Genomic DNA, 55,921 nt, shown 5'->3' with positions numbered 1-55,921 from the left:
GCCGGGTCGAGCAACACGCCCAGCAGGTAACGGTGGCGTTCTTCCGGGTGATTGCACAGCGAGTACTGGCGCACCAGGCCATTGGGCAGGTGCACGTCGATATGCGCGCCGGCACTGAACGCAGGCAGCATGGAACCCTCGACCGGGGCCAGTTCAAAGCTGTAGATGCCTTCGGCTTCGCGACGCTTGCGGGTCACAACGACATCGATCATCACCGGGTACCCACTGACTGTTCTGCGGCCACCCGCTCCGACTCGATCAACCGACGCAAGACACGCCGGCAACGCACGGCCCCTGCATCGACTGGCAGCAACACAGGGTTGAGGCCAAACAGTTCAACTTCGCCAATCTGGCGCTGTTGAGCCTCGACCATGGGCTTGTCTTCGCCGGCAAAAATACCGATCAACATCTCCTGGACGAAGGCATTCAACTGCGCATTGTCTTGCTCGAAGCTGCGCGTGTTGGCAAAGAAGTAATGGGTGTTCGTCGCGTCCTGCGGTGTCATCAGGTGCAGGTTCCATGTCACGGGTCCCTCCTCCCTGGGGCGCCCGGGAGGCGTGGCGCCACTGCCCAGTAGCATCAGGCCAGGTGCGTGCCAGATGACTTCGGCCCAGACGTCAGCCCGGGTCGGGTCTTCAAGGTGCGTGCCGAAAGCCGGTGGAGGCACATCATCAGGCGCCCACCAACTGATGCGCACGCGATCGTTGGGCAACTCCTCGATGGTGGCGCGCGTGCGTGACAACGCTCCGCCACCGAGCGTATCGGGGTGCAGGAAATCAACGTGGCTCAAGTCCATGATGTTGTCGGCCAACAGCTCGTAGTGCGCGCGGGTGGGCAAATACCCATGTCCCTTGGCATGGGTTGGGGCCTGTTCGAGGAAGGAAAAATCAGGGATCAGCGCATCGTTGGCCAGGCTCGAATCGCCAGGCCAGACCCAGATCGCCCCATGCCGCTCGACGACCGCGAACGCGCGAACACAGGCGGCCTTGGGAATCGTCCCATCGCCATGGGGATTGTGCGTACATTGACCACTGCCATCGAAATGCAAGCCGTGGTACGGACACTGAACGCTATCGCCGACAATCTTGCCCATGTGCAGAGGGGCAAAACGGTGCGGGCAGCGATCGGCGAGCGCCCGAATCACACCCTGCCTATCGCGAAAGAACACGATGGGGCGCTCGACGATGGTTCTGCCAAGCATCCCACCTTGCGTCAGCTCGTCTGCCCATCCAGCGATGTACCAGGTGTTGAGTAAGTAACTCATGATGTTCTCCTCGTTTTTCTTATTTTGATAACGTCGAATGGGCAGGTCAGCTATCAGGGTCTGCGACAACAGCGGCGGGAAAAGCCGCCCCGCGGCCACGCAACCGAATGCAGGCCAGGGCTACCAATAGTTGAAGGCCGGCGACGATCCCCAGCGCGGCAGGCAAAGCGCTGCTCACCCCACCGGTGATGGCCAGCACCACCAGCGGGCTGGCGAACTCACCGGCAAAGAACATCGCCGTGAAGCCGCCGGCCGCGCGGCCGCGCTGCTGGAAGTCGATCTGGGCCATGATCCAGGTGAGCAAGGTCGGCATCATCAGGCCGATGCCCAAGCCGTTGACCAGTACGGCGATCACCACCAGCCCATGACTGTCGGCCACGGCCAGCAGCCCACCACCGATACCGGCCGCGACGAGGGCCAGGAGCACCTGCCGGTACGCCGGTACACCACTGAACAGGCGGAAACTCAGGGCGCCGACCAGTACGCCGAACTGACTGGCGCCCATGGTCATGCCGATCTGCTGCGCCCCTTCGACATGCAGTAGATTGAGCAGGTAACCGACTTGTACCGGCACGATAAACAGGCTCAAGCCGGCCAGGAATGACAGGGCATACAACGGTGCCAGGGGGCGCCAGGGGAATGCCCTCCTCACCGCCGTTGTCGCCGTGACGACATGTGCGCGTGGCTCCCACAGCAACCAAAGCATCAGCGGCAGGAACACCAGCCCCACCCCATACAGGGCGAACGGGGTGCGCCAGCCGTGCTCGCCGAGCACGCCACCGACGGCAATGAAAATCGTCGCCGACAATGAGGTCGCAACCATTTGCAGGGCGAACATGCGCTCACGTCGCGCGCCGCTGTAGTAGTCGCCCATCATCGTGGTGCAGCAGGTCATGATCGCCGCCTCGGCCACACCGATACCGGCGCGGCTGATCACGATGAGCTGTAGCGACTCCAGCCATAGCGGCAGTACCCCACAGACGGTGTAGAGGAACATCGCACCGATCAGCAATGGCTTGCGCCCGAGCCGGTCGGCGATGATCCCGGCCACGGGTGCCAACAGCGCAATCATCAACGCCGGTAGCGTCAGGGCAATGGGCACCAGCACAGCCACGCCCGATGTGTCGGCGAAGTGTTCCTGCATACGCGGCAGGATGGGGGCCAGCAGCACCGCGCCGAGTACCGGCAGGCAACTGCCGAGCAAGAGCAATAAGGATTGCGGCAACCGCGCCTGGCGTTCAACGCTCATCGTGCACCTCCGCGGGTTGGGTCGCGCAGAACGCCATGCCGAAGGCACTCAGGCCGGCTAGTAGGTCAAGCCATAGAGACTGCTGGAGCGGATACATACGAGGCACGGGAAAGTCCTTTCTTGTTGTTATGACGCGACGGGATTGGAGGCTGTTGTCGTTTGATGGTGTCCCGAAGTCAGGCGCAGCGAGTGCTTCACGCAGGCCCCCTCCTCGGCTACGGCCGGCATCAGCGGCAGGCTCGTCGGGTGGTTGGGTCTGGCCTCAGCCTGCCCCTTGCTGACACGTTTGCTCGGCAAGAGGAAGTGAGCCAGGGCCGGCAACAGCACCAGCGCACCAACCATGTTCCAGACGAACATGAAGGCCAGCAGCACGCCCATGTCCGCCTGAAACTTGATCGGCGAAAACATCCAGGTGGCCACGCCGATCGCCAGGGTCACACCGGTCAGCATCACTACCTTGCCGGTGGACAGCAGTGCCCGGTAATACGCCTGCGACAGGCTGGTGCCCTGGCGCATATGACCGAGCAGGATGCTCATCACATACAGCGCGTAGTCGACGCCGATGCCCACACCGAGGGCGATCACCGGCAAGGTCGCGACCTTGACGCCGATGTTCAACCAGACCATCAGCGCCTCACAGAGGATCGACGTGAGCATCAGTGGAATCACCGCGCAAATCGTGGCGCGCCAGGAGCGGAAGGTGATCAGGCAGAGCAGGATCACGGCACCGTAGACCCAGAACAGCATTTCGCGGTTGGCCTGCTTGACGACGATGTTGGTCGCCGCCTCGATCCCGGCATTGCCAGCGGCCAGGAGGAACTGGACCTCGTCGGTATTGTTCGCCGCGGCGAATTGTTCGACGTGATCCACCAGGCGGCTCAGGGTTTGCGCCTTGTGGTCGGAGAGGTAGACGTAAAGCGTCAGCAGGCTGCAGTCTTCGTTGTACAACCCGCGCGGTGCTCCGGCGGTGACCATGTTGAGCATCGCCTGGTTGTTCTGCAGCTCATACCACTTCGGGCTGCCTTCGCTCAGACCCACCAGCATCCGGCGGTTAAGCAGCGCCAGGGAATTGGTCGAATCAACACCCGGCAAGGTGCGCAATTGCCAGTCGAGGGCATCGACCTTGTTCAGGATGTCATAGCGCGAACAGGCGCTGGCGGGGGTCTTGATCATGACCGCGAACAGATCGCTGCTGGCGCCGTAATGGCGGGTCAGGAACGCGTCATCCTGGTTGTAGCGCGAGTCGGCACGCAGCTCGGGCGCGCCGGCATCCAGATCACCGACTTTCAATTGCAGGCTGACCACGAAGCCCAGCGTCGCCAGCGCCAGGCTCAGGGCGATGCACAACGCCGCCCAGCGGCGCTGGGTGAACAGGTCTAGGAAACGCCAAAACCCGTGGCGATGCTGGCCCGCTTGTTCGGCGTGCTCGCTTTTGAGGCTCAGTCGCGCGGCACGGCGGCTGACGCCCACATAGGAGAGCAGGATCGGCAGCAGGATCAAATTGGTGAAGATCAGCACGGCCACACCGATACTGGCGATCATCGCCAGGTCCTGGATCACCCGGATTTTGATGATCATCAGCACCGCAAAGCCGACCGCATCACACAGCAGCGCGGTGAGACCGGCGAGAAACAGGCGGCGAAAGGTGAAGCGTGCGGCGACCACGCGGTGCATGCCGCGACCGATGTCCTGCATGATGCCGTTCATCTTCTGTGCACCATGGCTCATGCCTATGGCAAACACCAGGAACGGCACCAGCACCGAATAGGGATCCAGTTGATAACCCAGCAGCGGCAGCAGGCCGAGCTGCCAGACCACCGCCACCAGCGAACAGAACACCACCAGCAAGGTGCTGCGGATGCAGCGGGTATACCAGTAGAGCACCACGGCGGTGATCAGAATCGCCACGGCAAAGAACATCAGGATCTGCCGCAGGCCGGCGATCAGGTCACCGACTTTCTTGGCGAAACCGGTGACACGAATGTCGATGCTGTCGCTCTGGTATTGGCTACGCAACGACTCCAGTTGTTGCGACAGCTTGGTGTAGTCCAACGGCTGGCCGTCGGGCGTGCGCTGCAGCAGTGGGACATGGATGATGCTCGATGCTTGGTCAAACGCCACCAACTGGCCGATTTCGTTGGACAGTTGCACATTACGCCGCAATGCCGCCAGGCTCGCGGCGCCGCCATCGTAGTTATCCGGAATGACCGGCCCACCGTCCAGGCCCGCTTCGGTCACCGCCACCCAGCGCGTGGCCGGCGTCCACAGCGACTTCATGTACGCACGGTCGACGCCTGGCAGCAGATAGATCTTGTCGCTCAACGCCTGCAGCGTTTTGAGGTAGGCGCTGTCGTAGATGTCGCCCCGCTTGTTGACCACCGCGATACGCACCGCGTTACCCAGCCCGCTCAGTTCCTTCTGGTGCTCAAGGTAGTTGGCGATATAGGGATGGTGGGTGGGGATCATTTTTTCGAAACTGGCATTGAGCTCGACTCGACTGGACTGCCAACCCAGTACCAGCGTGGTCGCCAGGCACAGCAGCAACACCCACAGGCGATGGTTGAACAGTGCTCGCTCGAGCACCGAGCCGGAACGCGGATCAAACTCATCGAACGCATTCACGGGGGACTGGGGGAAATTACCAGGGGACGTCATAACCTCACTCCGAAGCGGCAGTGGATGGCTGAGCAAGACGCTGCAGCCCGGTGAAACCGGCAACGATCAGGCTGCCATCGGCGGCCTCGATCACACTTGAAACAGGCTTACCCAAGGGCTTGCCCAGTGGCAGCAGCACCGTCCCGGCCTGCTCACCGTTGAGAAACAAACCGCCGCCCTGGTTGACCAGCAGCACTTGGCCGCCGGCCAGGCGAGTGGCGTCGTTGAAAGAAATCGGCATGGGGACTGACAGGTGCTGGAAGCTTGCGCCACCGTCATTGGAGATAAAGGCATTGCCCCTCAGGCCGCCAACCAGCAAGGCGCCATCGGCGCGGCTCTGCAAGGTGAAAAAACTGCCTTCATAGGGGCTTTCCAACTGGCTGAACGAAGCCGCGTCGTCATCCGAGCGCGCCAGGTAACCCTGCTCGCCAGCCAGGAACCAGCGAGCTCCCTGGTGACTGATGGCGTACAAATGCATCCCGTTCGGGTTGGCGATGTGCCCCATCAGCGACTGCCATGTAGCACCGCCATCGGCAGTCCACAGCGCCAGGCCGTAGGCGCCGACGATCAGCCCGCGTTGTGCATCGATGAATTCGAGGGCCAGGAAGGGTTTGTCCGCACCATCGGCCACAAGACGCTCAGCACTTTGTACGCGTGCCAAGGCGTCATCCGGGTTGGCAGCGTTGGGCTGGTCGGCCTTGGCGACGTCCAGTGCGAGCTGTGCCGCACGCACGCCGTCGAGTTGCAGCGTCCAGTGCTCGCCGCCATCACGGGTGGCCAATACCACGCCAGCGTGACCGACCGCCCAACCCTTTTGCGCATCGACGAACTGCACCGCCGTCAGACTGACCGAAACCGGCACCGAAGCCTGACGCCAGCTTTGCCCATTGTCGTCGGAGAGCAGCACCAGGCCGCGCTCGCCCACGGCCACCAGGCGTGTCCCGGCCCGCGCCAGATCGATCAATACGCTCTTCTGCGCAGCCGGTACCGCCATGGCCGGGGTGCTCAACGGCGCGCCCACGATAGTAGGCCCTGCCAGGCACTCGCTGGCGGCGAAGGGCAAACACAGGGCCAAGAACAACGCGCCCGCCTGACTGATTCTGTCCATAACCCACCTCGGAAAAACACTCACATTCCGAGGGCAGACCGACAGGCCTGCCCTTCACGCTCAGCTCAGGTTTAACGCACGCCGCGTCCAGCCATCGCCGCTGGCGAGAACTCCGAGGCCTTGTAGCGATCAACCGCGTGATACTGTTCCGGCAATCCGGCGTAGAGGTTCTGGATAAACCACGCGCCGGAAGTCAGGTCATAAAAACCGGCGGACAGCTGCACCAGGCCTGGCAGGTCAGGCAATACGGAAGGCAGCGACCAAAGGGTCTTGGCCAGTTGGCCGCTGGCATCCCAACGGTCGCCGAGCAGGGCTTGCCAGGTGTCCTCGTCGAGGTAGTAACGGCCCTTGGGCAACTGGTGGCGCTTGCCAGCGGCCAACGTCGACTCGACCACCCAGACGCGGTGCAACTCCCAGCGCACGTAATCCGGGTTCAGATGGTGCTTGCCTAACAGGTCCTGCGGCTGGGCCGCGTTCTGCGCCTTGTTGGTGTTGTAGGGGACGTACATTTCCTGCTTGCCCACCAGTTTCCAGTCGAACCGGTCCGTGCGACCTCCCCACACGCTCAGCTCGTCGAAGGACATGACCCCGGCGGTGGACGGCGTCGGTGTATCGCAGCAGGCGTTGGGCAGCGTACGCACCCGGCGCTGGCCACTCAGATAGACATGGGCCTGGGATTTGTCGCCGTTGATGTTCTCACGCCCCAGGATCTGCTCGCCGGCACGAATCGCCGGGCCGAGATTGACAAAGTGCACCTGCCAGTAGTCGCCCGAGTAGTTTTCAGGGCCGCCCTCTTCGAAGTAATAGGGCATTTCCTGGGTCAACAGACCGTCGCTCGTCATCACCTGGTTGCCGTCGGCAGTCATCAGATAGTGGCGAAAATGCCCCGCCACCGAGGTGCCGCGCCAGTTCAGCAGGTGGTTCCAGATGGCTTCGGTACCGTTCTGTGGAATCGGAAACGGGATCCCGCCAAAGGCACCGTCGGGGATCAGCCCGGCGCTGCTGTTGATCAGTTTGGCGCGGGTCGCATTCTTGAGCGTGTTGTCATAGACCCACTGCGGCGCGGCCGCCGTGCGCCGGGTCGGGTAGACATCGATGCGATAGGTGTCCGGGAAGCGCTTGAACAGCTCCTTGGTGCCGTCGCTGAGCTTGTCGGCGTACTTGGCCAGGTTCTGCGCGGTGATGCTGAACAAGGGTTTGTCCGCGGCAAACGGATCGCTGCGTTTGCCGCCCGGCGTGTAGGCCGGATCGACCTTGGTGTAGCCGCCATCCCAGGCCGGAATGCTGCCATCGGCATTGCCGGCTTTCTCGGCACCGAAGGGCGTCAGGGTCTTGCCCAGCACGGCCGCTTGTTCGGCGCTGGCGGCCAAGGCCATCGGCGCGGCAGCGGCCAGCAGGGTTAAGCACAAGGCCTTTAGAGTGAACTGAATGGTCATGCGCAAATCCTCTTAGAACGTGGTCTTGACGGAGAAAGCCAGGTAGTCCCGGTCCTTCAACGACTGCTTGTAATTGAAGTGGTTGGCGGCATCGAGCGTGGTGTCCTCGGGACCGTAGAAGTGGGTGTAGGTCAGCCCCACGGTCACTTGGTCCAGGTAGGTGGCGGAGACGCCGATGTTCATGTCCCCTCCTCTGTCGGGGCCGAACCCGCTGATCACCGCCGACTTGCCCATGGGGAAATAGCTGATGCCCAGCGGCACGCTAATGTCGACGCCTGGGAAGAACTGGCGATAGGTGGGCGTGTACACCAGTTTCAGGCCCAGGCCGTCATCGGTGGCGTTAGGGTCCAGGGCTGCACGGTTCTTGGTCACGGCCAGCAGGCGGTTCCAGGCGATCTCCCCTACCAGGCTGGCTTCATTGGCGACGAAGGAAGGGCCCAGCGATGCCAGGACGTTGAGGTTGACGTGAGCCGTACGGCCGACCGCATACAGGGCGTCATCGTTGTTGTCCGCGTCGACGCCCGGCAGGACGGTCTGGGCGTTGGACACCAGCGGCATGTTCCAGCGCATCGAGGCCTCGCCGGCAAAGCTGTACTCGTCCACGGATGTCGCGAAACTGGCACCCAGGACACGGATGTCTTCCGGGTAGACCCAGGAATATTCGCCGACTTGCCCGGTACCGAAGTTCGGCCCGGTGGCACTCGGTTTCAAATACAACGTGGGCGTTTTCTCGTGATACTGCAGCGCGTACAGACCGTAATCCGTCGTCCCGGTGTTGTACTTGAGCTGCAGGCCGCCTTGGCCGGAGTTCCTGGCTTTCTTGTCCTTGCCATGGAAAAACGCGGCCGGGCTATTGGCATTACCGCCCAGGAAATCCGGGAACGGCCCACCTGTGATCAACCTTTCATTACCGTCGCCGATGGTATCGCTGGTGGAGAAATAGCTTCCGGCGCCAGGCAAGCGGGTGGCTTCCCACTCCAACTGGTAGAAGGCGCCCAATGACACACTGTCGGTCAGTTGGTAGGCGGTCGAGAGCTGGTTGACCGGCCGGGTGATTTCCTTGAACTGGGTATTGGGCACCGATTGCGCCTTGACCACGTCCACCGGCGCCATGGCACCGGCAATGCCGTTGCCGCCGAAGAACAGGCTCTCGCCCCAGATCAGACCGTGGCGTCCCGCGCGAACCGACAAGGCACGGTCGGCCAGCTCACCGTTCCAGTAGACAAAGGCATCCAACAGTTCGCCATCGCCGCCATGCAACTGACGGGTGTCACTGGTGAACTCGTCGAAGCCCACCGAACGTTGGTTGGCACTGGCCGCGTCGTTATTGTCGTTGCGGTCCTGGTAAACGGTGTCGTACCAGGCGGCACCGCTCAGGCGGGCGCCGAAGTTGTGATAGCCGATGTCCAGTTCCGAAAGAATATCCAGGCGATTGGAGATCAGCCCCTTCCCAAAGTTGTGATCGCCGTCATTCTGGTTCAGCGCCGTCTGGCCCTCGCTGAGTTTGCTGCTGGGATCCTTAAGGCGCCAGGCCGCGCTGTACTTGAGCGTGTTGTCCCAGCGCAAGCTGAGATCGGGATTGCCGGTATCGATCTGAAAGGCCTGGGCAGCCGAAGCGCCAAGCCCCAGGCTGGCCGCAAGGGTCAGGGTGAAGGGGACGCGCCGCGACGCAGCGATCTTGCGAGTAGCCATCGAAGTAACCCTCTTTATTGTTGTTGTATGTCAGCTCTTCTGGTGAAACGGCGCCCGCAGTCCAACCGGGCCAAGCCTGCACAGGCATGAAACATCCATGGGTGAGCGAATTCAGTCTTGCCGGCGCCTCAGATGGGCTCTGCCGTGACCTCGAGCATCCGCCTGACCAGGCCGATCCGGTCGAAACTGCTGTCGTGGGCCATTTCCTTGTCACCGGCCAGCACCGAGCTTTCGCTGATGAATTTGCAGCGCTCGTATCGGCGCGCCATGAAGCGTTCGAGCTGCTGTTCGACGCTGCCACCGGCGACCAGCTCTTCGCCGAGCACGACAGCATCTTCAATGGCCATGCCGGCGCCCTGGCCCAGGTGCGGCGTCGTGGCATGCACCGCGTCGCCAATCAGCACGACACGGCCGCGGTACCAAGGCTCACTGACGAACACCACCTCCAGCGGCTTGTAGACCACCCGTTCGCTGTCGCGAATCTGCTCGCGCAGTTCACCGATCAGCCCGGTGAAACCGCTCAGGCGCTGACGCATCTGGGTCGCCAGCGTGGCGGCCTCCATCCTCGGGTTGCCGGGCTCGTGGGAGGTCATGAACAGGTACATCTGGTCGTGACCCAGCGGCACCAGCCCGGCATTGCCGGCGGGTCCCTGGAAGGTGGCCAGATGATCGATCCCGGCGGCGCGCGGGAAGTTGTAGCGCCACACCGCTTGGCCGGTGAAGCGCGGCGGGTACTGCTCGCCGAACAGCAAGCCGCGCATTTTTGAGTACAGGCCATCGGCGCCCACGACCAGATCGTAACGACCGCGCCTGCCATCGCTGAACAGCACATCAACGCCCTCGCCCGCCTGCTCCAGCGTCTCGACGCTCAGGCCCAGGCGAATCGAGGCCCCCAGGGCAATGGTGGTTTCGCTGAGGACTTGATGCAGGGCCAGGCGCGAGATGCCGGCGTTGGCCGGATACTCGGGGCCGGCCAGGCGCTGACCAGGGATTCGCGCCAGCTGTTCACCAGCGGTGGTATTGATGGTCACATCCTCGAACGCGTAGCCGGCGTCGAGGTAGCCGTCCAACACACCCAACTTGGCCATCTCGCGCACGACGTTACTCTGCTGGATGATGCCAACGCCGTAGACTGTCCACTGCGTCTTGAGCTCGACAAGATCGACTTCGATGTCCTGGCGACGCAAAGCGATTGCGGCACATAGACCACCGATACCACCACCGACGATAAGCACCTTTTTCACTGCGTTCATGCTCGTCTCACTCTTATTCTTGTTATTCACGCTAGCGTTCTGCCGGAGCGATCCCAGGCTTCACTACCGGCTGTTTCTGCACGCATTCGCTAGCGCGTTGTGTTCACTTTCTCGGCAAAGCAGGCGTTTGACTAATCGCATGTAGGGATACGATGTATCAGCAACCGCGATACGTTGACTAAGGTGCAAACGCCTCCAACTGACCCGCTTCAAGCACCAGCCAATCGGCCTGCGCCTGCCATTTCAAAGCCGTCAGGCGCTCGCCCAGACACGGCCCGTAGACACACAGGCCACTGTCCGGAAGGAAGCGGGCACCATGGGCGTAACAGACGATCTGGCTGCCATCGACGCTGAGAAAACGGTCCTTGCGATACTCCAGGCGAACCTCCAGGTGCGGGCAACTGTTGCGATAGACCCGCACCTCGCCGCTGTGGCGCAGGGCAAACACGCTGTCCTTCCCCGAGCCCAGGGGATCGAACCCACGGGCCTGCCCTTCGACCAGTTCATCCAGGCGACATAGCGCAAAGGCGTCGTGACTCATCGACGAAATCCGCACTCAGGCCTGCTTGGGCGGCGGGCCGCTGGGGAACCATTTTTCCCGGGAGGTGAACAGGAACAATTGCGAGTTATCCGCCGACAACGGCGCCTGGCGCGCTTGCCAGGCGTCATCGTGCTTGTCCATGTCGGCGTCGTATTCGATGTGGCAGCCCAGAGGACTGTTGAAGTACCAGAACCAGTTGGAACCAAAGAGGTGACGGCCCGGCCCCCAGAAGCTGGTCCAGCCTTGCTGTTCGAAGCGGCGCCCGGCCAGCAGCACTTCCGTGCCGCTGCCCATGTGAAAGGTGAAGTGCTCGCAACCCTTCATGTGCGGTGGCGTCTGGATCATGAACAGGCAATGGTGGTCATCGGAACCGGCTGGACGCATGAACGGGCCGGCGCCAACGAAGGTGTCGGTGGTCATGAATCCCAGGCGCTTGTAAAAAGCCTCGGCCTTGGCCGCATCCGGCACGAAATACACCACATGGGAAAGGGTGCGCGGCAGGGCCTGCATGTCGGGGTTGATGCCCGGTTGGTTGACCGGACGCTGGGGGGCATGACCCGGTGCATTGGTCAGGTCGGCCGGCGCGCTATACGGGCGCCGCACACTGACCTGAAAACCAATGGCAAACCCCATATCGTCCACACTGTGCACCGAACCATTGGCGCCACGGGTCACCAGGCGATCGCGCCCCAACTCATCGGCGATGGCCTCAAGATCAGCCACGCCGGCCACGCCATAAATGGTTTCACGAATCGAGGGGGCTGGCCCAATGGCCGCCGGCAGACGGGCATCGTCAGCACGACGGATAATCACGGCAGTACCGTCGAGGGCTTCAAAACGACCGCCCTCGCTGTCGACATCGACAGGTTGCAGGCCGTAGTCACGCAGGCAATGAGTACAGGCTTGAATGTCGTCGACACCAAAAATCAAGGCATCAAGGCCAATGATGTTCATTGTTACCACTCCATTTAAATTATTCAGCACAAGGGCCGGACACTCCACTTAGGGGAGCAGTGCCAGGCAGTGAGCTGCTGATGCTGGTTGTGGAGTCGATAGAGCGTCACGGCCAACCGACTGTGGGCCGATACTGAAGTGGCAAAAACGTACTGACTAATCGCTTGTCGGGATGCGACCTATCGGCAAACGCGATACCTGGCTGCGCAGCGCCAAACGACGTGAAAAAACGCAAAAACGTCGGTCGACGCACCTCGTCATGGGGCTTGACGCCGCGATAGGAAGGTCGGAAGGTATTTACAAAATAAATACAAGAATCGAGACCGCCATGCGTTTTAACCACTTGGATCTCAACCTCCTGGTGGCGCTTGATGTGTTGCTGGAAGAGCAGAACATCACCCGCGCCGCCGAACGCCTGCACATGACCCAATCCGCCACCAGCGGTGTACTGGGCAGGCTGCGGGTCTACTTCGAAGATGAACTGCTGGCGCAGGTCGGGCGCAAGATGCAGCCCACGCCCTATGCCCGTGAATTGGCGGCGCCAGTGCGCCAGATATTGCTGACGATCCAGTCCTCGATCACCGCCAAGCCGGTGTTCGACCCAGCCACCAGCAAGCGCCATTTTCGCCTGATTACCTCGGACTATCTGATCAGCGTTCTGTTTGCCCGGGTTATCCAGAAGATCTACCTGGAAGCCCCGCACATTACCTTCGAACTGCTTGGCCCCGGCGACACCTCCACCGAGCTGCTGATGCGCGGCGAGGCCGACATGATGATCGTGCCCGAGCGCTACCTGATCGAAGGCCACCCATCGCAACTGCTGTTCGAAGAAGAGCACGTGTGCGTCGTGTGGGACGGCAACACCCAAGTGGGCGACAGCATCAGCCTCGATCAGTACATCGAGATGGGCCATGTCTCCGTGATTTTTGGCCGCAACCGGCAACTGAGCGTCGAAGAATGGCTGATGAGCCAGTACGGTTTCACGCGGCGCATGGAGGTGGTGACCCACGACTTCAACACCTTGCCGCAGTTGATCGTCGGCACCCAACGCGTCGCCACCATGCTCCAGCGCATGGCCAGGCTCTACGCCAACTACCTGCCGCTGCGCATCTTGCAACCACCGGTGAAAATCCCGGTGATGCGTGAGTTCATGCTCTGGCACCGCACCATGGATGGAGATCCGATGCACCGTTGGCTGCGCGCGAAGATCAGTCAGATCATCAACGAACTGGAGCAATAGTGGCCGCCGCTGCCCGAAAGCGGTCAGGTGCGGAAGTGCCCGACGGCCGCTTTGAGCTCACCGCTAACCTGCTGCAAGTCGGCCGTTGAGGCTTGCAGTTGCAGGCTTTCCCTGGCACTGCCCTCGGCCACTTCACGCACCCGCGTCATACCCTGACTGACTTGCTCGGCCACCACACTCTGCTGCTCGGCCGCCGCGGCAATCTGCTGGTTCATCTGCTCGATGCTGGACACCGCCCGGGTAATCCGCGCCAGCGCCTGGGAGGCTTGCGCGGCAAGCACCACCGTTTCATCGCTCAGCACATGGCTGCCTTGCAAGCGCTCGGCGGCCTGTTGAGCGACATTGCTCAGGCGCACGATCAGCCCTTCGATTTCCGTGGTCGAACGCTGTGTGCGCCGTGCCAGGCCGCGCACCTCATCGGCGACCACGGCGAATCCACGACCATGCTCGCCAGCACGCGCGGCCTCGATGGCGGCGTTGAGCGCCAGCAGGTTGGTCTGCTCGGCCACCGCCTTGATGACATCGAGCACGCCACCAATCGCCGCGCTTTCCACCAGCAGGGAGCGCATGGCTTGCGCGCAACCACTCATTTCCACAGCCAGGTGGTCGATCTTGCCACCCGCCTGGCGCACCAGTTCATCGCCCTCACGCGCTTGTTGGTCGGCATGCGCCACCGCTTCGCTGGCCTCACCCGCGTTGCGGGCGACCTCCTGCGCCGTGGCGGCCATCTGTTGCATGGCGGTGGCGGCCCGTTCGGTTTCCTGGCGTTGGTGCTCGACACCCCGGCTGTTGCTCTGGGTCACTTCGGCCAGGCTGCCGGCCATGCCGTTGAGTGAGCCAATACCACGGTCGATGCGTCCGACCAAGCCGCGCAGGCTGCCCAGCATGCTGCCCACTGTGCCCAACAACTGGCCCAGCTCATCACGACGACCACTGTCTGACGGCGGATCACTCAGATCCCCCGCCGCCACACGCTGGACCAACTGCACAGCCTGGCGCAGCGGCTGCACAATCAAGTGGCGGATCAGCAAGCTGGCGCCAATGCTCAAGACGAGGGCCAGACAAGTGATCAAGCCCAACTGACGATCAGCATTGCGATTATCGTCCAGCACCGCCTGCCTTTGCTGTTCATCAGCCTCGGCCAGCAGCTTGCTCACCTGCTCGGTTTGCGCGTTCATCGCCGCACTGCTTTGCGCGCTTTGCCGACGGCTGTCGACGAACTCGCGGAAGGCCTTGCGGTAGTCGCCCAGGGCAGTGCTCGCCTCCTGCAGCGACTCGCCTTGCTGCTCGCCAAGATCGAGCGCCTGCATGGCAGCCAGTAGGTCACTCATGCTCATTTCCCAGTCGCTGCGGTAACGCTCCTCGCCATCGAGCGAATAGTACAGCTCGCTGTCACGCAGCTTGGCGAGCTTGTCCCGCAATGCGGCGGTCTGCTCAAGCCGCACCATCTGATCGCTGTTCGGCGGTGTACCCTGCCCCAACCGGGTGTTGAGCCCATCCAGTTGATCGAGAAACAGCAGGGTAAAACTGTCGCCTGCCGTCTGCGCCAGCGTCTGCATGCGCAGGCGGGCTTCGCGACCCCGACGCAACGAATCGGCATAGCCGAGAAACTGCTCCAGATAAGCGCTGACCGCCGTGCGTACGGTGGCGCGCGATGCGCTATTGGCCGGGTCATCATCGAGTTGCTGATTCAGTTTCCCGATCGTCTCGCGTACCAGCTCCAGGCGTTGCGGAGCAAGGTCCAGGGCGAACGCCTTCTCGTCGATACGGGCACGCAGGATCAATGCCTGGGTCGATGACTCCTGACGCGATTGCTCACCGCGTAGTTGCAACACACCCAGGGAACGAAAAGCAGTCGCCGCCACCCCCATGGTGACCAGCAGCACCAGGCCAAAACCCAGCGACAGCTTGGCGCCCACCGACAGATTGCCAAGCACGCGGCTCAATACAAGCATGTCCAATTCCTCCCACGGTAGTGGAAAAACATCCTGCCCTTGGCGCCCAGGCTGATCGCTGTGCCGGAATTGGACTCACTCATTTGCCGATACCCTGTTCTTGTTGTAGTGCCCGCCCGGGACTTCAGCCAACGGCGGTGTGGCGCCAACTCTAGTGAGTCGTACCTCAACAACACCAATCGCATCCCGCGTTATGAGCAATCGCAAAGTACGATGATAGGTATCTGGATTTGCTGCTTGATCTGTGAGTAGAAAACCCTTAAGCCAATGACACACATACGCTCTATCACCATTCGCAATACCTCCCATCCCGACTTGCGATTGGCCAAACAATTGCCCTCCCCTTAGCCTGCTTCGAACCGCCAGATCTGGCTATCACCCACGCCGGACCTGGTTGCCTGCCTTTGCTTGCACAAGGACAATAACAATCATGTTCCGCTACTTCCCGACCAACTACGTGTGGAATCTTTCCGTCGACCTGGCCATTGAGATGGGCGCCCGCATCGGCGAAATCGAAGAAATGTGCGCGCCGCTGCAGGAGGCCGCCAAGCAGCCGGATACCGCTGGCAGCAAGGCCTTCCGTGAGACCTGGGCGAACATGGCCGACAAGCTTTGCGGCCTGGCTGAAGAAGACGAAGGCAAGGGTCGAATGTTGTCTGCCGGTGAAAAATACAACCGCGCCGCCACCTATTACCTGAGCTGCGAACGCTTGCAAGCCCATGGAGCCCCTGGCCGCACGGAGCTGTACCAGCGCTTTTTACACACCTTCCAACGTGGTATCGAACTGGCGCGAGAAAACTGCGAGCGCGTTGAAATCCCCTACGAAGGCAAACACATTTCCGGTCTGCTGGTCCGTGCCGAAGGCGTGAGCGGCCCAGCGCCGATTCTGGTGCAGGTCAATGGACTGGACTCCACCAAAGAAATGAAATACCGCGTCGGCCTGCCCGCCTGGCTGGCAAAACGTGGCGTTTCTTCTTTGATCATCGACCAACCTGGCACGGGCGAAGCACTGCGCCTGCATAATCTGACGGCGCGTTTCGACAGCGAGCATTGGGCCAGCCGCGTGGTGGACTGGCTGGAAACCCGCGACGATGTCGACGCCAAACGCATTGGCCTGGAAGGTGTGTCGCTCGGCGGCTACTACTGCCCGCGCGCGGTAGCCTTCGAGCCGCGCTTCGCTTGCGGTGTCGTGTGGGGTGCCAATCATGACTGGCGTGATGTGCAGAAGCGTCGCATGGAAAAGGAGGGCAGCTTCCCGGTTCCGCATTACTGGTCGCATGTGTCTTGGGTATGGGGTGCCAAAGACACCGATGAGTTCATGAGCATCGCCGAGAATGTCCATCTGGACGGCATACTGGATCGCATCAAGGTACCCTTCCTCGTCACCCACGGTGAAAAGGATTCGCAGATTCCGCTGAAGTGGGCACACCGCACCTACGAGCAGTTGGTCAATAGCCCTAAACGCGAGCTGAAAATATTCACTGAACGTGAAGGCGGCGTCCAGCATTCGAGCTTCGATAACAGTATCAATGCCGGTCAGTACATTGCCGACTGGGTCGCTGAAGTTCTCGGCGGTCGTACTGCATGATGGATGTGAAACCGCACTAGACTCGCGGCTGGTCTTGGCTTGACCTTATGGTGCAACTGCGCGACTCGGCGATCTTTTAGCCCCTACCGGCCTGAGTCCTGTAACCAACGTCCGCGTGCACTGCAGGACAACTGATCAACAATCGACATCAGCCCGCGTGAATAAAGCGGGCTTATGCAATCCCCTCCCCCGCGAGTTGCCATGTCGCAGTGAAGGAGGAGTAATGATAATACGATCGCCACATTACCCGGTGCGCGTTCTTAGTTAGCGTTAGATTGCCCTCGCTATCCGCAGTTGTTGAAGCAGATCCGGGCTGATTGTCAGCACTGTCATTTCAGGATTTATTTCCACCAATACTCGATCTGAACCCCTACGTTGGAGCCGTGCAGGTCTGTACCAAACGAACCAGTATCAGACAATGCCGATCCCGGAGATTGCAAGCTGGCGGCGCGTTGCGCAGCCTTGTTCCAGGTAGCGTAGGTGTAATACAGACGAAATTCCGGCCTGTCCCAGAATCCCGGGCCCTTTGGAGACCAGGTCGGCGCGATGGTGTACTTAGTGAGTTTTCGGGTACCGTCTGCGGCTTCAACCTGGTCGCGCCCAACTTCTGTGATCAACTTGAACTGATCCGTGAACGCATAAATTGGCCGAACACCAATGGATAACCAGTTCTGATCATCACCATCAGGGCGCGTGTCTTTTTGATAGACCAATTCAACCTGACCACTGAAAGCATGAGTCATTTGCCAGTCGAAAAACTCCACGAGCCGCCAGCTCTTGTTGCTCTCATCCAACGTGGTATCACCAGTGTAGCCCAATGCGGTGCCCGGCCCTCGGCCGTATTGAACAGCGAACTTGTTGACTCCGCCAAGAAACGCGACCTGCTTGTGCTGGGCAACCACCGACCAGCCCTGATGAGCATTCTCGCGGCTCGGCTTGTCCAGATAACTGACGCCCAGTTGAACCTCGCCACCGGGATTTGTGTTGAATCCGCTGACGGTCACATCATGACGGGTGACAAAATCCTTTTGGAAGACGTTGTCCTTGCGTGAGAGCACATAGCTGTATTTCAGATCTCCCAACGCGACCTGGTCGAACCCAAAGCCTGTTGAGCTTTGGTTCCAGTAGAAGTAGTCGGAAATATTGATGTCGTTTCGGTTGTAGTAACGACGGCCCGCCCAGAACGAACCGCCATTCAATGCCGGCATCTTGCTCCACTCTGCATAGAGCTGACTCATCCGCGTATAGCCGTGCTCCCCGTCAAATTTTGGTTCATGGCCATACTCGTTATAAAACTGTGCCATGCCTTCCACGCTGACCACCGAGCCGTCGTCCAGTGAAAGCAGATCCTGGCGCAAATCCAGCTCCAGATATTGCTCACATTCGTTACCAAGACGGTATTTGGATTGCGCGCCCGGTAGCTGAAAACACGACTGTTTCCCTCCTTGAGTCGAATCCCCTACTCCGGTTCTGAAATAACCACTGAAGTCTGTTGAATATGCGTTAACGGGCAAAAAGCCGACAGCAAAGGACGCACCCAGAACTGCGCTGAGAGTTTTAACGTTCATTCATAACACCTTTTGTTTGTTATATTTATTGGATAAGGCCGACGCGAACAGCTCGCTTTTAATCAAAGTACGCGGTTCACTCCCACGTACCGGTTTTCGAAAGGGAAATACCAAGTTAAATCGAATAAAAAGGCACCGCTGAACCCAAAAGCATGAGAAAAATCCAGGCGTTGCCAGTGCGAAGTGACCAGACGAGCTAACGATAAGACATTAGTCCCGTCCAATCTTATGAGGCTCTACCCCCGATGACGCCCTCGGAAGAAATCTATAAGACCCTGCGTCGAGGAATCATCAGCCGGTTGCGCGTCATAGCGAGTCAGGAGGCTATGGACGCTGTTACTTAGCTCCTTGCCCAGTTCCACGCCCCATTGATCAAACGAATTGACTCCCCAAATTACGCCCTGGACAAAGACCTTGTGCTCATAAAGGGCGATCAGCGCACCAAGGCTATGTGGATTGATAATCTCAAGTGCAACTGTATTGCTTGGCCGGTTACCGGGGATCACTTTATGCGGTGCCAGTCGTTCAATCTCACTGGATGAAAGGCCTTTGGCTTTTAGCTCTGCCTCAGCTTCACTGCGGGTTTTGCCCCACATCAGCGCTTGGCTTTGAGACAAGCAATTGGCGTACAGCCATTCCTGATGGTCAGCCACTGGATTGTGGCTGACCACAGGCACAATGAAGTCAGCTGGAATCAGAGGCGTTCCCTGATGCAGCAACTGGTGGTAAGCGTGCTGTCCGTTACACCCCACGCCGCCCCAGATTACGGGGCCCGTGGTGCAGGACACTGGCGTGCCGTCATGACGAACACTTTTGCCATTTGACTCCATGTCCATCTGCTGCAGATGCTTCACGAAGTTGCGCAGGTAATGGTCATAGGGCAAGAAAGCATAACTTTGCGCACCCCAAAAGTTGTGATACCAAACGCCGAGTACCGCTAAAAGAACAGGAAGGTTCTGTTCCAATGGTTCGTTGAGGAAATGCTGATCCATAGCGTACGCGCCGGATAGCAGTTCCTTGAAGTTAGCGATGCCAATGGCCAGAGCAATCGGCAGGCCAATTGCAGACCATAGTGAGTAACGGCCACCGACCCAGTCCCACATAGGAAAAATGTTTGCTTCACGGATGCCGAAATCCAGCGCTGCCTGGCGATTACTTGTCACAGCAATGAAATGGCGATATAGCTTCTCTTCCGTCCCGCCCTTAGCCAAGTACCAGCTACGAGAAGCTTGTGCATTCTTCAAGGTTTCAAGCGTGCCAAAGGTTTTGCTGGAGATGATAAACAGCGTTGTTTCTACGTTCAGTCCGGCTGTAACCTCTCGGAATTCACTGCCGTCGATGTTAGCTAGATAATGGCACCGCACCCCATGCCGAGCAAAAGGCGCCAGCGCCTCAGAGACAAGCTCCGGGCCCAGAAATGAGCCACCAATACCAATGTTTACGACATCGGTGATGACCTTGTCGCTATAACCACGCCACAGATGGTTATGGATACGACTCACAACGTCAGTCATCTGCGCCAGGGCTCCATGCACATCGCGCATCAAGTTGCGACCATCGACCATCAAAGCGTCCCCCACTGGTCGCCGCAGCGCGGTATGCAGCACTGGACGTCCCTCGGAGCCGTTGATTTTCTCTCCACTGAACATGGCATGTGCTGCCTGTTCCACGCCTGCCTCACGAGCAAGGTTTACAAGCAATGAACGCGTTTCGTGAGTGATCAGGTTTTTGGAGTAATCCAAAAAAAGCCCGCAGCCCGCCAAGGAAAAGTCTTGAAAGCGTTTACTGTCATCTCGAAAGGCATCGCGCATACTAAAATTTTTCATGCTCTCGCGATGGTCGAGCAGATTGCGCCATGCCGGCAGTGCAGTCACATCATTCGTTTTGTTGTAGTTATTCATGCTCAGCCCTTCTTCGCCAATACGGCTTGTGCCGTCTCAATCGACTCTTGTCTTGCCATTCAAATGTGGGCGTTTCGTAATTCTGCAAACACAGAAGCGCCATCACAGGAATAAACCCTGCATTGTGTAGTTACAACCCATTATCGGATTTAGTCCCGCGAGGGCCAGCGCCCTCCATCGCGACTCAAATAAATGTCTATCTCTATAACGAAATCATTGAAACCTGAAGAAAAAAAACAGAACACGGGGCACTCAAGCAGAAAACACTGCAAACATACATATCCGTGCACGACAAATGAAAACCAGGCGCCAGTCATTTAGTTTCAAAGTTATCCAGACGGCGAGACGTGAACCATCATCAAATGACTCACGTCTGCACCGCTAAATCCTCAGGACGAAACCCTGAGTACAGTCATTTGGGAGCGCCGCAAGAATCTCGCTGGATTAAAGAGGGTTTCAATCTAATAGTCTGACGTCTACCCTCAGGTTGCTTGATACGCTTCAATAAAAGCTTCACAGCCTGGGCTCCGAGTTCTTCGAGAGGTTGCGCTACAACTGTCAGCCTTGGGCTAAAAGCATCCGCCCAGTCGAAATCGTCAAAGCCAACCAGCGCGATATCCTTTGGCACCTCAAGCCCCGTTTCACGAAGAGCCTGCATTGCACCAATGGTCATCAAGTTGTTTGCAGTCATTATTGCGGTGGGCGGGTGCTCTAGCGATAGCAAACGGCGAGTGGCTGCCATTGCCGGCGCAATCGCCGATTCACCGCAGCAAACCAATTGGTCTTCGTACTCAATTCCAGCGTCAGCTAAAGCTGCACGGTAGCCGTCAATTCGCTCATGAGAAGAAGACTGCGTCAATCGTCCGGATACCATCCCGATACGCCGATGACCAAGCTTAATCAAATGTGCAATCAACTCTTGAGATGAGTGCTTATTCTCTACTCCCACCTGATCGAAAGATGTCGAGAGAAGTCGATCGATGAGAACCGTGGGTATCTTGTTGGCTTTTAAGTAATTAAAAACTCGATTTTCTGGATCATATTCCGAGGCGAGTACAATCCCGTCAACGCGTCGCTCATGAAGTGCCTTGACCGCTTTGAGTTCCTGTTCCGGATCTCTTTGCGTATTGACCAGTATCATCATCAAACCGCTTTTCGCGCATGCCGCTTCGATGGCACGTACTGTTTCACTGAAGTAATAGTTTGAAAGCGTAGCAATCGCCACACCGATGGCACCCGACCCCGAAGAGGAACGAGCCAGAGACCGCGCGAGTGAGTTTCGAATATAGCCTACGGACTCTACAGCCTGATTCACGCTACGAACGGTGTCCGGATGTACTTTACGAGTACCGTTGAGTACATGAGATACCGTAGACATTGATACGTTCGCGGCTCTCGCGACATCGCTCATCTTTGCGCCCACTGTGCATCACTCCTTTCTCACGTGATTTGATGGATAGCGCTGAACTCATGTCCAGTTGCTACCTATTGTAAAGCTCACGGCGAGAAAATGCGTCGATGGCTCTCGGAATTGATACCGGAGCGAGCCCGCAATTTCGTGAAAGACCCAGCGAGATGCGCAGCGCATCTGAAGTCTGTGAATCGAGATGGTGGAATCCGCTATGCAGCATAGCCGGGCACTCCTTTTTATTATCGTAGCGATCATCCTGCGAACCAATTGATGGACGCAGCAGCGCTTGTTGAAAAAAGCATAGCCGAGACGAAAGCGCTTGCGCAAGCGCTTTTCTAACATCCTTTTCATGTGCTCTTTGATCGGGACTCCCCTAGGGGATGGACGTGGAAGTGCTTTTTTGAGAATTCCTCGAACGAAAAGGAAAGCGCTTGCGCAAGCGCTTTCCTTTCGACTATGTTGCTCAAACAAGAACACCGATGAGAGGTTTCAACTGCCTCTCAAATCGGTAGATAAGGAGTTAACAGCTATGCTGAGCACTGGATCTGAAAGCCTCCCTCCTGCCCTATTGGAAATGCATTCCATCTCGAAGTCATTCAATGGGGTGCGCGTCCTGCATGATATTGAACTCAGTATTTACCCTGGACAAATCCACGCGCTAATGGGCGAAAACGGCGCCGGAAAATCCACTCTGATGAAAATACTATCGGGGGCCTATGTCGCCGACAGTGGCACTATACGAATCGACGGGTGTGATATTCGAAACTATGGCGTGAATGATGCGAAGCGCCATGGCATATCCGTCATCTATCAAGAGCTCAGCTTGTGCGCAAATATGAGCGTGGTGGAGAACATCTACCTGGGTAGAGAGATTCGTCGATGCGGAGTTATAAACCGCAAGGCAATGACCGAAGGCGCGCTCGTAGTACTAAAGCGACTTGGCGTCACATTTGATCCGCACGCACTGGTCGGCACCTTGTCGATTGCGGACCAACAACTTGTTGAAATCGCGCGTGCAATTCATGCCGATACGCGAATCCTGGTGATGGACGAGCCTACAACGCCGCTATCCACAAAAGAGACCGAAAGTCTTTTTACATTGATTCGCCAGCTACGTGATGATGGCGTCGCGATCATCTACATCAGCCATCGAATGGCCGAGATATACGCATTGTCCGATTTTGTTTCGGTGCTGCGGGACGGTCATTACGTTGGTTCGCTGGATCGCGTCACGCTGTCAGCTGAAACCCTGGTCCGGATGATGGTTGGCCGCGATGTTTCCGGCTTCTACGCCCATGAGCGTTCTTTGTGCTCTTACGAGCAACCGATACTACGTGTTCGTAATCTTACAGATGACTTCAATATTCAAGATTGCAGTTTCGATCTGTATGCCGGCGAAATTCTCGGGATTGCAGGACTGGTGGGCTCAGGGAGAACCGAACTTGCCCGATTAATCGCAGGTATCGATGCACACTCAGGCGGAACGATTGAAATGGATGGCGAAATTCTAGTCATACGCTCTCCTCGCGATGCAGGTAATGCAGGCATCGCCTATCTGACAGAAGACCGCAAAGCACTGGGTCTTTTTCTCGACATGAGTGTCCACGACAATATCAATGTATGTGTTGTGGGAAGTGATGCTCGCTTTGCGGGTTTTGTGGACCGAACGGCCGGAACTGGACGTACCGAACAAGCAATCCAGGCACTCAATATCAAAGCGTCCTCAGGTATCAATGTTGGAGCGTTGTCCGGAGGCAATCAGCAAAAAGTCTTGCTGGCTCGTCTGCTGGAGATGAAGCCCAGAGTATTGTTCCTCGACGAACCTACATCGGGTGTCGACATTGGGGCTAAATCAGAAATATATAAAATCATCAATGCATTAGCAGCATCCGGTGTTTGCGTAGTGATAATTTCAAGTGAACTACCAGAGATCGTTGGAATTGCCGACCGTGTATTGGTTATGTGTGAAGGTAAACTTGTCACCGAACTCGGTGGCCATAGCGGTCTTGATATCACACCTGAAGCCGTTATCGCGTTTGCCACAGGCAGCGACAGGTTGACTCTAGCCAACGGAGACTTAGTCCAATGACTTCCCCACTGCAAAGCAAAGTAGCAAGTGACTTCACCACGCCTGGTGTACGAAGCATCGCCGGAGCTTCCACGCAGGATAAAATGCGCCAACTTATGAGAGTGGCGGGCATGCTGCCCGTATTGTTACTCCTTTGTGTAGGCTTTGGCCTGATGAGCGAGAGCTTTTTCTCGGTTCAGAATTTCTCAATCATCAGTCAGCAAGCCTCTATCAATGTGGTATTGGCGTCAGGTCTGACTTTCGTGATTTTGACAGGTGGAATCGACCTTTCGGTTGGTTCGATTCTGGCTGTTTCCGCAGTAGTGGCGCTATTGGTATCGCAAGTTCCAGGTTTTGCTCCCTTGGCCATCGCTGCGGGGCTTGGAGTCGGACTGCTGCTAGGGCTCGTCAATGGTGTATTGGTCGCTTTTGGAAAGCTACCGGCATTTATCGTCACATTAGGCGGTTTGACTGCGATGCGTGGAATCGCACGCCTCATCGGCGAAGACAAAACGGTTTTCAATCCCGACCTGTCCTTTGCTTACATTGGAAACGATACGTTGTTCGGGGTGCCATGGCTGGTTGTAATCGCGGTAGTCGTGGTTACTCTTTCGTGGGTTATTCTTAGACGTACGGTGTTAGGCGTACAGATTTACGCAGTGGGCGGCAATCCTGAGGCCGCACGGTTGTCGGGGATCAAAGTCTGGAAAGTCCTGTTATTTACTTATGCCCTGTCCGGTTTGTTGGCGGGCGTGGGGGCCATCATGACTTCCGCTCGACTGATGGCTGCTAACGGACTGCAAATGGGACAGTCTTATGAACTCGACGCTATCGCCGCCGTTATTCTGGGAGGCACGCGCTTTACAGGAGGCGTCGGCACTATCGTCGGCACGCTAATTGGCGCCCTGATTATCGCTACACTTTCCAACGGCCTGATATTGCTGGGAGTTTCGGATATCTGGCAATACATTATCAAAGGTGTTGTCATTATCGGAGCGGTAGCCCTCGATCGCTTTCGGCAGTCAGGTGCACGAACCTGAATCATATATAACCCCCACACTCCAATAACAAGAGACAGTTCTCATGAAAAAATTAATATTTACCGCCGTTTGTACACTACTGGCATTCAGCACCGCGCAAGCGCGAGAGTTGAAATCCGTCGGCATAACTGTTGGCTCGCTGGGTAATCCTTATTTTGTAGCGATGGTAGATGGCGCCAAAGCCGAGGCACTGCATATCAATCCAGCAGCAAAATTTATCTCAGTGTCGGCAGATTACGATTTGAATAAGCAGTTCACTCAAATCGACAACTTCATTTCTTCGGGCGTGGACTTGATTCTTGTCAACGCCGTCGACCCTGTAGCAATCGCGCCTGCGATTGCGAAAGCAAGGAAGGCAGGCATAGTGGTTGTGGGCGTAGATGTCATGGTGCAAGGTGCCAACGCCACGGTACAAACCGATAACGTCGAAGCCGGCAGGATTGTATGTCAGTACATCTCTGAGAAGCTGGGTGGCAAGGGTAACGTTATTATCCAGAATGGGACGCAGACTTCAGCAGTCCTGGACCGAGTCAATGGCTGTAAGAGTGTTTTCGCGCAGACACCCGATATCAAGATACTGTCTGATAATCAGGATGCCAAAGGCTCGCGCGAAGGTGGCTACAGCGTGATGCAAGGCGACTTGACTCGCTTTGCAAAAGTCGACGCGGTGTTCGCGATCAATGATCCCCAAGCCATAGGTGCAGACCTGGCAGCAAAACAACTCAAGCGCAAAGGCATCATTATCGCATCGGTGGATGGGGCTCCCGATATAGAGACTGCGCTCAAAAGCGATACACAGATTCAGGCATCCGCCTCTCAATCCCCTTGGGGCCAGGCACAACAAGCCGTAACGATGGGTAACGACCTGCTGAATGGCAAATCGCTGGAACGCACAACGGTGCTGCTTCAACCCTCATTGGTAACACGAGCCAATGTCATGGAGTACAAAGGCTGGCAAGCTGACCATTGACCAACTGACCACTGAGGGGTTGAGTCAAATGACATAGGGGTTTCTAGCCACCTCTGTATGCGGAGAATGGCTGCTGCGAGATGCTCGCAGCGGCCGAACGGCATGAAAAACCCTAGAGGGGCGAACCTACGGGAAACCTGAGCGACGGCGGCTGACGAGAGATTTGGCATGTTTACCAAAACAAACACAATAGTAAGTACAGAACTACTCAACTACGTTAAGGCTCTGTCTGGTAATCGAATTGTCGTTGCGCTAGCGGGGCCGCCTGGTGCCGGTAAGTCCACCGTCTCTCAGGCTTTGGTAGAGGCTCTTAATAGTGTTATGCCGGGGAGCGCAGCTGTCGTTCCCGGGGATGGCTTTCATTACGATGACGCGGTTCTTGGATCCTTGAACCTTTTAGATCGTAAGGGCTCACCTGATACATTCGATGTGGGTGGTTTCAGGAGTCTGCTGCTACGGCTTCGTGCGAACAACGAACCCGCTGTTGCCGTTCCGGTATTCGATCGAATCCTGGAGATCTCCCGTGCTGCAGGACAATTGATTTCCTCTGACGTGAAATATCTCGTCGTGGAAGGAAACTACCTTCTATTAGACCTCGCCCCATGGTCGTCCTTAAGAGACTGTTTTGACGCCACCATAATGCTGCAGGTTGACCGCAAAACCCTGGAAGCGCGCCTACTTGATCGATGGCGATCATTGGGTTTCGATGAGTCTACTTCCTATGAAAAAGTTCATCGCAACGATCTTCCGAATGCCGACATTGTGATGTCGGCCAGCAATATCGCTGACTTCACGATCACAAATTAAGATCCCACTTCCTCTCTTTTGAGAAAGAATCACGCGTTAACCAAGCGCTTTGCTTGGCTAGCTTTTTAACGCTAACAGGCCTACGAACGCTATCAACAACTTGTAGCGAACCTTCAAAGAGCGAATGACTATGTATCTGGTATGTGGTGAAGCGCTGTTCGATTTCTTCAGTGAAAACGACGTCAACGCTCAAGCTTCAAAAGTGAACTACAAAGCGATTGCCGGTGGTTCGCCATTCAACGTCGCCGTCGGCTTGCGCCGCCTGGGCATCGACGTGGCGCTGTTCGCCGGGCTGTCCAGCGACTACCTCGGCCGGCGTTTACAGCAAGTGCTGCAGGAGGAAGGCGTGCGCCCGGACTACCTGCAGGACTTCGACGCACCGACCACCCTGGCGATGGTCGCCGTCGGTGCCGACGGCTCGCCGCATTACAGCTTCCGAGGCGAAGGCTGTGCCGATCGCCAGCTGTTGCCCGGGCATTTACCTGAATTAGGCGCTGAGGTGCGTGGGTTGCATATCGGCTCGTTCTCGCTGGTGGTGCAGCCGATTGCCGACACACTGCTGGCCCTGGTCCGCCGGGAAAGCGGCAATCGCCTGATCAGCCTCGACCCCAACGTGCGACTCAACCCAGAACCGAATATCGAACTGTGGCGCGAACGCATCAACACTCTGGTCGAGCATGCCGACCTGATCAAGGTCAGCGACGAGGACCTGAACCTGCTCTACCCCGAGCGTGACCCGCAGAGCGTGATCCATGGCTGGCTGGAACACCGCTGCCAGCTGGTATTCCTCACTCGTGGCGGCCAGGGAGCAACGGTATTCAGCCGCCGCCATGGCAGTTGGTCGGCGCCGGCCTGCATGGTGGTGATGGCTGATACCGTGGGCGCCGGCGACACCTTCCAAGCGGCATTGATCGCCTGGCTGACCGAACAGCAGCTAGATTCGGTGGAGGGTTTGCAGCGCTTGAGTCGCGAACAGATCGACGCGATGCTCACCTTCGCCGTCAGCGCCGCCGCCCTGACCTGCGGCAAGACCGGGCCGGACTTGCCTTATCGGCATCAGTTGGATTGATATCTGGTCAGGATCTGTATCGCGGGCATTGCAGTTTTCGCGAGCAAGTCGGGTCCCCCACCGCCGCTTGACTTGGGCTGTGGCGAAGGCTGCTGTTGCGGGCGCTGGCTGTGATCGGCGTAGATGGCGACGCGACCTGGTCGAGACAGCGCGAGGACCACCGCACAATCTCCGTCTCGTATGGATGAAGGTGATTTGTCGAATGTAAGGTCCGGTAGGCGGTGGGCGATACCTCTTTGAGGTTGCGCAATGTTTCGGGAAAACCCCGGGCGCAGGCAACTCGTTCATACGGAGAAAGAGATTGTGTGTGACAGGGGGGCTGAGCCCCGAGCCCACCCGATCACCTATCCCACTGAAGTCACCCTCGCCGCTTGCGCAGGCTCACGCGACGTCACAAGGCCGATAAAGGAAATCGCCAACGCCAGACCGATGGTCGTGCTCACTTCGGTGCGGTGCTCGGGAGTGATCATCATCACCACCAGCGCCGCACAGATGAACAGGATGACCAACCAGGTGAGCCACGGAAATAGCCACATCTGAAATGTCAGTTCGATCTTCTGCCGGCGCAGCATGCGGCGCATGCGCAACTGAGATACCGCAATGGCCAGATACACCAGCAAGGCAATCGCGCCTGAACTGGCCAGCAGGAACTCAAACAGGCCGGCGGGCATGAAGTAACTGAATACGGTGATTCCCGCGCCCAATACAGTACTGGCGATGACCGCCGCCCTGGGCACACCCGCCTGGGAGGTCGCCTTCAGCGACGTGGGCGCATCGCCGCGACGTCCCAGCGAGTAGAGCATGCGCGAAGAAATGTAGATGGAGGAGTTCATGCAACTGGCCACGGCGATGAGCACTACCACATCCACCAGAAACTTGGCATGGGGAATGTTCATGAGCTCCAGTGCTCGCTGGTAGGAACCCACCGAAGCCAGCAGCGGGTCGTTCCAGGGAACGACGGAAATCACCACAAAATGGACAGCAGGTAAAACACCCCGATGCGCCAGATCACTGAACGCGTGGCCTTGGCAATGTTTTGTGCGGGGTTGCTGGATTCGGCGGCGGCTGGATTCCTGATCACTTCGACCGCCAGTCGTTCGAAGCCAATCCATTCGACATTTACCTGTGCGGCCCCCGCCGATGGTCGAAGCGGTTAAAACCTGGTTCAGCGATCAGAAGATCGAGCGGTTCCAGATCTATTACGAAAAATTCATCGAGAGCAATTCCAAGCATTGAGATTGCACGAGGAATATCTGGTGCAGACCAGATATTCCTGTGCTTTTTTACAGGCTTCACTTGTTGCCCGTGCGCGACCACTCATCATCCATGGCGCCGGCTGTGCTGGCGACTATCCATGCCACTGCACAAGCCACTAACGAGAACACGGCAAAAGCACCCATCACATGCACGTAAGGCAGTATGTGATTCCACGCTCGAGCCACCCCCAGGAATGCCGCAAATAGCCATGCGCTCATAGAGAGCGCGCCCAAGAGAGCAAGGCGAGTACGAGCGCCGCTGTGTAGTAAGACAAAGGGAGCCTTCTGCAGCAGCGGGAAACCGATCCGGTGCAACAAAACGCCGTTGAGGCTAAGCAGCGCGACAACACTCACCTTGGCCCAGAGCTTTTGATTGAGCAGATACGCGCTCCCCTCATAGAGGTAACCCTGGAGCACCAGCAGCAAGCCACTTGCCCAAAGAGCCAATAGCGCGAGCGTGACGATTTTTTGAGTCTCGTCGAGATACTCACGTTGCATCTGGCTTAACACATCCTTGCGCCAGCTCCATAGCTTTTGATCTGCCTGCAGCACCCTCCCCAGAGCAATACAGGTGGCAATCAGATGACCGTACACGAGTAGCATTTTGAGCATTACCTGGACCTTATTTTTATGTGGGCAATGCACTCCCTCGCATCCTGGATTTGAAACTAAATGATACATATTCATATTTGTATCAAGCAAGTAACAAGCTCAACCATTCATCCGGAACCGCCAGGCTCTCGCAGGGCTGTCTGAACCATGCACTTTTCCTCCAAGTCGAAAAATGGGTAGCGATTAATCACCCAGCATCACTGTAAAAGGAGTCTTTTTCATGAAGATTTCAGAGGTTATGACGAAAGATGTTTTAACAGCCAAACCCAACCAGACGATCCAGGAGGCTGCAAACATGATGGCCAGGATCGATAGCGGCGCCATTATGGTCGAGGAGCAAGAACGCTTGGTGGGGATGATCACGGACCGGGATATAGCCATCAGGGCCGTAGCCGAAGGGCTCACCGGCAAAACCCCTATCAGTAAAATAATGAGCGGCGGCATCCGCTATTGCTTTGAGGATGAAGACATAGAACAGGTGGCTAAAAACATGGCGGACGTTCAACTCCGTCGCCTCCCCGTGCTTAACCGGGACAAGCGCCTTGTCGGCGTCGTGTCGCTGGGGAACATTGCCAGTACTCGATCTCAATCCGCCGCGGCGACTGTTTTGCGTGGCGTGGCACAGGCTCATCATTGACTGGTTGGATAATGGGCAGTTCAAGCGGCCATCAGGATTAAGCTTCCAAGGATCCGGCACACTCGCCTGACCTGGAATCTCGTTCGAAACGTGGGTTCAGGGTCAGGCGAGTCCTTCTCTAAAACAGCCGCTGCCAATCGTCTCGCCAAAAGAGCGCCCCCTATCAGTTCGGCTCGATGAGCAGGTCTTTGTCCTCCAGGCCAAGCGCCGGCTCTTGATCCTCCAAACTGCCGGTTTCACGCTTCTTTTTCAGTCGGCTTCGAGCGCGTTCGGTGTCATAGGTCTTTCCTTCAGCCAAGGCATTCAGAGTCGTTGACATCCGGTAGAAACCACCACACGGCTCACAATAAATGCGCGAGCCACCCCCGAATGAAAGATCTTCCAGCGCATTGGTATTTCCACACAGCGGACAGTTCATAGCCACCTCCTGAGCATTCAGCCACAGCCGCTTCAGCCCGCCATAAACGCTGACAACCTGGACAGGTGAGAGGACGAACAACGCGGGCATGTTGATATCGACAGGGGCTATCCATGGAGGTTGCCTGTTTTTACATGTACCGGGTCGGATGGGGTTACGGCTGGCCGGAATCTATTCTGAAGTCAGCGGCTGCCTGGAGCGACTCGGCGCGATAACCGGCCTCTGCTCCGTGTCTCGATGCAACAAGGCAACGTTGTAGTCATAGGTGGATATCAGGGGCACCGGCTCATCATTGCGGGACATCTTGAGCCATTGTCTTGTGCGCTCGATGTCAAAGAACTCGTTCCTGCTCTTCATTTTCTTAATAAGGTTTGCCGAGACCCTGAAGCGTCCACACCCGGCCGAGCAGGTGACCTCTGACCAGTCTTCAGTCGCGTGAACAGTATTAGAGGCAGCGTGACAAATTAAGCACTTCATGTTCGATCTCCTTATCCACGAATTACCAACTGTAGACGATCCACGGCCAGGGGGGTTCAGTCCTCGCGCAGAAAACCAAATTGGCCAGTCGTCGCCAGTCTGGCCAGATGAACTGTCAAAGAGGCGATAAATGACGCGCATGAATGAAGAGCCCAGCGCAACGGCTGGGCTCCGGTTATCTTCTGTTTTCCAGCATTTTGTCGGCGAGCACTTTGGCCCTTTGGATTAACAGGTTCTGCCTGTCTTCGTGGGTGGCTTCTCCTACCACCGGTGCCGTCAGATGGCTTTCGGCAATCAACGCAGCACAGAAGTATTGATCCCAAACGGCGCTTTGCTCCGACACCTGTCTGTTCATTTGGTCGGCGATCATATGCGGCTCCTTTTGATGAGGTAGCCTTTTTAGTTTACGCCCGAATCGCGGACAACCCGCGTCGAGGAGGACAATCGGCAGCTCATTTTGCAATGCCGATCGCTGGCGACAAATCGTTTCCTCAACTAGGATTTTTATCGTCCAGGACTTCGCCCACTGTGTGGTCGGGCGACTCATCAAAGGAGAGATAGATGACATCCACTCGTGCTTGCGAGCAAACCTATCGCGGTTGGTCCAATCCTATCTTGCTTGAACTCAAGGAGAGAGAACATCAGCTTGACCCTTCGGCACGCCAGGCCTTGCAGAATGTCCTGGTCGAGAGAAGGCTTCTAAACACCGGAAACCCTTCTGGCAGTGATCGGCGCAAGGCTGATCTGGCCAAATAGTTTTCACCGACGCTGCTGGCGCTCTACCGGCAGCGTATTCATCGGCGATCAACAAATTCCAGACAAAAAAAAGCCCAGGCAGCTGATGGACGCCTGGGCTTTAAAAATGCATAAACCGTGGTGGTGAACGCGGGGCAATATTACCCAATCAATTGATCTGTAACAATATATTTTGACTCACTGTCCAGTTACAAAGTCTCGTAACCCATTAAATATCCACACTTTTTTTGAGTCATCTACTGAAGAAACCGTTACAAACAATCCCGAACAGCCTGACGCAGCGCCCCTGACTTGGCCCATGGTGGTCCCTGATAAAGCGACACCTGGCTGCCATCCTTCGATTTCACGATATCCAGAATTTCATCAGCCGTGATGACACTGGGTGCGGTGATCCGGTAGCCGTTGGAAATCGCGGTTTGCGTTGATCCAGGAATCTCCTGGCGCCACAACGGCAGTACACACCCGGCATATTCCCTGGGCGCCTTATCGCTGTATTTGCTGACATTGGGTTCGCCGGGCACCACCGATGCGGGTAACGAACAGCCCGCCAATACAGCCACCGCTACTCCCGCCATCAACATCCGCATGATTTTTCCTATCCTGAAAAACGGGAAATTTAGCCTGTACCTGCGCAGACTTCCAGATGCCTATAAGCTGCCTATAAAGAAGCCTCGCCCTGCCCCGGATCGGCCCCTGAGCCGGAATCGGGATATGAATTTGCATTCAGATACTTCATCCATCGCTCGTACGCGTCATGCTGCCATTTCGTGACCCGCTCCCATTCCGGGCCACCGAGCTGATGGGCCGAGATCAGCTTCATCATTTCCGTGGTGGCTGCATCCAGATCAACGATCAGTTCATGTGCATGGTGTCTGAAATCATCGGTAACCGTCATTTGGGAAACCTCGCCCCAGGGAATAAATCACTACCTCCAATACGACAGCAGAGCTGGTCACTCGCGTTGATTTTCCCGACCAGTGGAAGCACCTTCCATCCCTATCCCTTCACGCATACCACCTGTCGCAAGGTGTGCAGCACTTCCACCAGATCACGCTGGGCGTACATGACTTTGTCGATGTCCTTGTAGGCCATCGGGATCTCATCGATGACCGCAGCGTCCTTGCGGCACTCCACATGAGCGGTCGCGCGGATCTGGTCTGCGACGGTGAAGGTGTTTTGGGCCTTGGTGCGGCTCATGGTACGACCGGCGCCATGGCTGCAGGAGCAGAACGATTGCTCGTTGCCGAGGCCACGAACGATGAAACTTTTGGCCCCCATGGAGCCGGGAATGATCCCCAACTCGCCCTTCTTCGCCGACACCGCGCCCTTGCGGGTGACCAGGATGTCCTCACCGAAGTGCCGCTCTTTCTGCACGTAATTGTGGTGGCAGTTCACAGCCTCCAGCGCGACTTCGAAGGGTTTGCGGATCACTTGCCGCGCCGCGTGAATCACCGCTTGCATCATCAATGCCCGGTTCTGCCGGGCAAAGTCCTGTGCCCAGCCCACCGCTTCGACATAATCATCGAAGTGCCGGCTGCCCTCTTTAAAGTAGGCAAGGTCACGGTCCGGCAAATTGGCGATGTGCTGGCGCATGTCCGCCTGGGCCAATTGGATGAACAGGGTGCCGATGGCATTGCCCACGCCACGAGAACCGCTGTGCAGCATGAACCAGACGCGGTTGGCCTCGTCCAGGCAGACCTCGATGAAGTGGTTACCGGTACCGAGAGTGCCCAGATGATGGCGGTTGTTGGTGCTGGCCAGTTTCGGATACTTCTCGGTAATCGCCCTGAACCGTGGGTTCAGGGCCGCCCAGGCCTGATCGGCCTGCTGTGGAACGCGCTCCCAGGCGCCTTCGTCGCGGCGGCCACGGCCCAACGTGCGGCCATGGGGTACCGCCTTTTCGATTGCAGTGCGCAGACCGTGCAGGTTGTCCGGCAAATCGGCGGCGGTCAGCGAGGTGCGCGCGGCGATCATGCCGCAGCCGATGTCCACCCCCACGGCCGCCGGAATGATCGCGCCCACAGTGGGGATCACGCTGCCGATGGTGGACCCTTTGCCCAGGTGCACGTCCGGCATTACCGCCAGGTGCTTGAAGATGAACGGCATCTTCGCGGTATTGATCAGTTGCTGCCGGGCTTCGCTTTCAACCGGCACACCCTCGGTCCAGAGTTTGATCGGCTTGCCGTTGGCGACTTCCAGCAGTTGGTAGGCAGGTTGTTGCATGATTTTGACTCTCTTCGGATCAGACGAACATAACGCTCCATCGAGGTAAATGGGATTACTATTTCGTAGCGGGGAATTGCAGGAGGTCATCATGTGGCTTAACGAATATGAACAGCAACTTCGGCGCGACCTGCAAGGTGTGGCGTCGGACCTGAGGTGGTCGGCGGTGGAGCTTTTGCGCATCGCAGAGCAGTTGCGCCAGGCCGGTAATGATGTGGACGCAGAGGCGACGCTCAGGCTGTGCTCCTTGTTCCAGGGCGATGAAGAGCGTCTGGCGGGCTATGCTGAAGAGGTGAAAGCAAAAACCATCACTCGAACGAAAGCTCACTAGAGAGCGCTGCCATGAACAAGCCTCTATGCGCGCTGATCGCCGTGCTGGCGGCGACAGGTGGCTGCAACACCGAATCACAAATTTACCGGGACCAGCCGCTGGTCGCCAAGGTCGAAGCCGGTATGTCCAAGGATCAAGTCCAGCAGATTGGTGGTAAACCGCTCTCGATAACCAATCGCACGGTGGAGCCAGGTACCTGCTTTGATTACAAGCTGATCCAGGCCGGCCATCAGCAGCCGTACAACATCAGCTTCGACGGCAGGGGTCAGGTCGACCATAAAAGCTTCATGACATGCGCGGAATGGAGTCGTGCCCAACAAAAAGCCAGAGAGTACTCCCCCTCCACGGGCGGGATGGGTGGCAGCGGTTACTGACCTGTAGCAGCTGCCGAGCCTGCGAGGCTGCGTTCGGCGGCGAAGCCGTCGCAAATCCTGCAAATGAGGTGTACCTGATACACCGCGCCGTATGATNAAGCTGATCCAGGCCGGCCATCAGCAGCCGTACAACATCAGCTTCGACGGCAGGGGTCAGGTCGACCATAAAAGCTTCATGACATGCGCGGAATGGAGTCGTGCCCAACAAAAAGCCAGAGAGTACTCCCCCTCCACGGGCGGGATGGGTGGCAGCTGCTACAAGCTACAAATAGCACAAAGCCCCGGCGTACCGGGGCTTGAGGCGCTCTATTTGTCTGATTTGTGGCTACGCGACGATCTGCCCGACCGGGCCCTGTAGGCGGGAAGCGCAGCCGCATAGGCCAGTGCTTCCTCCCGGCTGCCAAAGGATCCTAGCCGGTCACCTTTGGTGCACACTCGCCAGGGACCGCTGTTCACGCTGAGTACGTCATAGCCGTTCATGTGCATTTTGGTCAGCATCGGAACGCTCATAGTCACCTCCATTTCGGCAGTGATTGTTCAGGGTTGACTCAACTACCTTACACCCGACCTTCGTTGAAGTGCCGACCAGACGTCGCGCCGGGATTCCGGCATTCCTTTGCACTTTCAGCCGCCCTGTCGACTCTAACCCTTAAAATAGACACTTCAGCGGACTTCGGTCTGAATATTGCATTTTTATGTCTGTTTTATGACAAACGGCAGTCAGGTCATCCATGAAAGTACGCGCAACCGTTATTTGCGAGCAGGACCGGCATATTCTCCTGGTGCGCAAGCCCAGAGGGCGCTGGACCTTGCCGGGCGGAAAAGTCGAGCCAGGCGAAACCGCTGCGGGCGCGGCCGCGCGAGAGCTTTATGAAGAAACAGGGCTTGGGGTCGACGGCCTGCTGTACCTGATGGAACTGGACACGATCAGCACCCGGCACCATGTCTATGAGGCGTCGGTGGTAAACCTTGCCGTGGCTCGGCCACAGAATGAAATCTTCGACTGCATCTGGTATCCGCTGGACGCCGTCCAGAACCTGAACACAAGCGACACCACGCTCAGGATCGTCAGAGCGTTTCAGCGACGCTTGTAAGCCATTGCAGCCGACGCCACTCCTGAATTGTCAGCCCAAATCGCCGCCACCGACCGGCATGACCATGCCGGTGATATAGGAGGCTTCGTCGCTGGCCAGAAACAGAATAGCGCTTGCCTGCTCATCCAGCGTGCCGTAGCGCTTCATCAAACTGCTGTCGAGGGTCTGATCGACGATCTGCTGATACCACACCTTTTCCTGAGCGCTTTGTTCCGCGGTGTTGCGCGGGATCAGCCGCGGCGGCGCTTCGGTGCCACCGGGAGCGGTCGCGTTGACCCGCACCCCACGACCGGCCGTTTCGAACGCCAGGCAAGCGGTCAGCGCATTGACCCCACCCTTCGCTGCGCCGTAAGGCACGCGATTGACACTCCGGGTGGCGATCGATGAAACGTTGACGATGGCGCCGTTGCCTTGCTCAAGCATGAACGGCAGCGCAGCATGGCAGCACCACAACGTCGGGAACAACGAACGGCGCACTTCGGCTTCGATCTGCTGCTCTTCATAGTGCTCGAAAGGCTTGGCCCAGATCGTGCCGCCGACGTTGTTAACCAACACATCAAGGCGATCAAAACGCTCGACAGCCGTGCGCATCACGCGGCTGCATTCGCTGTATTGCTCAAGGTCGGCGGTCAGGGCGAGCACTTGGCTGTCCCGCCCCAGTTCTTTCTGGAGCTCGAACACCAGATCGGAGCGGTCGACCAGAATCAACCGCGCACCTTCGGCGGCCATGCGCTGCGCCACGCGCCGGCCGATGCCTTGGGCGGCGCCGGTAATCAGCGCGACTTTTTTGTGGAATCTGTTCATGTCTCTCTCCCACAACAGCGCGGCTCAGGCCGCGCTGGCGGCAAATTTCTCGTAGTAGAAGTTCACTGGCGCAATGCCTTGTTCGCGGATGAACTGGCTGACCGCCTCGACCATCGGCGGCGGGCCGCACAGGTAGACATCCACATCGCCATCGTTCAAATGCCGTGGCTCGATGTGTTGGGTCACGTAGCCCTTGAGCGGGTGCCGACTGTCGGGATTGGCCACGCAGGCGCTGAAGCTGAAATTCGGAATGCGCGCGGCGAAGGCTTCCAGTCGATCGAGTTCCACCAGGTCGAAATCGTTGGTCACGCCGTAGATCAAATGCAGCGGATGCTCGCTGCCCTGCTCGGCGATTTTTTCCAGCATCGCCGTGAACGGCGCCAGACCGGTGCCGCCGGCCAGCAGCAACAACGGACGGCGGATGTCGCGCAGATAGAAGCTGCCCAGCGGGCCGGCCAGGCTCATGCTGTCGCCAGCCTTGGCCATGCCGGTGAGGAAACTGCTCATCAGGCCACCGGGCACGTTGCGGATCAGAAAGCTGACTTCGCCGTCACGCTGCAACGAGCTGAACGAGTACGCGCGGGTCTGCTCGCTGCCGGGCACCCCGAGGTTCACATATTGTCCCGGCAGAAACGCCAGTTTGCTCAGGGCCTCGCCCTTGATCGACAGCGCGATGGTGCTGTCGGACAGCTGACGCACGGCGCTGATGGTCGCGTCGTAGCTGGCCTGCCGGGTGCGGCAGACATCCGATGAAACCGGCACCCGCACCACGCAATCGCTCTGCGCGCGCATCTGGCAGGTCAGGACAAACCCCTGCTGCGCTTCCTCGGCGCTGAGGGCGTCTTCGATGTAGTCCTCGCCCAGGTCGTAGCGCCCGGCTTCGGCGAAACACTTGCAGGTGCCGCAAGCGCCGTCGCGGCAGTCCAGGGGAATATTGATGCCCTGGCGATACGCAGCATCGGCCACGGTTTCCCCAGCATTGGCGTCGATGAATCGGGTGACGCCGTCTTCGAAATTGAACGCAATGGAATGAGTCATGACGGCCGCCTCAGAGGTGGTAAACATCGATCACCTGGCGAACGTAATCGTTCTTCAGGATCACTTTCTTGGCCTTGATCAGCGGATTTTCACCGCGCACATCAAGGGTGTAGAAACTGCTGCCGAAATAGCTGTCGACGGTCTTGTAGCGAAAGCTCAGGGTGTGCCAGTTGAAGCGCACCTTGCACAGCCCGTCGGCCTGTTCGAGCAGCTCGATGTTGCTGAGGTTGTGCGAGGTGCGGGTGTCCGGCACGCTGGCGCTGGAGCGTTCGGTCTTGATGCGGAAGACGCGGTCTTCCAGGCCGGTGCGGTTGCCGTACCAGATCAACGAGATTTCCCGCTGCGGGTCTTCGGTCAGTTCGTCGTTGTCATCCCAGGACGGCATCCAGAAGGTGGCGTCGGGCGCGTACAACTCCAGCCAGTCGTCCCATTGCTTATCGTCGAGGTAGCGCGCTTCGCGGTAGAGGAAATCGCGTACCGCGTCATAGGTGATAGTCATTGCACGGCCTCCACTGCAATCAGTTCGGACTGTTCGGCGGCCAGGGCCTTGAGCATGGTTTGCTGCCAATACTTGTGTTGCAGCACGAACAGGCCTTCGTCTTCGGTGCGCACGCCGCTGAGCAGCGGATGCAGGTCAATTTCCTTGGCCACATCATCGGCGCCTTCAATCCAGTGTTCGGCACCACGGGACATGTCGTTCCAAGTGGTGACGCTGCCCTGGTAGCCGGTCTGGCAGGAACGGAACTCTTCCAGATCGTCTGGCGTGGCCATGCCGCTGACGTTGAAAAAGTCCTCGTACTGCCGAATGCGGCTCGAACGGGCGTGGTCGCTTTCACCTTTGGGGGCGATGCAGTAAATGGTGATTTCGGTGCGGTTGACCGAGATCGGCCGGGCGATGCGAATCTGCGAGCTGAACTGGTCCATCAGGTACACGTTCGGATACAGGCACAGGTTGCGCGAGTTCTCGATCATCCAGTCGGCGCGGGCCTGGCCGAAGTCCCGGGCCAACTCGTCGCGACGCTCGTACAGCGGACGGTCTTCAGGGTTGGACCAACGGGTCCAGAGCAGCATGTGGCCCTTGTCGAAGGAATAGAAACCACCGCCTTGTTTGGCCCAGGAGCCGGCGCTCATGGTGCGGATGTCTTCGCCGGCTTCGCGCTGCTTGCGCTGGTTCTGGGTGGCGGCGTAGTTCCAGTGCACGGAGCTGACGTGATAGCCGTCGGCACCGTTTTCGGCGGTGAGTTTCCAGTTGCCTTCGTAGATATAGCTGGAGGAACCGCGCAGCACTTCCAGGCCATCGGCGGACTGGTCGACGATCATGTCGATGATCTTCGCCGACTCGCCCAGGTGCTCCACCAACGGCACCACGTCGGCCTTGAGGCTGCCGAACAGGAAACCGCGATAGGACTCGAAACGCGCGACGCGGGTCAGGTCGTGGGAGCCTTCGCAATTGAAGCTCGCCGGGTAGCCGGCCGCCGCCGGATCCTTGACCTTGAGTAGCTTGCCGGAGTTGTTGAAGGTCCAGCCATGGAAGGGGCAGGTGTACGAACTCTTGTTGCCGGTCTTGTGCCGGCAAAGCATCGCGCCACGGTGACTGCACGCATTGATGAAGGCGTTCAATTCACCGTCCTTGTTGCGCGCGATGAAGATCGACTGGCGCCCCATGGTGGTGGTGTAGAAGTCGTTGTTGTTGGGGATCTGGCTTTCGTGCGCCAGGTACAGCCAGTTGCCTTCGAAGATGTGTTCCATCTCGAGGTCGAACAGCCGCGGGTCGGTGAACATCTCGCGCTTGCAGCGATAGATGCCCTGCTCAGGGTCTTCTTCAAGCAGGGAGTGAAGGTATTCGGGTCGCAGGGACATGGCCGCCGCCTCCATTGTTTTTATTCAGGCAGGGCCATGCTAGGACGTGGGGATGGGGCGGACTATCCGCAGGGTGCAGACCTGTATCCGTTTTGTGCAGCAGGTGATGCGATGGCGTACCTGTGCCTGATCGTTGCCTGATCATTCCCACGCTCTGCGTGGGAATGCAGCCCGGGATGCTCTGCGTCCCAAAAGCGGACGCGGAGCGTCCGTTGAGGCGTTCCCACGCGGGAGCGTGGGAACGATCAAAGACTGTGCTTCAGTGCCGGCGTTTGAGGGTATCCGATGGCAATTCGCCGAACTGTTTGCGGTAGCTGTCGGAGAACCGGCCCAGGTGCAGGAAGCCGTAATCCATGGCCACCTCCGTGACGTTGCGCACGTTGCAGGTCGGGTCGCTCAGGTTGGCGTGAATGCGCTCGAGCTTCTTCTGCCGGATGTAGTTTTTCGGCGTGTCCCCCGCATTGCGTTCGAACAGCCCATACAGCGAACGCAGGCTCATCCGCGCCTGGCGCGCCAGCTCTTCGCTGTCGATGTCTTGCTTGAGGTTGCAGGCGATGTAATCGACCAGCGCCTCGAACGTGGCCGAGGCTGAGCCGGGGTCGGTGCGCATGACGTTGGTCTTCATCAGGCCGAGCATCTTGCTGACGACGATTTGCGCATAGTGCTCCTGCACCCGGGGAATCGGCTCGGCGGCTTCCGCCTCCTGGCAAATCATCGCCAGCAGACCGACGAAACCTTCCAGCTCATTGAGCTGATAACGGTTCTCCAGAAACCGCACGCCCTGCCCCGGATACCGCCAGCGCTGCTCTTCGCACACCGACTCCAACAACCGCGTGGGGACTTTCAGGATGAATTTTTCGCAATCGCTGGAATAGGTCAGATCCACCGGATCGTCCGGGTTGATCAGCAGCAACTCGCCAGGCGCGAAGTAATGTTCCTGACCGTGGCCACGCCACAGGCAATTGCCGCGCAGCAGCACTTGCAAGTGATAGATGCTGTCCAGCGCGCCTGAGGTGACCCGCACGCTGGCGCCGTAACTGATGCGGCACAGATCGAGGCTGGCAAACTTGCGATGATCGAGGCTGGCCAGCGGTCGACCGACCCTGGGCATCTGCAGGCAATGGTTGCCGACGTGCTGATTGACGTAGCCAGATACCTCGTACGGGTCGGCATGGTCGAAGACTCTGCTGCGATGACTCAACAATTGCGCTTGCATCATCGGTTCACTCTCATTGTTGTTATCAGTGGCGCCGCCATTGTAGTGCTCTGGCCGAAACACAGAAGGCCACGAGATAAACGGTCGGTTATCTCGCGGCCCGGTTAGGCGGGTCGAGGGTATCAGTCCTCGAGTGCACGCACCCGCTCGTGGCGTTGCTGCTCCTCAGGCTGGGCGGACGACTGCAAGGTGAAATCGAAGTCGATTTCAGCAAAGCGACCGCTGACGCCATGGGCCGCCGCACGCTGCGGATCGTCGCTGAAGGTGATCTTGGCGATCAGTTCGTCACGGGTGGCGTAGGCGAAATCGTCATGCAGGTACTGATCGCCGTCGAGGTTGATCTGGGTGGTCAGGTGACGATGATCCGGCGCCGAAATGAAGAAGTGAATGTGCGCCGGCCGCTGGCCATGACGGCCCAGTTGATCGAGCAATTGCTGGGTCGGACCGTCCGGCGGGCAACCGTAGCCCGACGGCACGATGCTACGGAAGCGGTAGCGACCCTCGGCATCGGTGACGATGCGGCGACGCAGGTTGAACTCGGACTGGGCGGTATCGAAGTAGGAATAGGTGCCACCGGTGTTGGCGTGCCAGACATCCACCACCGCCCCGGCCAGCGGTTCGCCGGCGGTGTTGCGCACCTGGCCTTGCATGAACAGCACCACGCCCGGATCGACGCCATCGTCCAGCCGCGCTTCGAAGTTCGACAGCGGCGCACCGGCCACGTACAGCGGCCCTTCGATGGTCCGCGGGGTGCCGCCGGATTTGCCGGCCTGCTCGTCTTCGGCGTCCATCAGCAGGTCGAGGTAATGCTCAAGACCAAGCCCGGCCACCAACAGACCGGCCTCCTGACGCGCACCCAGCACGTTGAGGTAGTTGACGGCTTTCCAGAATTCTTCCGGGGTTACGGACAGGTCTTCGATGATGTTCACCGAATCGCGCAGGATGCGGTAAACCAGCGCTTTGACCCGTGGATCGCCAGCGTCGTTGAGCAGGCCGCTGGCCTCTTCGAGAAACTTCTGGACACTGGCGGTGTGGGAAATCTTGACGTTCATGGTGGATCCTCATCTTGTAATTATTAGCGTAGCGAACTGAACAGGCTGGGGTTCAGCGGTCATCCTCGCGAATGGAAGAAGGATGCCGGCACAGCGCGTTGACCTCGATGGCCATGTACGGGTACAGCGGCAGTTGCATCAGCAGGTCGTGCAGTTCCTGGACGCTGTCGACATCGAACACGCTGTAATTGGCATAGAGCCCGGCGATGCGCCACAGATGACGCCACTTGCCTTGCTCTTGCAGGCGCTGGGCCAGGGCTTTCTCGTCGGCCTTGAGCTGAGCGGCGCGCTCCGGGTTCATGTCGACCGGTAAATTCACGGTCATTTTTACGTGAAACAGCATGATGCCTCCTCAGGCTTGATGAACGGCAGTGGATGTCTTATCCCGGCGGAAAAACGCCAGGCGCTCTTCGTCCAGGCTCAGGCCCAGTCCCGGTGTTGACGGGACGTGCAGTTGGAAATCGCGGTAGACCAAGGGCTCGCTGAGAATGTCTTCGGTCAGCAGCAGCGGGCCGAACAACTCGGTATCCCAGCTCAGTGTGTTCAGCGTGACAAAGGCATGGGCCGAGGCCAGCGTGCCGATCCCGCCCTCAAGCATGGTGCCACCGTACAGGCCGATACCGGCCGCCTCGGCAATCGCGGCGGTTCGCAGCACGGCGCGTGGGCCGCCGTTCTTGGCGATTTTCAGGGCGAATACCGAAGCCGCGCCCTCCCGTGCCAGGTTGAAGGCATCTTCCACGCATTCGATGGATTCATCGGCCATGATCGGCGCCGGGCTCATGGCATTCAGACGCACCATGCCGGCACGGTTGTTGCGCGAGATCGGTTGTTCGATCAGGTCGATACCGTTGGTGCCGAGGATCCGGCAGGCCCGTAGAGCCACCGCTTCATCCCAGGCCTGATTGACATCGACCCGCACGCTGGCGCGATCGCCCAAGGCCTTTTTGATCGCAATGACGTGGGCCAGGTCGCGGTTGACCTCGCCGGCGCCGATTTTCAGTTTGAAGATCCGATGGCGGCGCAGGTCGAGCATTTTTTCCGCTTCGGCGATGTCCTTGGCGGTGTCGCCGCTGGCCAGGGTCCAGGCCACCGGCAACGCGTCGCGAACCCGGCCGCCCAGCAGTTCGCTGACAGGCAAGCCAAGGCGCTTGCCCTGGGCGTCGAGCAAGGCGCTTTCGATACCCGATTTGGCGAACGTATTGCCACGAATGCTGCGCTCCAGGCGCAACATCGCGGCATTCACATTGCCGCTGTCCTGGCCGATCAGCAGTGGCGCGAAGTGTTTATCGATGTTGGTCTTGATGCTGTCCGGGCTTTCGTCGCCGTAAGCCAGGCCGCCAATGGTGGTCGATTCACCGACACCTTCAATGCCATCGGCGCAGCGCACCCGAATGATCACCAGGGTCTGGTTCTGCATCGTGTGCATCGCCAGCTTGTGGGGGCGAATGGTCGGCAAATCGACGATGATCGTCTCGATCGATTCAATGGCAGTTGCACGCATGTCGATACCCGTCAGGTTCTTGAAGTTCTGAAACGGATTCTCGTACGGCTTTTTCCGGGCGGCCAATATAGAATTGGTCTAGCTCGATACCTTAAAGGTATTTTATAGATCGACGTCCGGAGGCCCCATGGAACTGCGTCACCTGCGGTATTTTCAGGTGTTGGCTCAAACCCTCAATTTCACCCGCGCCGCCGAACGGCTGCACATCGCCCAACCGCCGCTGAGCCGGCAGATCCAGCAGCTGGAAGACGAACTCGGGGTGCTGCTGCTGGAACGCGGGCGACCGCTGAAACTGACCGACGCCGGGCGTTTTTTCCATGAACACTCCACCGCCCTGCTCGAACAGCTGAGCAAGGTTTGCGACAACACGCGGCGGATCGGCCTGGGCGAAAAGACCTGGCTGGGCATCGGCTTTGCGCCCTCGACACTCTATGGCGTGCTGCCGGAGCTGATTCGCCGGTTGCGCAGCGACGAGCCTCTGGCCCTGGAGTTGGGGCTCTCGGAAATGACCACGTTGCAACAGGTGCAGGCACTCAAGGCCGGACGCATCGATATCGGCTTCGGGCGCATTCGCATCGATGACCCGGCCATCCTCCAGACCGTACTCACCGAAGACCGACTGGTCGCCGCCCTGCCCGCCGGCCATCCGCTCCTCGCCAGACCCATCAGCCTTCGCGAGCTGGCCAAAGAACCCTTTGTGCTCTACCCCGGCAACCCGCGCCCCAGTTACGCCGACCACGTGATCGCGTTGTTCGAAGCCAGTGGCGTGCACATCAAGGTGGCGCAATGGACCAACGAGCTGCAAACGGCGATCGGTCTGGTGGGGGCGGGAATCGGGGTGACGCTGGTACCGGCCTCGGTGCAGTTGTTGCACCGCGACGACATTGGCTTTACCCCGGTGCTGGAAGACAACGCGACCTCGCCGATCATTCTCAGCAGGCGCGTGGGCGATGTGTCGCCGGGGTTGAATCATTGCTTGCGGATGATCGATGAACTGCTGCCGCCCGGCCAATCACCCGACATCGTTCAGTGAGCATCCCCATCCCACAACCAATTCCAGATCCCCGGCAAACGAACAGGCTCGGAACTCTGCTTGACGGTACGCGCCATGGCCGCCCGCTGTAGCGCTGCCGTGTCGTCGTAAAATGGTTTCTGTGCCGTGGCCAGACCTGTGGCGCTGGCACTGTCGAGAAGGATTTGCAGGTATTCGCGGGTATGCCGGGCGGTGTAGCGGTTGAGGTCGTGAAAGGTCACCACCACCGGAATCACCCCGTCCACCGTCGGCAACTCGCCCAGAGCAATGCGCTCGCGGACTTCGGACATTTGCCGCAGCAGATTGGCCCGCCGACGGGGGCTGGCGTTGAAGCCCCAGATCTTGCCGTCGTTGGCGCTCAGGTCGGTCAGTAGTATGTGCATGCCATGCTGCTGATAGGCCGCGAAGGTGCGCTTGTCATAGTTCCAGAATGGCGGACGCACCAGGGTCGGCGAAGCGCCAGTGATCGCAGCGATGTCTGCGCTGCCGTTGCTCAGCGAATGCTCCAGTTGTTCCGGGTCCAGGGAACGATGGTTGGTGTGGTGGGGAGTGGCCGTGTGGAAGCCCAACAGGTGACCTTCGGCCTGTTCGCGCCGCATGATCTGGCGCCCCACGTCACTGCCGCCGGCGCCCGAGGCGCGGGTCTGCACAAAGAACACGGCGTTAATGCCTGGTTGCAGCGGATTACGTGCCAGGCTGTCGAGCACGGTGACGGTGGGGTTGTAAAAACCGGACGCGCTGGGCCCGTCATCGAAGGTCAGCAGAAAGCGGATCGGCGGTTGCGCGCGCAGGCGCTGTTGCGTCTGCGGCGTCATTTCGATGGGCGCGGCGATGCAGCCAAACAGACCGACTGCGATGGCGAGCGCGGATAGAACCTTGATCAATTGCTTCATGTTTTGCCTTGGGCCAGACCTTACTGCCGTCACGTTTAATGGCAAAAACCCCTCGCCCATTCATCCTTCGATCGGCCCGCCAATCGCTGCGAGCCGAGGTTGGATAAGGGTACACAGTGTTTGGTTCCGGCGCCCGCTCCTGCAGGTGATTGCATGACAAACTACAGAAACTGAAAAGCCCCGCTATCCATGGCGGGGCTTTGGGTATATGCAAACCGATCAGGGCTTTATCGGGCGCTCCTGGTCGCGGTCCGACAACTCTTTACCGTCGTCGGGGTGCTTCCAGTCCGGCGTCGAACGTTTCTGCCGCTCGATCTCTTCCTCCGTCGGCTCGTCGGTGTCTTCATCCAGGTCCGGACGCTTTGGTTCAGTGGCCATATCCACCTCCCGTCCTCAAGGGATCATCCGTTAAGCGTAGATCAGTTTCGCGCCGGACGATTCAAAGCCACCACCGCAGCAAAAAGAAAAACCCCATGCTCAACAACATGCTGAGCAAGGTATTGCGGGTGTAAAGCACCAGGCCCACGGCCACCAGCGAACTGATCAGGTACGGGTTGTCCCACTGCAGGTTCAACTGCTGGTCGGGCATGAACACGATTGGCCCGCAGATCGCGGTGAGCATGCCCGGCACCGCGAAACCGAGGAATTGCCGGGCATTGCTGCTCAAGCGTACCGGCAGTCGAGGTTCGAGAAATACGTAGCGGTTGAGGAACACCAGCAGGCCCATCCCGATAATCACAGCCCAGACCATCATGTGCGCCCCACGTAGAGTTTGTTGCAGATAAAGCCTGCGGTCATGCCCGCCAGCCCCGACAGCACCAGCGCCGAGCCCCATTGCCAATAGCTGAACAGCACCGAACAGAACAGCGAGACCGCCACGCAGACCACCGTTGGCACGTTGCGCACCACTGGCGTGATCAAAGCGATAAACGTCGCCGCGATGGAGAAATCCAGCCCCAAGTGTTCAAGGCCCGGAATGCTGCTGCCCAGCACAATGCCCGCCAGGGTGAAGAGGTTCCACGCGATGTAAAACGTCAGGCCCACGCCCAGGGCGTACCAGCGGTTGAACTGCTGTTTGTCGTGCTGGCTGGTCAGGGCGAACAGTTCATCGGTGAGCAAAAAGCCCAGTCCGATACGCCAGCGGCCCGGCAACGGGGAAATCACCGAACGCAGGCTCATCCCGTACAGCAAATGCTGGGAAGTCAGCAGCAACGTGGTCAACAGAATCGAAAAAACCCCGGCGCCGCCCTTGAGCATGCCGATGGCGACCAATTGCGCCGCGCCGGCAAACACGATGCTCGACAGCCCTTGGCCTTGCAGCGGCGTGAGGTTGGCCTCGATGGCCATGGAACCGGCCAGCAATCCCCAGGGCGCGGTCGCCAGGGACAACGGCATGATGGCCGCGGCGCCACGAAGGAATGCAGTGCGCGGCATGAGTGAGTTGGACATATCGCTCTACAACCTGGGGAAGACACCAGACTGTGCCAGCCGTCGTGACTGAAGGCTTGAACAATCTTGCGCACTTGCGACGAACGCAGGTTTCGCCGATTCCACGATTGACAAATACCCCGCCGGCTTTTAAAACTGGGCGCCTCATTCAGGGTGTAAGCAAGCATGTCCGCAACTTTCAATCTCAACACTGTCGTCATTGGCTTGAATGCCAAGGCGCAAGGTTGCGTTGCGCACGCCCCTAAATCGAAGAAACAGTCGCTCATGTGACCGGGGCGCGCTGTCCCGTCAGATGAGCTGACAGGACATTGAGCGCGGCGGACACCCCTCCTCTTGCTAACTTCCTTCTACGCTTCTGACGGTGACGAAATCGGTCAACCTTCAGGAGAAAGTGCATGTCATCGTTTCAAGGTATCTGGGTTCCCATCGTTACTCCGTTTCACAATAACGCGATCGACTTCATCGGGCTGCGGCGGCTGGTCAGTCATCTGCTGGAAAAAGGCGTCGATGGCATCGTAGTCTGCGGCACCACCGGGGAAGCCGCGGCACTGAGCAAACATGAGCAACTGGCGGTGCTCGATGCGGTGCTGGAACAGGTTCCGCCAGAACGCGTGGTCATGGGTCTGGCCGGCAACAACCTCACCGAGTTGCTGCAATTTCAAAGCGAAATCCTGAAACGTCCCCTGGCGGGCCTGCTGGTTCCGCCGCCGTACTACATCCGCCCTTCCCAGGCCGGCCTTGAAGCCTTTTTCAAGACCGTCGCCGATGCCTCCAGCGTCCCGATTATTCTCTACGACATCCCCTATCGCACCGGCATCGCCTTCGAGCAAGCGACCCTGCTCCGAATCGTCGCCCATGAGCGGATCGTCGCGATCAAGGACTGCGGCGGCAATCCAGCCAACACCTTCGCGCTACTTTCCAGCGGCAACGTCGACGTGCTGTGCGGTGAAGACAACCAGATCTTCGGCGCGCTATGCCTGGGTGCCAAAGGCGCGATTGCCGCATCGGCCCATGTTCATCCCGAGCTGTTCGTGGCGCTGTATCAACAGATACGCGACAACCGGCTGGCGGCCGGCCGAACGACTTTCTTCCAGTTGCTGCCGCTGATTCACAGCCTGTTCATCGAGCCCAATCCCGCCCCGGTGAAAACCGCCCTGGCCCTTGAAGGATTGATCCGCGACGAGCTGCGGGCGCCGATGCAACGCAGCAGTGAAGCCACGGCAGTGCGATTGAAAGAAGTGCTGACAGTGCTTGAAAACAGCATTCGATAGAGCAGAAGCGCCCAGCCCGAGTACCATGGAGCGATTCACCTAACGCGTCAGGGAATCGACATGCTTTACCGAATCGCCGCCGACGGGCTGGTGCTGTCTCACTTGTTGTTCATTGTGTTCGTGCTGTTCGGCGGGCTGCTGGTGCTTAAATGGCACCGTCTGATCTGGTGGCACCTGCCCGCCGCCGCATGGGGCGTGATCGTGGAAGTTTTCCACCTGACATGCCCACTGACCGACTGGGAAAACCTCATGCGCCACGCGGCCGGACAAACCGGTTACGGTGGCGGTTTTATCGAGCATTACGTGTGGCCGATTATTTATCCGGCCGGGCTGACACCCACGATTCAATTGGGGTTGGGCAGCGTGGTGCTGGCGCTCAACGTGCTGATCTACCTGCGGTTGTTCCGGCAATGGAGGTTGCACCACCCGACTCGTTCAGGGCAGTGACCGGTCCGGTTGAATTCAGTTGGCGATGACGCTCATGTTCCGGCCGCTGGCCTTGGCCACATACAGCGCCTTGTCCGCGGCGCCAACCACATCGTCGGGCTGGGCCTGCGAGGCCGGGTCGTAGGCGCAGACACCCAGGCTGACCGTGACCGTGCCGTCCACCCCCCCAACGTGCTTGATGTCAGCCTGCTGAACCGCGCGGCGGATTTTTTCCGCCACCAGAAACGCCCCCACGTAATCGGTGGCGGGCAGCACCACCGTGAACTCCTCACCGCCGAAGCGGGCCGCGAGATCGCCGGGGCGCTTGATGTTGTCGGTGATGATGGCGCTGATTTTGCGCAAACACTCATCGCCCGCCAAATGACCGTAGTGATCATTGAAGCTCTTGAAGTGATCGACATCGATCATCAGCAGCGCCAAACCGGTTTGGCTACGCCTGGCGCGGCCCATTTCCGCGAGGATGAACAGGTCGAATTGACGCCGGTTGGAAAGCCCGGTCAGTGCATCCTCCAGCGCCAGCAACTCAAGGCTGCGGTTGACCTCGATGAGTTTGTCCTGAGCGTCCAGCAATTCGTTCTGTATGTGATTCTGCTGCTTCATGAGGCGGATCAGGCGATAACCGAGCGCACACAGAAACCCCAGCAGCAGCAGGACAATGCCCGCGCTGAATATTGACTCCTGCCGCCAGCTGGCGAGGACCTCATCCTTGTCGAGCGCGGTAAAGACGACCAGCGGATAACCCTCGACCCGTCGAAAACCCACGACCCGCACCACCCCGTCCACGTAGGACCTGACCGTTGCCGTACCGGAATCGCCCTTGGGCAACAGTTGGGTGAACAGCGGCCCCTTGGCGACGCTGGTGCCGATATCGGCTTCGTTGAACGGACGACGAACGACGACGCTGGCATCATCGGCGATCAGGTTGATCACCCCGTCATTGCCCATGTCGATGCTGTTGTACAGGTCCAGGAAATGCTTGAGATAGATCGAAGCCACCACCACCCCGGCAAACCGGCCATCGGGGTGATTGAGCCGGCGTGACACGGTCATGATCCACTCACCGGTCGAGCGACTTTTTATCGACGGACCGATATGAGGACCACGATCGGGATGATCACGGTGGTAGATGAAATATTCACGGTCGGAATTATTGGCATTGGGCGGTATGACGTTAATGGCGTTGGCGAGCCAGCGTCCTTCTTCGTCGAACACGAATAGCCCATGGATCTGCGCCAGTTCACTGCGCTGGGCGTAGAGCAAACGTTGCAGCCGGGGAAATTTTTCCGGTTGCATGCCGTCGTTCTCCAGACGATCCACCAGGGCAAACAGCAGCGTGTCGGCCTGCTTGATCGATGCCTGCGCCTGCGAGGCCAGGGTTTGCGCCAGGTTGGACATCGCCACTTCGCTGTCACGCAAATGATACTGACGCGAGTTCCAGCTTTCGCCGATCACAATGGCCATCATGGACAGGCACACCGCAACGAGCAGAGAAACCGCATATCGAACCTTGAGCTTCGATTCAACCTGCTCAGGCACCCAAGGCGTGGTGAGCCAAGTGTGTTCAATACGATCTTTGACGGACGGATGCCCCATGACGCTCCCTGAATCCCTTATGACATGGCGAATGTCCCGTTCGCCCTTTTAGCGCCAGCCAGCCGTGACTGGCGCTCAAACCTTTACAACCCGATACGATAGGTGATTTGCACGAAAAGGCTCATCGAAATCATCCGCCGGATCAGCGAGGATGATAGCACCCGTTACTTAAGGCTTCCCGCCAGAAACTGCTTCAACCGCTCGCTCCGAGGCTGCTCCAGCACACGGCTCGGTGCTCCCTGTTCCTCCACCCGGCCCTTGGCGGCCAGGGTGCCCAGCAGGATTTTCGGGCCAAAGCCTTCCAGAAGCATTTCGCTCTCCGTGTTTTTATTAATGAAGAGGATGGTCAAACTGAGCGGCCCGGACGGCCGCCCTGTTTCAGGTATCGAGAGGCGTCATTTCGCGCCGTAGACGTCGAAATCGAAGTACTTTTTGTTGATCCGTTCGTAAGTGCCGTTGGCCAGAATCGTCGCCAGCGCTTTGTTCAAGTCTTCGCGCAGCTCGACATCACTCTTGCGCAAGCCGATGCCATCACCGACGCCGAAAAAACCGGGGTCATCCAGGGTGGCACCCGCAAATTCATAGTCCTTGCCCCGCGCAGTGTTCAGAAACCCGTAACTGGCCTGGATCGCGCCCTGCAGCGAGGCATCGAGTCGCCCCACTACCAGGTCGGCGTACACCTGGTCCTGATTCTGATAGGAGAGAATGTCCACGCCCTTCGAACCCCAGACAGCTTTGGCATACGCCTCCTGGGTCGACCCCTGCTCCACGCCAATACGCTTGCCCTTGAGCGACTCCAGGGAGGGCAGCAAGCCCGATCCACGCCTCACCACCAAACGCGCCGGCGCATTGGACACCTTGTCGGTAAACGCAATCTGCTCCAGGCGCTTGGGCGTAATGGTCATCGACGAAGCCACCGCGTCGAACTTGCGCGCCAGCAGGGCCGGGATCATGCCGTCCCAGCTGCTTTCAACCCAGACGCAGCGAGCATGCAACTCGGCGCAAAGCGCCTCGGCGATGTCGACCCCGAAGCCGGTCAGCGTGCCATCCTGGTTCTTGTATTCCAGCGGTGGGTAGGTCGGGTCGACGCCCAGCCTCAACACTTTGCCGGACCAGTCGGCCGCTCCGGCCAGGCCGGATGCCGTGAACAACACCAGTGATACAGCCGCGATCATTTTATTCATTGTTATTTTTCCTCTAGGGGCTCGCCGAGCCAGGTTACCGACAGCTTTTTGTACAGCCGCAGCGCTTGAAAACTCCGCCGCTCAACGCAGAAAACCCTCGACCAGCTTCACCCAATAACTCGCCCCGATCGGCAGACAGGCATCATTGAAGTCATAGCCGGGGTTGTGCAGCAGACAGCCGTTGTCGCCCTGGCCATTGCCGATCACCAGATAGCTGCCCGGGCACTTTTCCAGGATGAAAGCGAAGTCCTCACTGGCTGTGAAGGGGCGCAGATCGTCAATCATTTGTCCTTCGCCCAGCCAGTCCTGCGCGACCTGACGGGCGAACGCTGTCTGCTCGGGATCATTGATCAACACCGGATGACAATGCTGATAGTCGATATGGGCCTGTGCGCCGAAACTGGCGGCCTGGCCCTCGACCAGCTCGGTAATTCTGAGTTCGAGCAGCCGGCGAACCTCAGGGGTCAACGCTCGCACGCTCAGACTCATTTCGGCGAACACGGGAATGACATTCGAAGCGCTTCCGGCATGTATGGAACCCACCGTGATAATTGCCATGTCCTGCGGATTGACGTTGCGCGACACGATGCTTTGCAAGGCAATCACGATCGAGGCGCACACCACCACCGGGTCGATGGCCTTGTGCGGCACAGCGCCGTGGCCGCCGTGACCGATGATTTTGATCGTCACCGTATCGGCAGACGCCATGAACGGGCCGCTGTAAAACCCCAGATGCCCGACGGGATAACCCGGTACGTTGTGCATGGCAAACACCGCATCACACGGGAACCGTTCGAGCAGGCCGTCTTCAAGCATTTTCCTGGCACCGCCCAGCCCTTCTTCGGCCGGCTGGAAAATCAGATGCAATGTGCCGTTGAACGCCCGGGTTTGTGCCAGGTATCGAGCGGCCGCCAACAGGGTTGCGGTATGCCCATCGTGGCCGCAGGCATGCATCACACCGTCAATCCGGCTGGCATACGGCAGGCCGGTGGTTTCCTGAATCGGCAGTGCATCCATGTCGGCGCGCAAGCCAACGGAGCGCCCCTCACCATTTTTCAGGGTGGCGACAACTCCGGTCCGGCCCACACCGGTGCTGACCTCAAACCCCCACTGCGTCAAACACTGAGCAACCCGCTCACTGGTGGCGAATTCCTCGAAGCCCAACTCGGGGTGCGCGTGAATGCTGTGCCGCAAAGCGATCATTTCATCCTGGATCGCTGCAATACCAGGCAAGACAGGGCCGGCGTTCATTGTTGTATTCCCTCGATAGGTCTGGGCGGCTGTTGGGGTCGATCTTAGGGAACGGAATCCGGGCTGGGGAGACGCAGTTTGGTTATGATGACAACCATTGGTTGTCGTCATGGTGAGCATATGAAACTGCATCAACTACAAGCACTGATCGCCAGCGCCGAAACCGGCAGCATCCGCGCAGCCGCGCGTTCGCTGGATATGTCCCAGGCCGCCGTGACCAAAGCACTTCGCGAGCTGGAAACCAGCCAGCAGTTGTCGCTATTCACCCGAACGCCCAACGGCCTGAACTTCACGGAGTACGGCAAAGTGCTGCTGACTCACGCCCGGCTCGTGATCAAGCAACTCGAACATGCGCAGACAGAGCTCGATCACCTGCGAGGCAAGGCTCGGGGGCGGCTCTGTGTCGGGATCACGCCATGGATTGCCTTGACCTTCTTGCCCGAAGTGGTACTGGCCTTTCGGGAGCGAATGCCGGAAATCCGGCTGGAGTTGTTCGAAAGCCTGATGGCCGTGGCCCAACCGCTGCTGCGCGATGGCAGCATGGATTTTGCGATCGGCCAGCTTCACCCGGCGCAATCAACCCAGGAATTTGCCTGCGAAACCCTGCTCGATTACCAAACGTCGGTGTTGGTCCGCCAGGGCCATGCACAACAGAATGCTCGATCGATCCATGAGCTGCTGGAGCAGAACTGGACCTTGAACTACGCACCGGACGGTCACGATGGGCTGATGCAGGAGTTGTTCTGGAAACACGGTGCACAAATTGATGAGAGCCGAATCGTCCGCGCCCATTCACTGGCGATCCTGCAGATGATGGTCGAGCGGGCCGACATGTGCACCTGGGGCCCCTCCATTGTGAGTATCGCCCCGCCCTTTCTCGGCCGAGTGGTTTCCCTGGGGCTGACCGAACAATTCGAACCCAGGCAGTTGGGCATCGTGACACGCCGCAATGGTGCGCTGAGCAATCCGGCACTGTGCTTTACCGATTGCCTGTTGCAGGTCATTCGGCGTCATGCCCGCTCGGCCAAAAAGGAAGACCGACAACTCTTTGAAACGCTGCACCTGCGGGTTTGAGAGGGATCAGGCGCGCGTCTGTTTCAATGCCTCAAGCCAGGCCGGATTCAATTGCGTCTGCTCAGTATCGATGCCCAGTGCTTGCATCCGCGCCGCGTGTTGATCCATCTCTCGGGTCAGCTGACTTTGGTCGCTGGAGTTGCCGTCCAACTGGTGCATCTGGCTCAGCCCCAAGTGATAAAAGCGCAGCAGCTTCATGGCGGCAGGGTCGCCCTGCTCCACTGCCGCCGTCACCTGGTGCATGACGTTGGTGACGCTCATCAGGCTGCGCTTGAGCTGCCAACCATAGACCGCTGGCGCCATCCACTCCTGGCTCCAGAACTTGCCGCGCATCAACGCCGCGGTCAGCAACAACGCGGCAAACACGCCGCCCACGTTGAAACGCAGATTGTCGCCGCCAGGCTCACCGAACAGCGCCACCGCCGCCGTCGACAGCACCATCGCCAGCACCAGGAACATCAGGGCGATGATCACCGTGCTGCGTCGCGTCTGGCGTCGATAGGTTTCGGCATTCATTGGCTGGATTTCGAACATCGCGGCAGGGTTCCTTGGGTGTGAGTGCAAAAAGACTGCGGGGCATTATCGCCTTCTCGAAGGATTTAGCTATGCTGGGGCTCCTTTTCAGCTTTTCATCGTCAAACGGGAGCATGGCGATACAACTTGGTTCGTGCCATCTTCATCATGGATACACACTATTCGGATGCCATGCGCCGTTGCTGGCGGGTGACATCGTTTTAAGGATCATTGAATGACCCAACGACATGTAATCAACGCCTCGGTCAGCCCTAAAGGCAGCCTGGAAACACTGTCCCAACGTGAAGTACAGCAACTGAGCGAAGCCTCATCCGGCATCACCTACACCCTCTTCCGCCAATGCGCCCTGGCCATCCTCAATACCGGCGCCCATGTCGATAACGCCAAGACCATTCTGGAAGCCTACAAAGACTTCGAAATCCGCATTCACCAGCAAGACCGTGGCGTACGCCTGGAACTGCTGAACGCCCCAGCCGACGCGTTCGTCGATGGCGAAATGATCGCCAGCACCCGCGAAATGCTCTTCAGCGCCCTGCGCGACATCGTCTACACCGAAAACGAACTCGACGCTTTGAGCATCGACCTGAGCACCTCGCAAGGCATCAGCGACTACGTCTTCCATCTACTGCGCAATGCCCGCACCCTGCGCCCCGGCGTCGAGCCGAAAATCGTGGTGTGCTGGGGCGGCCACTCGATCAATACCGAAGAATACAAATACACCAAGAAAGTCGGCCACGAACTCGGCCTGCGCAGCCTGGACATCTGCACCGGTTGCGGTCCGGGCGTGATGAAAGGCCCGATGAAAGGCGCGACCATCGCCCACGCCAAGCAACGCATCCACGGCGGTCGCTACCTCGGTTTGACTGAACCTGGGATCATCGCCGCCGAGGCGCCGAACCCGATCGTCAACGAACTGGTGATCCTGCCGGACATCGAGAAACGCCTGGAAGCGTTCGTGCGGGTCGGCCACGGCATCATCATTTTCCCCGGCGGTGCGGGCACGGCCGAGGAATTCCTGTACCTGCTCGGCATCCTGATGCACCCGGACAACCAGGACCTGCCGTTCCCGGTGGTCCTTACCGGGCCGAAAAGCGCCGCGCCGTATCTGGAGCAACTGCACGCCTTCGTCGGCGCAACCCTCGGTGAAGAAGCGCAGCGGCACTACGAGATCATCATCGACGACCCGGCTGAAGTGGCGCGGCAGATGACTCAAGGCCTCAAAGCGGTCAAACAGTTCCGCCGCGAGCGCAACGACGCGTTCCATTTCAACTGGCTGCTGAAGATCGACGAAGGCTTCCAGCGCCCCTTCGACCCGACCCACGCCAACATGGCCAACCTGCAACTGAGCCGCAACCTGCCATCCCACGAACTGGCCGCCAACCTGCGCCGCGCGTTCTCCGGCATCGTCGCTGGCAACGTCAAGGACAAGGGCATCCGCCTGATCGAAGAACACGGGCCGTACCAGATCCGTGGCGATGCCGAGGTCATGCAGCCGCTGGACCGCTTGCTCAAAGCCTTCGTGGCCCAGCACCGGATGAAGCTGCCGGGTGGCGCGGCGTATGTGCCGTGTTACCAAGTAGTGGCGTGATACAGCTGATGTGAGCTTTGATCGTTCCCACGCTCCGCGTGGGAATGCAGCCCGGGACGCTCCGCGTCCCTTTCTCGAGCTGGAACGCGGAGCGTCCCTTGAGGCATTCCTTTGCTGCGCGTGGGAACGATCAATGCGTCTATTAGCCCTGCGGGTCGAGGTTATCCAGCACCCGATTCACCGCCA

54 protein-coding genes and 4 pseudogenes (1 of these 58 cut by a window edge) are annotated in these 55,921 nt (G+C 58.6%); 18 read left to right on the top strand and 40 right to left on the bottom strand.

Annotated features, from left to right (window positions below; all coding sequences use genetic code 11):
• From HCU66_RS18935 to HCU66_RS18890, 10 genes are all read right to left on the bottom strand, one after another.
• Positions 1-212 carry the start of a PDR/VanB family oxidoreductase gene (locus HCU66_RS18935; protein WP_205889909.1) on the bottom strand. 742 nt of this gene lie to the left of the window's left edge, so 212 of the gene's 954 nt are visible here — the first part of the coding sequence; it begins with the start codon at positions 210-212; its stop codon lies off the left edge, out of view.
• On the bottom strand, positions 212-1,264 hold the full coding sequence (locus HCU66_RS18930; RefSeq protein ID WP_205889908.1) for an aromatic ring-hydroxylating oxygenase subunit alpha: 1,053 nt from the start codon (positions 1,262-1,264) through the stop codon (positions 212-214). The genes HCU66_RS18935 and HCU66_RS18930 overlap by 1 nt, the downstream gene beginning before the upstream one ends.
• A gap of 46 nt (positions 1,265-1,310) precedes the next feature.
• On the bottom strand, positions 1,311-2,513 hold the full coding sequence (locus tag HCU66_RS18925) for an MFS transporter (RefSeq protein ID WP_205889907.1): 1,203 nt from the start codon (positions 2,511-2,513) through the stop codon (positions 1,311-1,313).
• Positions 2,514-2,639: 126 nt separating this feature from the next.
• Positions 2,640-5,168: an efflux RND transporter permease subunit gene (locus HCU66_RS18920; RefSeq protein WP_205889906.1), complete on the bottom strand. Its 2,529-nt coding sequence runs from the start codon at positions 5,166-5,168 to the stop codon at positions 2,640-2,642.
• Between the two features lie 4 nt (positions 5,169-5,172).
• A complete protein-coding gene (locus HCU66_RS18915) occupies positions 5,173-6,276 on the bottom strand; it encodes a YCF48-related protein (protein WP_205889905.1) in 1,104 nt (367 codons plus the stop codon).
• Between the two features lie 71 nt (positions 6,277-6,347).
• Entirely contained in the window at positions 6,348-7,712 is a 1,365-nt protein-coding gene (locus HCU66_RS18910; RefSeq protein WP_205889904.1) for a DUF1329 domain-containing protein, read from the bottom strand.
• A 12-nt stretch (positions 7,713-7,724) separates the two neighbouring features.
• The gene (locus HCU66_RS18905; RefSeq protein ID WP_205889903.1) at positions 7,725-9,404 is read right to left on the bottom strand and encodes a DUF1302 domain-containing protein; all 1,680 of its coding nucleotides are present in this window, start codon (positions 9,402-9,404) and stop codon (positions 7,725-7,727) included.
• A 128-nt stretch (positions 9,405-9,532) separates the two neighbouring features.
• Positions 9,533-10,657, bottom strand: coding sequence for an FAD-dependent oxidoreductase (locus tag HCU66_RS18900; RefSeq protein ID WP_205889902.1), 1,125 nt, complete (start codon positions 10,655-10,657; stop codon positions 9,533-9,535).
• Between the two features lie 178 nt (positions 10,658-10,835).
• On the bottom strand, positions 10,836-11,198 hold the full coding sequence (locus HCU66_RS18895; protein ID WP_205889901.1) for a Rieske (2Fe-2S) protein: 363 nt from the start codon (positions 11,196-11,198) through the stop codon (positions 10,836-10,838).
• 15 nt (positions 11,199-11,213) lie between these two features.
• Positions 11,214-12,152: a VOC family protein gene (locus tag HCU66_RS18890; RefSeq protein WP_205889900.1), complete on the bottom strand. Its 939-nt coding sequence runs from the start codon at positions 12,150-12,152 to the stop codon at positions 11,214-11,216.
• A gap of 328 nt (positions 12,153-12,480) precedes the next feature.
• Between HCU66_RS18890 and HCU66_RS18885 the strand changes: the two genes are divergently transcribed.
• Positions 12,481-13,392 carry a LysR family transcriptional regulator gene (locus tag HCU66_RS18885; protein ID WP_205889899.1) on the top strand — a complete coding sequence of 304 codons (912 nt, stop codon included), beginning with the start codon at positions 12,481-12,483 and terminating at the stop codon, positions 13,390-13,392.
• 23 nt (positions 13,393-13,415) lie between these two features.
• Here the strand turns inward: HCU66_RS18885 and HCU66_RS27540 are convergent, their stop codons facing one another.
• The gene (locus tag HCU66_RS27540; protein WP_420908063.1) at positions 13,416-14,216 is read right to left on the bottom strand and encodes a methyl-accepting chemotaxis protein; all 801 of its coding nucleotides are present in this window, start codon (positions 14,214-14,216) and stop codon (positions 13,416-13,418) included.
• A gap of 57 nt (positions 14,217-14,273) precedes the next feature.
• Positions 14,274-14,570, bottom strand: a pseudogene (locus tag HCU66_RS27535) (HAMP domain-containing protein); the annotation flags it as partial.
• A gap of 1,207 nt (positions 14,571-15,777) precedes the next feature.
• Here HCU66_RS27535 and HCU66_RS18875 point away from each other — a divergent pair.
• Positions 15,778-16,935, top strand: a complete 1,158-nt coding sequence (locus tag HCU66_RS18875; protein ID WP_205889897.1) for an alpha/beta hydrolase family protein — start codon at positions 15,778-15,780, stop codon at positions 16,933-16,935.
• A 341-nt stretch (positions 16,936-17,276) separates the two neighbouring features.
• On the opposite strand, the gene HCU66_RS18870 is transcribed toward HCU66_RS18875, so the two are convergent.
• The 3 genes from HCU66_RS18870 to HCU66_RS18860 form a co-directional block, all read right to left on the bottom strand.
• The gene (locus HCU66_RS18870; protein WP_205889896.1) at positions 17,277-18,503 is read right to left on the bottom strand and encodes a maltoporin; all 1,227 of its coding nucleotides are present in this window, start codon (positions 18,501-18,503) and stop codon (positions 17,277-17,279) included.
• 236 nt (positions 18,504-18,739) lie between these two features.
• Positions 18,740-20,404, bottom strand: coding sequence for a glucose-6-phosphate isomerase (gene pgi, locus HCU66_RS18865; RefSeq protein WP_205889895.1), 1,665 nt, complete (start codon positions 20,402-20,404; stop codon positions 18,740-18,742).
• Positions 20,405-20,816: 412 nt separating this feature from the next.
• Entirely contained in the window at positions 20,817-21,827 is a 1,011-nt protein-coding gene (locus HCU66_RS18860) for a substrate-binding domain-containing protein (protein WP_205889894.1), read from the bottom strand.
• 517 nt (positions 21,828-22,344) lie between these two features.
• On the opposite strand from HCU66_RS18860, the gene HCU66_RS18855 reads away from it, so the two are divergent.
• The 5 genes from HCU66_RS18855 (at position 22,345) to HCU66_RS18835 (ending at position 27,769) form a co-directional block, all read left to right on the top strand.
• Positions 22,345-23,904, top strand: coding sequence for a sugar ABC transporter ATP-binding protein (locus HCU66_RS18855; protein WP_205889893.1), 1,560 nt, complete (start codon positions 22,345-22,347; stop codon positions 23,902-23,904).
• On the top strand, positions 23,901-24,923 hold the full coding sequence (locus HCU66_RS18850) for an ABC transporter permease subunit (protein ID WP_205889892.1): 1,023 nt from the start codon (positions 23,901-23,903) through the stop codon (positions 24,921-24,923). The genes HCU66_RS18855 and HCU66_RS18850 overlap by 4 nt, the downstream gene beginning before the upstream one ends.
• 43 nt (positions 24,924-24,966) lie before the next feature.
• Positions 24,967-25,893: an ABC transporter substrate-binding protein gene (locus HCU66_RS18845; RefSeq protein WP_205889891.1), complete on the top strand. Its 927-nt coding sequence runs from the start codon at positions 24,967-24,969 to the stop codon at positions 25,891-25,893.
• 168 nt (positions 25,894-26,061) lie between these two features.
• A complete protein-coding gene (locus HCU66_RS18840) occupies positions 26,062-26,700 on the top strand; it encodes a nucleoside/nucleotide kinase family protein (protein WP_205889890.1) in 639 nt (212 codons plus the stop codon).
• A 130-nt stretch (positions 26,701-26,830) separates the two neighbouring features.
• A complete protein-coding gene (locus HCU66_RS18835; protein ID WP_205889889.1) occupies positions 26,831-27,769 on the top strand; it encodes a carbohydrate kinase family protein in 939 nt (312 codons plus the stop codon).
• Positions 27,770-28,113: 344 nt separating this feature from the next.
• Here HCU66_RS18835 and HCU66_RS18830 read toward each other — a convergent pair.
• Positions 28,114-28,835: pseudogene (locus tag HCU66_RS18830) on the bottom strand (amino acid permease); the annotation flags it as partial.
• A gap of 226 nt (positions 28,836-29,061) precedes the next feature.
• Entirely contained in the window at positions 29,062-29,637 is a 576-nt protein-coding gene (locus tag HCU66_RS18825) for a hypothetical protein (RefSeq protein ID WP_205889888.1), read from the bottom strand.
• A 220-nt stretch (positions 29,638-29,857) separates the two neighbouring features.
• Between HCU66_RS18825 and HCU66_RS18820 the strand changes: the two genes are divergently transcribed.
• Positions 29,858-30,274 carry a CBS domain-containing protein gene (locus HCU66_RS18820; RefSeq protein WP_205889887.1) on the top strand — a complete coding sequence of 139 codons (417 nt, stop codon included), beginning with the start codon at positions 29,858-29,860 and terminating at the stop codon, positions 30,272-30,274.
• 163 nt (positions 30,275-30,437) lie between these two features.
• Here HCU66_RS18820 and HCU66_RS18815 read toward each other — a convergent pair whose 3' ends face one another.
• Positions 30,438-30,782 (bottom strand): hypothetical protein, encoded by a 345-nt coding sequence (locus HCU66_RS18815; protein ID WP_241015568.1) that lies wholly within the window; start codon positions 30,780-30,782, stop codon positions 30,438-30,440.
• Between the two features lie 562 nt (positions 30,783-31,344).
• Positions 31,345-31,539, bottom strand: a complete 195-nt coding sequence (locus tag HCU66_RS18810) for a hypothetical protein (protein ID WP_205889886.1) — start codon at positions 31,537-31,539, stop codon at positions 31,345-31,347.
• A 191-nt stretch (positions 31,540-31,730) separates the two neighbouring features.
• Here HCU66_RS18810 and HCU66_RS18805 point away from each other — a divergent pair, with 191 nt between their 5' ends.
• On the top strand, positions 31,731-31,925 hold the full coding sequence (locus HCU66_RS18805) for a hypothetical protein (protein ID WP_205889885.1): 195 nt from the start codon (positions 31,731-31,733) through the stop codon (positions 31,923-31,925).
• Positions 31,926-32,176: 251 nt separating this feature from the next.
• Here HCU66_RS18805 and HCU66_RS18800 read toward each other — a convergent pair whose 3' ends face one another.
• The 3 genes from HCU66_RS18800 to HCU66_RS18790 form a co-directional block, all read right to left on the bottom strand.
• Positions 32,177-32,512: a hypothetical protein gene (locus HCU66_RS18800; protein ID WP_205889884.1), complete on the bottom strand. Its 336-nt coding sequence runs from the start codon at positions 32,510-32,512 to the stop codon at positions 32,177-32,179.
• A gap of 71 nt (positions 32,513-32,583) precedes the next feature.
• Entirely contained in the window at positions 32,584-32,820 is a 237-nt protein-coding gene (locus HCU66_RS18795) for a hypothetical protein (protein WP_205889883.1), read from the bottom strand.
• A 101-nt stretch (positions 32,821-32,921) separates the two neighbouring features.
• On the bottom strand, positions 32,922-34,148 hold the full coding sequence (locus tag HCU66_RS18790; RefSeq protein WP_205889882.1) for an RtcB family protein: 1,227 nt from the start codon (positions 34,146-34,148) through the stop codon (positions 32,922-32,924).
• A gap of 91 nt (positions 34,149-34,239) precedes the next feature.
• Here HCU66_RS18790 and HCU66_RS18785 point away from each other — a divergent pair, with 91 nt between their 5' ends.
• From HCU66_RS18785 to HCU66_RS27145, 3 genes and pseudogenes are all read left to right on the top strand, one after another.
• The gene (locus tag HCU66_RS18785; protein WP_205889881.1) at positions 34,240-34,479 is read left to right on the top strand and encodes a hypothetical protein; all 240 of its coding nucleotides are present in this window, start codon (positions 34,240-34,242) and stop codon (positions 34,477-34,479) included.
• An 11-nt stretch (positions 34,480-34,490) separates the two neighbouring features.
• Complete coding sequence (osmE, locus tag HCU66_RS18780) at positions 34,491-34,853, top strand: osmotically-inducible lipoprotein OsmE (protein ID WP_205889880.1); 363 nt, start codon at positions 34,491-34,493, stop codon at positions 34,851-34,853.
• A gap of 97 nt (positions 34,854-34,950) precedes the next feature.
• A pseudogene (locus tag HCU66_RS27145) lies at positions 34,951-35,103 on the top strand (osmotically-inducible lipoprotein OsmE); the annotation flags it as partial.
• Between the two features lie 56 nt (positions 35,104-35,159).
• Here HCU66_RS27145 and HCU66_RS27140 read toward each other — a convergent pair.
• The gene (locus HCU66_RS27140) at positions 35,160-35,363 is read right to left on the bottom strand and encodes a hypothetical protein (protein ID WP_007941550.1); all 204 of its coding nucleotides are present in this window, start codon (positions 35,361-35,363) and stop codon (positions 35,160-35,162) included.
• Positions 35,364-35,584: 221 nt separating this feature from the next.
• Here HCU66_RS27140 and HCU66_RS18775 point away from each other — a divergent pair, with 221 nt between their 5' ends.
• Positions 35,585-35,947, top strand: a complete 363-nt coding sequence (locus HCU66_RS18775) for an NUDIX hydrolase (RefSeq protein ID WP_205889879.1) — start codon at positions 35,585-35,587, stop codon at positions 35,945-35,947.
• 30 nt (positions 35,948-35,977) lie between these two features.
• On the opposite strand, the gene HCU66_RS18770 is transcribed toward HCU66_RS18775, so the two are convergent.
• The 8 genes from HCU66_RS18770 to HCU66_RS18735 form a co-directional block, all read right to left on the bottom strand.
• Positions 35,978-36,751: a 1,6-dihydroxycyclohexa-2,4-diene-1-carboxylate dehydrogenase gene (locus tag HCU66_RS18770; RefSeq protein WP_205889878.1), complete on the bottom strand. Its 774-nt coding sequence runs from the start codon at positions 36,749-36,751 to the stop codon at positions 35,978-35,980.
• A 24-nt stretch (positions 36,752-36,775) separates the two neighbouring features.
• Positions 36,776-37,789: a benzoate 1,2-dioxygenase electron transfer component BenC gene (gene benC / locus HCU66_RS18765; protein ID WP_205889877.1), complete on the bottom strand. Its 1,014-nt coding sequence runs from the start codon at positions 37,787-37,789 to the stop codon at positions 36,776-36,778.
• 10 nt (positions 37,790-37,799) lie between these two features.
• Positions 37,800-38,288, bottom strand: a complete 489-nt coding sequence (gene benB / locus HCU66_RS18760; protein ID WP_205889876.1) for a benzoate 1,2-dioxygenase small subunit — start codon at positions 38,286-38,288, stop codon at positions 37,800-37,802.
• Positions 38,285-39,649, bottom strand: a complete 1,365-nt coding sequence (gene benA / locus HCU66_RS18755; protein WP_205889875.1) for a benzoate 1,2-dioxygenase large subunit — start codon at positions 39,647-39,649, stop codon at positions 38,285-38,287. Before benA ends, benB begins: the two co-directional genes overlap by 4 nt.
• 259 nt (positions 39,650-39,908) lie before the next feature.
• Complete coding sequence (locus tag HCU66_RS18750; protein WP_277397069.1) at positions 39,909-40,868, bottom strand: AraC family transcriptional regulator; 960 nt, start codon at positions 40,866-40,868, stop codon at positions 39,909-39,911.
• A 119-nt stretch (positions 40,869-40,987) separates the two neighbouring features.
• Positions 40,988-41,917 carry a catechol 1,2-dioxygenase gene (gene catA / locus HCU66_RS18745; protein ID WP_205889874.1) on the bottom strand — a complete coding sequence of 310 codons (930 nt, stop codon included), beginning with the start codon at positions 41,915-41,917 and terminating at the stop codon, positions 40,988-40,990.
• Positions 41,918-41,969: 52 nt separating this feature from the next.
• Positions 41,970-42,260: a muconolactone Delta-isomerase gene (gene catC / locus HCU66_RS18740; RefSeq protein ID WP_007936026.1), complete on the bottom strand. Its 291-nt coding sequence runs from the start codon at positions 42,258-42,260 to the stop codon at positions 41,970-41,972.
• 9 nt (positions 42,261-42,269) lie between these two features.
• Positions 42,270-43,418, bottom strand: coding sequence for a muconate cycloisomerase family protein (locus HCU66_RS18735; protein ID WP_205889873.1), 1,149 nt, complete (start codon positions 43,416-43,418; stop codon positions 42,270-42,272).
• A gap of 127 nt (positions 43,419-43,545) precedes the next feature.
• Between HCU66_RS18735 and HCU66_RS18730 the strand changes: the two genes are divergently transcribed.
• On the top strand, positions 43,546-44,451 hold the full coding sequence (locus HCU66_RS18730) for a LysR family transcriptional regulator (protein WP_205889872.1): 906 nt from the start codon (positions 43,546-43,548) through the stop codon (positions 44,449-44,451).
• Here the strand turns inward: HCU66_RS18730 and HCU66_RS18725 are convergent.
• From HCU66_RS18725 to HCU66_RS18710, 4 genes are all read right to left on the bottom strand, one after another.
• Positions 44,445-45,344, bottom strand: a complete 900-nt coding sequence (locus HCU66_RS18725) for a polysaccharide deacetylase family protein (protein ID WP_205889871.1) — start codon at positions 45,342-45,344, stop codon at positions 44,445-44,447. The two genes, HCU66_RS18730 and HCU66_RS18725, sit on opposite strands and share 7 nt — an antisense overlap.
• Before the next feature lie 219 nt (positions 45,345-45,563).
• Positions 45,564-45,722 (bottom strand): hypothetical protein, encoded by a 159-nt coding sequence (locus HCU66_RS18720; protein ID WP_205889870.1) that lies wholly within the window; start codon positions 45,720-45,722, stop codon positions 45,564-45,566.
• A gap of 61 nt (positions 45,723-45,783) precedes the next feature.
• The gene (locus HCU66_RS18715) at positions 45,784-46,095 is read right to left on the bottom strand and encodes an AzlD domain-containing protein (protein ID WP_205889922.1); all 312 of its coding nucleotides are present in this window, start codon (positions 46,093-46,095) and stop codon (positions 45,784-45,786) included.
• Positions 46,095-46,793 (bottom strand): AzlC family ABC transporter permease, encoded by a 699-nt coding sequence (locus tag HCU66_RS18710; protein ID WP_205889869.1) that lies wholly within the window; start codon positions 46,791-46,793, stop codon positions 46,095-46,097. Before HCU66_RS18710 ends, HCU66_RS18715 begins: the two co-directional genes overlap by 1 nt.
• Before the next feature lie 395 nt (positions 46,794-47,188).
• On the opposite strand from HCU66_RS18710, the gene dapA reads away from it, so the two are divergent.
• Together dapA and HCU66_RS18700 are read left to right on the top strand one after the other, a co-directional pair.
• On the top strand, positions 47,189-48,064 hold the full coding sequence (dapA, locus tag HCU66_RS18705) for a 4-hydroxy-tetrahydrodipicolinate synthase (protein WP_205889868.1): 876 nt from the start codon (positions 47,189-47,191) through the stop codon (positions 48,062-48,064).
• A 60-nt stretch (positions 48,065-48,124) separates the two neighbouring features.
• Positions 48,125-48,511, top strand: a complete 387-nt coding sequence (locus tag HCU66_RS18700) for a DUF2784 domain-containing protein (RefSeq protein ID WP_205889867.1) — start codon at positions 48,125-48,127, stop codon at positions 48,509-48,511.
• 15 nt (positions 48,512-48,526) lie between these two features.
• Here the strand turns inward: HCU66_RS18700 and HCU66_RS18695 are convergent, their stop codons facing one another.
• From HCU66_RS18695 to HCU66_RS18680, 4 genes and pseudogenes are all read right to left on the bottom strand, one after another.
• Positions 48,527-50,104, bottom strand: a complete 1,578-nt coding sequence (locus tag HCU66_RS18695; RefSeq protein ID WP_205889866.1) for a sensor domain-containing diguanylate cyclase — start codon at positions 50,102-50,104, stop codon at positions 48,527-48,529.
• Between the two features lie 164 nt (positions 50,105-50,268).
• A pseudogene (locus tag HCU66_RS18690) lies at positions 50,269-50,364 on the bottom strand (histidine/lysine/arginine/ornithine ABC transporter ATP-binding protein); the annotation flags it as partial.
• Between the two features lie 135 nt (positions 50,365-50,499).
• A complete protein-coding gene (locus tag HCU66_RS18685) occupies positions 50,500-51,279 on the bottom strand; it encodes an ABC transporter substrate-binding protein (RefSeq protein ID WP_374707279.1) in 780 nt (259 codons plus the stop codon).
• A 90-nt stretch (positions 51,280-51,369) separates the two neighbouring features.
• Complete coding sequence (locus HCU66_RS18680) at positions 51,370-52,539, bottom strand: M20 aminoacylase family protein (protein ID WP_028941014.1); 1,170 nt, start codon at positions 52,537-52,539, stop codon at positions 51,370-51,372.
• Positions 52,540-52,623: 84 nt separating this feature from the next.
• On the opposite strand from HCU66_RS18680, the gene HCU66_RS18675 reads away from it, so the two are divergent.
• Positions 52,624-53,613 carry a LysR family transcriptional regulator gene (locus HCU66_RS18675; protein WP_205889865.1) on the top strand — a complete coding sequence of 330 codons (990 nt, stop codon included), beginning with the start codon at positions 52,624-52,626 and terminating at the stop codon, positions 53,611-53,613.
• Between the two features lie 6 nt (positions 53,614-53,619).
• On the opposite strand, the gene HCU66_RS18670 is transcribed toward HCU66_RS18675, so the two are convergent.
• Entirely contained in the window at positions 53,620-54,147 is a 528-nt protein-coding gene (locus HCU66_RS18670; protein ID WP_205889864.1) for a DUF3087 family protein, read from the bottom strand.
• A gap of 214 nt (positions 54,148-54,361) precedes the next feature.
• Between HCU66_RS18670 and ppnN the strand changes: the two genes are divergently transcribed.
• Positions 54,362-55,735 carry a nucleotide 5'-monophosphate nucleosidase PpnN gene (gene ppnN, locus HCU66_RS18665; RefSeq protein ID WP_205889863.1) on the top strand — a complete coding sequence of 458 codons (1,374 nt, stop codon included), beginning with the start codon at positions 54,362-54,364 and terminating at the stop codon, positions 55,733-55,735.
• Positions 55,736-55,921 lie beyond the last annotated feature (186 nt).

Origin of the sequence: Pseudomonas frederiksbergensis, from assembly GCF_017114915.1 — a bacterium.
In the GTDB taxonomy this organism is placed as follows: domain Bacteria; phylum Pseudomonadota; class Gammaproteobacteria; order Pseudomonadales; family Pseudomonadaceae; genus Aquipseudomonas; species Aquipseudomonas frederiksbergensis_I.
This window is presented reverse-complemented; position numbering and strand designations above follow the sequence as displayed.

Excerpts from the sequence above, each read along its gene's own strand:
- HCU66_RS18735 (WP_205889873.1), bottom strand. The coding sequence starts at position 43,418 with ATGCGTGCAACTGCCATTGAATCGATCGAGACGATCATCGTCGATTTG.
- catC (WP_007936026.1), bottom strand. The coding sequence starts at position 42,260 with ATGCTGTTTCACGTAAAAATGACCGTGAATTTACCGGTCGACATGAAC.
- HCU66_RS18725 (WP_205889871.1), bottom strand. The coding sequence starts at position 45,344 with ATGAAGCAATTGATCAAGGTTCTATCCGCGCTCGCCATCGCAGTCGGT.
- HCU66_RS18680 (WP_028941014.1), bottom strand. The coding sequence starts at position 52,539 with ATGAACGCCGGCCCTGTCTTGCCTGGTATTGCAGCGATCCAGGATGAA.
- HCU66_RS18700 (WP_205889867.1), top strand. The coding sequence starts at position 48,125 with ATGCTTTACCGAATCGCCGCCGACGGGCTGGTGCTGTCTCACTTGTTG.
- HCU66_RS18810 (WP_205889886.1), bottom strand. The coding sequence starts at position 31,539 with ATGATCGCCGACCAAATGAACAGACAGGTGTCGGAGCAAAGCGCCGTT.
- HCU66_RS18820 (WP_205889887.1), top strand. The coding sequence starts at position 29,858 with ATGAAGATTTCAGAGGTTATGACGAAAGATGTTTTAACAGCCAAACCC.
- HCU66_RS18685 (WP_374707279.1), bottom strand. The coding sequence starts at position 51,279 with ATGATCGCGGCTGTATCACTGGTGTTGTTCACGGCATCCGGCCTGGCC.
- dapA (WP_205889868.1), top strand. The coding sequence starts at position 47,189 with ATGTCATCGTTTCAAGGTATCTGGGTTCCCATCGTTACTCCGTTTCAC.
- benC (WP_205889877.1), bottom strand. The coding sequence starts at position 37,789 with ATGACTCATTCCATTGCGTTCAATTTCGAAGACGGCGTCACCCGATTC.
- HCU66_RS18795 (WP_205889883.1), bottom strand. The coding sequence starts at position 32,820 with ATGACGGTTACCGATGATTTCAGACACCATGCACATGAACTGATCGTT.
- benB (WP_205889876.1), bottom strand. The coding sequence starts at position 38,288 with ATGACTATCACCTATGACGCGGTACGCGATTTCCTCTACCGCGAAGCG.
- HCU66_RS18670 (WP_205889864.1), bottom strand. The coding sequence starts at position 54,147 with ATGTTCGAAATCCAGCCAATGAATGCCGAAACCTATCGACGCCAGACG.
- HCU66_RS18750 (WP_277397069.1), bottom strand. The coding sequence starts at position 40,868 with ATGATGCAAGCGCAATTGTTGAGTCATCGCAGCAGAGTCTTCGACCAT.
- HCU66_RS18855 (WP_205889893.1), top strand. The coding sequence starts at position 22,345 with ATGCTGAGCACTGGATCTGAAAGCCTCCCTCCTGCCCTATTGGAAATG.
- HCU66_RS18835 (WP_205889889.1), top strand. The coding sequence starts at position 26,831 with ATGTATCTGGTATGTGGTGAAGCGCTGTTCGATTTCTTCAGTGAAAAC.
- HCU66_RS18775 (WP_205889879.1), top strand. The coding sequence starts at position 35,585 with ATGAAAGTACGCGCAACCGTTATTTGCGAGCAGGACCGGCATATTCTC.
- benA (WP_205889875.1), bottom strand. The coding sequence starts at position 39,649 with ATGTCCCTGCGACCCGAATACCTTCACTCCCTGCTTGAAGAAGACCCT.
- HCU66_RS18790 (WP_205889882.1), bottom strand. The coding sequence starts at position 34,148 with ATGCAACAACCTGCCTACCAACTGCTGGAAGTCGCCAACGGCAAGCCG.
- HCU66_RS18900 (WP_205889902.1), bottom strand. The coding sequence starts at position 10,657 with ATGAACGCAGTGAAAAAGGTGCTTATCGTCGGTGGTGGTATCGGTGGT.
- HCU66_RS18885 (WP_205889899.1), top strand. The coding sequence starts at position 12,481 with ATGCGTTTTAACCACTTGGATCTCAACCTCCTGGTGGCGCTTGATGTG.
- osmE (WP_205889880.1), top strand. The coding sequence starts at position 34,491 with ATGAACAAGCCTCTATGCGCGCTGATCGCCGTGCTGGCGGCGACAGGT.
- HCU66_RS18910 (WP_205889904.1), bottom strand. The coding sequence starts at position 7,712 with ATGACCATTCAGTTCACTCTAAAGGCCTTGTGCTTAACCCTGCTGGCC.
- HCU66_RS18920 (WP_205889906.1), bottom strand. The coding sequence starts at position 5,168 with ATGACGTCCCCTGGTAATTTCCCCCAGTCCCCCGTGAATGCGTTCGAT.
- HCU66_RS27540 (WP_420908063.1), bottom strand. The coding sequence starts at position 14,216 with ATGGCCGGCAGCCTGGCCGAAGTGACCCAGAGCAACAGCCGGGGTGTC.
- HCU66_RS18840 (WP_205889890.1), top strand. The coding sequence starts at position 26,062 with ATGTTTACCAAAACAAACACAATAGTAAGTACAGAACTACTCAACTAC.
- HCU66_RS18800 (WP_205889884.1), bottom strand. The coding sequence starts at position 32,512 with ATGCGGATGTTGATGGCGGGAGTAGCGGTGGCTGTATTGGCGGGCTGT.
- HCU66_RS18720 (WP_205889870.1), bottom strand. The coding sequence starts at position 45,722 with ATGGCCACTGAACCAAAGCGTCCGGACCTGGATGAAGACACCGACGAG.
- HCU66_RS18730 (WP_205889872.1), top strand. The coding sequence starts at position 43,546 with ATGGAACTGCGTCACCTGCGGTATTTTCAGGTGTTGGCTCAAACCCTC.
- HCU66_RS18695 (WP_205889866.1), bottom strand. The coding sequence starts at position 50,104 with ATGGGGCATCCGTCCGTCAAAGATCGTATTGAACACACTTGGCTCACC.
- HCU66_RS18710 (WP_205889869.1), bottom strand. The coding sequence starts at position 46,793 with ATGTCCAACTCACTCATGCCGCGCACTGCATTCCTTCGTGGCGCCGCG.
- HCU66_RS27140 (WP_007941550.1), bottom strand. The coding sequence starts at position 35,363 with ATGAGCGTTCCGATGCTGACCAAAATGCACATGAACGGCTATGACGTA.
- HCU66_RS18845 (WP_205889891.1), top strand. The coding sequence starts at position 24,967 with ATGAAAAAATTAATATTTACCGCCGTTTGTACACTACTGGCATTCAGC.
- HCU66_RS18785 (WP_205889881.1), top strand. The coding sequence starts at position 34,240 with ATGTGGCTTAACGAATATGAACAGCAACTTCGGCGCGACCTGCAAGGT.
- HCU66_RS18915 (WP_205889905.1), bottom strand. The coding sequence starts at position 6,276 with ATGGACAGAATCAGTCAGGCGGGCGCGTTGTTCTTGGCCCTGTGTTTG.
- HCU66_RS18770 (WP_205889878.1), bottom strand. The coding sequence starts at position 36,751 with ATGAACAGATTCCACAAAAAAGTCGCGCTGATTACCGGCGCCGCCCAA.
- ppnN (WP_205889863.1), top strand. The coding sequence starts at position 54,362 with ATGACCCAACGACATGTAATCAACGCCTCGGTCAGCCCTAAAGGCAGC.
- HCU66_RS18930 (WP_205889908.1), bottom strand. The coding sequence starts at position 1,264 with ATGAGTTACTTACTCAACACCTGGTACATCGCTGGATGGGCAGACGAG.
- HCU66_RS18825 (WP_205889888.1), bottom strand. The coding sequence starts at position 29,637 with ATGCTCAAAATGCTACTCGTGTACGGTCATCTGATTGCCACCTGTATT.
- catA (WP_205889874.1), bottom strand. The coding sequence starts at position 41,917 with ATGAACGTCAAGATTTCCCACACCGCCAGTGTCCAGAAGTTTCTCGAA.
- HCU66_RS18850 (WP_205889892.1), top strand. The coding sequence starts at position 23,901 with ATGACTTCCCCACTGCAAAGCAAAGTAGCAAGTGACTTCACCACGCCT.
- HCU66_RS18925 (WP_205889907.1), bottom strand. The coding sequence starts at position 2,513 with ATGAGCGTTGAACGCCAGGCGCGGTTGCCGCAATCCTTATTGCTCTTG.
- HCU66_RS18890 (WP_205889900.1), bottom strand. The coding sequence starts at position 12,152 with ATGAACATCATTGGCCTTGATGCCTTGATTTTTGGTGTCGACGACATT.
- HCU66_RS18805 (WP_205889885.1), top strand. The coding sequence starts at position 31,731 with ATGACATCCACTCGTGCTTGCGAGCAAACCTATCGCGGTTGGTCCAAT.
- HCU66_RS18870 (WP_205889896.1), bottom strand. The coding sequence starts at position 18,503 with ATGAACGTTAAAACTCTCAGCGCAGTTCTGGGTGCGTCCTTTGCTGTC.
- HCU66_RS18875 (WP_205889897.1), top strand. The coding sequence starts at position 15,778 with ATGTTCCGCTACTTCCCGACCAACTACGTGTGGAATCTTTCCGTCGAC.
- HCU66_RS18715 (WP_205889922.1), bottom strand. The coding sequence starts at position 46,095 with ATGGTCTGGGCTGTGATTATCGGGATGGGCCTGCTGGTGTTCCTCAAC.
- HCU66_RS18815 (WP_241015568.1), bottom strand. The coding sequence starts at position 30,782 with ATGCCCGCGTTGTTCGTCCTCTCACCTGTCCAGGTTGTCAGCGTTTAT.
- pgi (WP_205889895.1), bottom strand. The coding sequence starts at position 20,404 with ATGAATAACTACAACAAAACGAATGATGTGACTGCACTGCCGGCATGG.
- HCU66_RS18895 (WP_205889901.1), bottom strand. The coding sequence starts at position 11,198 with ATGAGTCACGACGCCTTTGCGCTATGTCGCCTGGATGAACTGGTCGAA.
- HCU66_RS18675 (WP_205889865.1), top strand. The coding sequence starts at position 52,624 with ATGATGACAACCATTGGTTGTCGTCATGGTGAGCATATGAAACTGCAT.
- HCU66_RS18905 (WP_205889903.1), bottom strand. The coding sequence starts at position 9,404 with ATGGCTACTCGCAAGATCGCTGCGTCGCGGCGCGTCCCCTTCACCCTG.